Origin of the sequence: Piscinibacter sp. HJYY11 (assembly GCF_016735515.1) — a bacterium.
Lineage (GTDB): Bacteria > Pseudomonadota > Gammaproteobacteria > Burkholderiales > Burkholderiaceae_C > Rhizobacter.
In genome coordinates this window covers 3,670,555-3,728,058 of the sequence record NZ_JAERQZ010000001.1, presented here as the reverse complement: position 1 = coordinate 3,728,058, position 57,504 = coordinate 3,670,555, and the positions used below count along the sequence as shown (strand labels likewise).

General features: G+C 65.7%; 50 protein-coding genes and 1 riboswitch (1 of these 51 only partly in view). Of the genes, 27 read left to right on the top strand and 23 right to left on the bottom strand.

The features are described from left to right. Positions 1-548 carry the beginning of an NADP-dependent malic enzyme gene (locus tag JI745_RS17305; protein WP_201809740.1) on the bottom strand. Its footprint begins 1,747 nt before the window's first position, so 548 of the gene's 2,295 nt are visible here — the first part of the coding sequence; it begins with the start codon at positions 546-548; the stop codon falls past the left edge of the window. Positions 549-695: 147 nt separating this feature from the next. Here JI745_RS17305 and JI745_RS17300 point away from each other — a divergent pair, with 147 nt between their 5' ends. Genes JI745_RS17300 through JI745_RS17280 form a run of 6 tightly spaced genes read left to right on the top strand, consistent with a single transcriptional unit; the run spans position 696 to position 6,488 of the window. Next, positions 696-2,789 (top strand): nitrogen regulation protein NR(II), encoded by a 2,094-nt coding sequence (locus JI745_RS17300; RefSeq protein WP_201809736.1) that lies wholly within the window; start codon positions 696-698, stop codon positions 2,787-2,789. Positions 2,790-2,802: 13 nt separating this feature from the next. Then, complete coding sequence (locus JI745_RS17295) at positions 2,803-3,498, top strand: response regulator transcription factor (RefSeq protein ID WP_236675029.1); 696 nt, start codon at positions 2,803-2,805, stop codon at positions 3,496-3,498. Between the two features lie 29 nt (positions 3,499-3,527). Beyond that, positions 3,528-4,502 (top strand): thiamine-phosphate kinase, encoded by a 975-nt coding sequence (thiL, locus tag JI745_RS17290; RefSeq protein ID WP_201809733.1) that lies wholly within the window; start codon positions 3,528-3,530, stop codon positions 4,500-4,502. Then, positions 4,499-5,065, top strand: a complete 567-nt coding sequence (locus JI745_RS26445; RefSeq protein WP_236675028.1) for a phosphatidylglycerophosphatase A — start codon at positions 4,499-4,501, stop codon at positions 5,063-5,065. Before thiL ends, JI745_RS26445 begins: the two co-directional genes overlap by 4 nt. Beyond that, positions 5,062-5,556, top strand: coding sequence for a CinA family protein (locus JI745_RS26440; RefSeq protein ID WP_310738671.1), 495 nt, complete (start codon positions 5,062-5,064; stop codon positions 5,554-5,556). Before JI745_RS26445 ends, JI745_RS26440 begins: the two co-directional genes overlap by 4 nt. Then, entirely contained in the window at positions 5,553-6,488 is a 936-nt protein-coding gene (locus JI745_RS17280) for a glyoxylate/hydroxypyruvate reductase A (RefSeq protein WP_201809727.1), read from the top strand. Before JI745_RS26440 ends, JI745_RS17280 begins: the two co-directional genes overlap by 4 nt. On the opposite strand, the gene holA is transcribed toward JI745_RS17280, so the two are convergent. The 9 genes from holA to JI745_RS17235 all read right to left on the bottom strand — a co-directional run bounded on the left by holA (position 6,489) and on the right by JI745_RS17235 (position 16,701). After that, a complete protein-coding gene (holA, locus tag JI745_RS17275) occupies positions 6,489-7,571 on the bottom strand; it encodes a DNA polymerase III subunit delta (protein WP_201809724.1) in 1,083 nt (360 codons plus the stop codon). Between the two features lie 13 nt (positions 7,572-7,584). Continuing rightward, complete coding sequence (gene lptE / locus JI745_RS17270; protein ID WP_310738670.1) at positions 7,585-8,079, bottom strand: LPS assembly lipoprotein LptE; 495 nt, start codon at positions 8,077-8,079, stop codon at positions 7,585-7,587. After that, the gene (gene leuS, locus JI745_RS17265; RefSeq protein ID WP_201809721.1) at positions 8,076-10,691 is read right to left on the bottom strand and encodes a leucine--tRNA ligase; all 2,616 of its coding nucleotides are present in this window, start codon (positions 10,689-10,691) and stop codon (positions 8,076-8,078) included. The genes lptE and leuS overlap by 4 nt, the downstream gene beginning before the upstream one ends. A 102-nt stretch (positions 10,692-10,793) precedes the next feature. Then, positions 10,794-12,296 (bottom strand): FAD-linked oxidase C-terminal domain-containing protein, encoded by a 1,503-nt coding sequence (locus JI745_RS17260; RefSeq protein WP_201809707.1) that lies wholly within the window; start codon positions 12,294-12,296, stop codon positions 10,794-10,796. After that, positions 12,293-13,519, bottom strand: coding sequence for an FIST N-terminal domain-containing protein (locus tag JI745_RS17255; protein ID WP_201809705.1), 1,227 nt, complete (start codon positions 13,517-13,519; stop codon positions 12,293-12,295). Before JI745_RS17255 ends, JI745_RS17260 begins: the two co-directional genes overlap by 4 nt. Before the next feature lie 2 nt (positions 13,520-13,521). Continuing rightward, complete coding sequence (locus tag JI745_RS17250) at positions 13,522-14,166, bottom strand: PhaM family polyhydroxyalkanoate granule multifunctional regulatory protein (RefSeq protein WP_201809703.1); 645 nt, start codon at positions 14,164-14,166, stop codon at positions 13,522-13,524. 92 nt (positions 14,167-14,258) lie between these two features. Continuing rightward, positions 14,259-15,221, bottom strand: coding sequence for a TraB/GumN family protein (locus JI745_RS17245; protein WP_201809700.1), 963 nt, complete (start codon positions 15,219-15,221; stop codon positions 14,259-14,261). Beyond that, on the bottom strand, positions 15,218-15,709 hold the full coding sequence (locus JI745_RS17240; RefSeq protein ID WP_201809697.1) for a TIGR02281 family clan AA aspartic protease: 492 nt from the start codon (positions 15,707-15,709) through the stop codon (positions 15,218-15,220). The genes JI745_RS17245 and JI745_RS17240 overlap by 4 nt, the downstream gene beginning before the upstream one ends. Next, positions 15,706-16,701: a fumarylacetoacetate hydrolase family protein gene (locus JI745_RS17235; RefSeq protein ID WP_201809695.1), complete on the bottom strand. Its 996-nt coding sequence runs from the start codon at positions 16,699-16,701 to the stop codon at positions 15,706-15,708. The genes JI745_RS17240 and JI745_RS17235 overlap by 4 nt, the downstream gene beginning before the upstream one ends. A gap of 62 nt (positions 16,702-16,763) precedes the next feature. Here JI745_RS17235 and JI745_RS17230 point away from each other — a divergent pair, with 62 nt between their 5' ends. The 5 genes from JI745_RS17230 (at position 16,764) to JI745_RS17210 (ending at position 23,921) form a co-directional block, all read left to right on the top strand. Next, the gene (locus JI745_RS17230) at positions 16,764-17,810 is read left to right on the top strand and encodes a DUF3108 domain-containing protein (protein WP_201809693.1); all 1,047 of its coding nucleotides are present in this window, start codon (positions 16,764-16,766) and stop codon (positions 17,808-17,810) included. Between the two features lie 69 nt (positions 17,811-17,879). Then, positions 17,880-18,155 carry a DUF3567 domain-containing protein gene (locus JI745_RS17225; RefSeq protein ID WP_201809691.1) on the top strand — a complete coding sequence of 92 codons (276 nt, stop codon included), beginning with the start codon at positions 17,880-17,882 and terminating at the stop codon, positions 18,153-18,155. A 114-nt stretch (positions 18,156-18,269) separates the two neighbouring features. Next, a complete protein-coding gene (locus JI745_RS17220) occupies positions 18,270-20,579 on the top strand; it encodes an ATP-binding protein (protein WP_201809689.1) in 2,310 nt (769 codons plus the stop codon). Between the two features lie 119 nt (positions 20,580-20,698). Beyond that, complete coding sequence (locus tag JI745_RS17215) at positions 20,699-22,846, top strand: bifunctional diguanylate cyclase/phosphodiesterase (protein WP_201809687.1); 2,148 nt, start codon at positions 20,699-20,701, stop codon at positions 22,844-22,846. Between the two features lie 22 nt (positions 22,847-22,868). Next, entirely contained in the window at positions 22,869-23,921 is a 1,053-nt protein-coding gene (locus JI745_RS17210) for a homocysteine S-methyltransferase family protein (RefSeq protein WP_201809682.1), read from the top strand. On the opposite strand, the gene JI745_RS17205 is transcribed toward JI745_RS17210, so the two are convergent. Beyond that, positions 23,922-25,127: an HD-GYP domain-containing protein gene (locus JI745_RS17205; protein ID WP_201809672.1), complete on the bottom strand. Its 1,206-nt coding sequence runs from the start codon at positions 25,125-25,127 to the stop codon at positions 23,922-23,924. It abuts the gene before it with no gap. 88 nt (positions 25,128-25,215) lie between these two features. Continuing rightward, on the bottom strand, positions 25,216-25,866 hold the full coding sequence (locus JI745_RS17200; RefSeq protein ID WP_201809670.1) for an OmpA family protein: 651 nt from the start codon (positions 25,864-25,866) through the stop codon (positions 25,216-25,218). Positions 25,867-26,017: 151 nt separating this feature from the next. Beyond that, positions 26,018-26,104, top strand: a riboswitch (S-adenosyl-L-homocysteine riboswitch). A gap of 84 nt (positions 26,105-26,188) precedes the next feature. Between JI745_RS17200 and metH the strand changes: the two genes are divergently transcribed. The 3 genes from metH (at position 26,189) to JI745_RS17185 (ending at position 32,405) form a co-directional block, all read left to right on the top strand. Beyond that, a complete protein-coding gene (gene metH / locus JI745_RS17195; RefSeq protein WP_201809667.1) occupies positions 26,189-28,927 on the top strand; it encodes a methionine synthase in 2,739 nt (912 codons plus the stop codon). A gap of 200 nt (positions 28,928-29,127) precedes the next feature. Further along, complete coding sequence (locus JI745_RS17190) at positions 29,128-30,882, top strand: DUF1800 domain-containing protein (protein WP_310738669.1); 1,755 nt, start codon at positions 29,128-29,130, stop codon at positions 30,880-30,882. Positions 30,883-30,896: 14 nt separating this feature from the next. Next, positions 30,897-32,405: a DUF1501 domain-containing protein gene (locus tag JI745_RS17185; RefSeq protein WP_201809660.1), complete on the top strand. Its 1,509-nt coding sequence runs from the start codon at positions 30,897-30,899 to the stop codon at positions 32,403-32,405. A gap of 6 nt (positions 32,406-32,411) precedes the next feature. Here the strand turns inward: JI745_RS17185 and JI745_RS17180 are convergent, their stop codons facing one another. Continuing rightward, positions 32,412-33,095 carry an ATP-binding protein gene (locus tag JI745_RS17180; protein WP_201812615.1) on the bottom strand — a complete coding sequence of 228 codons (684 nt, stop codon included), beginning with the start codon at positions 33,093-33,095 and terminating at the stop codon, positions 32,412-32,414. A 111-nt stretch (positions 33,096-33,206) separates the two neighbouring features. Next, entirely contained in the window at positions 33,207-33,488 is a 282-nt protein-coding gene (locus tag JI745_RS17175) for a helix-turn-helix transcriptional regulator (RefSeq protein ID WP_201809656.1), read from the bottom strand. Positions 33,489-33,574: 86 nt separating this feature from the next. Between JI745_RS17175 and JI745_RS17170 the strand changes: the two genes are divergently transcribed. Together JI745_RS17170 and JI745_RS17165 are read left to right on the top strand one after the other, a co-directional pair. Further along, complete coding sequence (locus JI745_RS17170) at positions 33,575-34,561, top strand: AAA family ATPase (RefSeq protein ID WP_201809653.1); 987 nt, start codon at positions 33,575-33,577, stop codon at positions 34,559-34,561. Between the two features lie 199 nt (positions 34,562-34,760). Continuing rightward, positions 34,761-37,223 (top strand): S8 family peptidase, encoded by a 2,463-nt coding sequence (locus JI745_RS17165; protein ID WP_201809649.1) that lies wholly within the window; start codon positions 34,761-34,763, stop codon positions 37,221-37,223. A gap of 50 nt (positions 37,224-37,273) precedes the next feature. Here JI745_RS17165 and JI745_RS17160 read toward each other — a convergent pair whose 3' ends face one another. The 4 genes from JI745_RS17160 to JI745_RS17145 form a co-directional block, all read right to left on the bottom strand. After that, complete coding sequence (locus tag JI745_RS17160; RefSeq protein ID WP_201809646.1) at positions 37,274-38,560, bottom strand: hypothetical protein; 1,287 nt, start codon at positions 38,558-38,560, stop codon at positions 37,274-37,276. A 28-nt stretch (positions 38,561-38,588) separates the two neighbouring features. Then, positions 38,589-39,002, bottom strand: a complete 414-nt coding sequence (locus tag JI745_RS17155; RefSeq protein ID WP_201809644.1) for a hypothetical protein — start codon at positions 39,000-39,002, stop codon at positions 38,589-38,591. 83 nt (positions 39,003-39,085) lie between these two features. Continuing rightward, positions 39,086-39,526: a hypothetical protein gene (locus JI745_RS17150; protein ID WP_201809642.1), complete on the bottom strand. Its 441-nt coding sequence runs from the start codon at positions 39,524-39,526 to the stop codon at positions 39,086-39,088. 57 nt (positions 39,527-39,583) lie between these two features. After that, positions 39,584-40,396, bottom strand: a complete 813-nt coding sequence (locus JI745_RS17145) for an NYN domain-containing protein (RefSeq protein ID WP_201809640.1) — start codon at positions 40,394-40,396, stop codon at positions 39,584-39,586. 197 nt (positions 40,397-40,593) lie between these two features. Here JI745_RS17145 and JI745_RS17140 point away from each other — a divergent pair, with 197 nt between their 5' ends. From JI745_RS17140 to JI745_RS17115, 6 genes are read left to right on the top strand one after another with little or no spacing between them, the layout of a single operon-like run. Continuing rightward, the gene (locus tag JI745_RS17140) at positions 40,594-41,226 is read left to right on the top strand and encodes a TnsA endonuclease N-terminal domain-containing protein (protein WP_201809638.1); all 633 of its coding nucleotides are present in this window, start codon (positions 40,594-40,596) and stop codon (positions 41,224-41,226) included. A 1-nt stretch (position 41,227) separates the two neighbouring features. Continuing rightward, a complete protein-coding gene (locus JI745_RS17135; protein ID WP_201809625.1) occupies positions 41,228-43,099 on the top strand; it encodes a Mu transposase C-terminal domain-containing protein in 1,872 nt (623 codons plus the stop codon). A 3-nt stretch (positions 43,100-43,102) separates the two neighbouring features. Further along, a complete protein-coding gene (locus JI745_RS17130) occupies positions 43,103-43,984 on the top strand; it encodes a TniB family NTP-binding protein (RefSeq protein WP_201809623.1) in 882 nt (293 codons plus the stop codon). A gap of 2 nt (positions 43,985-43,986) precedes the next feature. After that, entirely contained in the window at positions 43,987-45,717 is a 1,731-nt protein-coding gene (locus JI745_RS17125; RefSeq protein ID WP_201809620.1) for a hypothetical protein, read from the top strand. Position 45,718: 1 nt separating this feature from the next. After that, positions 45,719-47,320, top strand: a complete 1,602-nt coding sequence (locus JI745_RS17120; protein ID WP_201809618.1) for a TniQ family protein — start codon at positions 45,719-45,721, stop codon at positions 47,318-47,320. Between the two features lie 47 nt (positions 47,321-47,367). Beyond that, positions 47,368-48,162, top strand: a complete 795-nt coding sequence (locus tag JI745_RS17115) for a hypothetical protein (protein WP_201809616.1) — start codon at positions 47,368-47,370, stop codon at positions 48,160-48,162. Between the two features lie 57 nt (positions 48,163-48,219). Here JI745_RS17115 and JI745_RS17110 read toward each other — a convergent pair whose 3' ends face one another. The 5 genes from JI745_RS17110 to JI745_RS17090 all read right to left on the bottom strand — a co-directional run bounded on the left by JI745_RS17110 (position 48,220) and on the right by JI745_RS17090 (position 51,963). After that, entirely contained in the window at positions 48,220-49,137 is a 918-nt protein-coding gene (locus JI745_RS17110; protein ID WP_201809614.1) for an NYN domain-containing protein, read from the bottom strand. Positions 49,138-49,642: 505 nt separating this feature from the next. After that, a complete protein-coding gene (locus JI745_RS17105) occupies positions 49,643-49,861 on the bottom strand; it encodes a hypothetical protein (RefSeq protein WP_201809611.1) in 219 nt (72 codons plus the stop codon). A 56-nt stretch (positions 49,862-49,917) separates the two neighbouring features. Beyond that, positions 49,918-50,433: a hypothetical protein gene (locus JI745_RS17100; RefSeq protein ID WP_201809608.1), complete on the bottom strand. Its 516-nt coding sequence runs from the start codon at positions 50,431-50,433 to the stop codon at positions 49,918-49,920. Positions 50,434-50,533: 100 nt separating this feature from the next. Then, a complete protein-coding gene (locus JI745_RS17095; protein ID WP_201809606.1) occupies positions 50,534-50,809 on the bottom strand; it encodes a LysR family transcriptional regulator in 276 nt (91 codons plus the stop codon). A gap of 17 nt (positions 50,810-50,826) precedes the next feature. Further along, a complete protein-coding gene (locus JI745_RS17090; protein WP_201809603.1) occupies positions 50,827-51,963 on the bottom strand; it encodes an ABC transporter substrate-binding protein in 1,137 nt (378 codons plus the stop codon). A 301-nt stretch (positions 51,964-52,264) separates the two neighbouring features. On the opposite strand from JI745_RS17090, the gene JI745_RS17085 reads away from it, so the two are divergent. From JI745_RS17085 to JI745_RS17065, 5 genes are all read left to right on the top strand, one after another. Next, positions 52,265-52,939 carry a response regulator gene (locus JI745_RS17085; protein WP_201809600.1) on the top strand — a complete coding sequence of 225 codons (675 nt, stop codon included), beginning with the start codon at positions 52,265-52,267 and terminating at the stop codon, positions 52,937-52,939. A 55-nt stretch (positions 52,940-52,994) separates the two neighbouring features. Continuing rightward, the gene (locus JI745_RS17080) at positions 52,995-54,377 is read left to right on the top strand and encodes a sensor histidine kinase (protein WP_201809597.1); all 1,383 of its coding nucleotides are present in this window, start codon (positions 52,995-52,997) and stop codon (positions 54,375-54,377) included. An 86-nt stretch (positions 54,378-54,463) separates the two neighbouring features. Further along, positions 54,464-55,450, top strand: coding sequence for a tripartite tricarboxylate transporter substrate binding protein (locus JI745_RS17075; protein ID WP_201809594.1), 987 nt, complete (start codon positions 54,464-54,466; stop codon positions 55,448-55,450). Between the two features lie 55 nt (positions 55,451-55,505). Continuing rightward, entirely contained in the window at positions 55,506-55,952 is a 447-nt protein-coding gene (locus JI745_RS17070) for a tripartite tricarboxylate transporter TctB family protein (RefSeq protein WP_201809591.1), read from the top strand. Beyond that, complete coding sequence (locus tag JI745_RS17065) at positions 55,949-57,460, top strand: tripartite tricarboxylate transporter permease (protein WP_201812613.1); 1,512 nt, start codon at positions 55,949-55,951, stop codon at positions 57,458-57,460. Before JI745_RS17070 ends, JI745_RS17065 begins: the two co-directional genes overlap by 4 nt. Positions 57,461-57,504: the final 44 nt, after the last annotated feature.

The following is a 57,504-nucleotide window of genomic DNA, read 5'->3' as shown; positions in this document are numbered from 1 at the left end:
GCGTTCAGCACCGCGGCGCCGACCACGATCGCCGTGCCGTGCTGGTCGTCGTGGAACACCGGGATGTTCATGCGGCTGCGCAGCGCGCGCTCCACATAGAAGCAATCGGGGGCCTTGATGTCCTCGAGGTTGATGCCGCCGAAGGTGGGCTCGAGCGACGCGATGATGTCGATCAGCTTGTCGAGGTTCTTCTCGTTGACTTCGATGTCGAACACGTCGATGCCGGCGAACTTCTTGAAGAGCACGCCCTTGCCTTCCATCACCGGCTTGGCGGCCAGCGGGCCGATGTCGCCCAAGCCCAGCACCGCAGTGCCGTTGGTGATCACGGCGACGAGGTTGCCGCGCGAGGTGTAGCGGAAGGCGTTGGCCGGATCGGCCACGATCTCTTCGCAGGCCGCCGCCACACCAGGCGAATAGGCCAGCGCCAGGTCGCGCTGGTTGACCAGCTGCTTGGTCGCGGCGATGGCCACTTTGCCGGGGGTGGGGAACTCGTGGTACTCGAGTGCAGCGCGGCGCAGCTCGGCACGCTTTTCTTCTGAAGAGCTCATGGCCATCTCTCGTGTTGGAGTCACGTGCGCCGGGGGGCGCGAACGGTGGGCAGCGATTGTAGGAGCGGGCTGCCCAGCGTCGTGCGCGTAATTGCGTATCGTCGCTGCACGCGCGTCCGCAATACTGGCGGCACCCTCGCGACCGCCATGTACAACTCCACTCTCAGCCCTCCCTCCGTGCCGGCCCGCCCACGGCGCTGGCGCCGGGCGCTGCTGTGGGGCGCGCTGGTGGGGCTGCTGCTGGTCGCGCAGTCGCTGCTGGTGTGGCTGACACTCGACTACGAGAACAACCGTGCGCAGGAGCAGGTCGACGCAGCCGCCGCCAGCGCCATCGGTGACCTGCGCCACGCCCTCAGCGGCGACCTGCAGGACCTGCAGGCCCTGACCTGGAACAACCCGCCCATCCTCCAGTGGCGGGCCGATGCCGGCGAGCTGTTGCGTGCACGCCGCGAGCTGCTGCGCGTGGAGCGCCGCGACACCTCCTTTCGCGTGGAATCGGCCGTCAACTCGCCTTACCAGACGGCTATCTTCACGCAGATCCCGCGCGACCGCATGGACTTCGAGGCGCAGCTCGCCTGCGCCAACGCACAGCGCCAGGCCGGCCCGTCGTATTCGCGCAGCTACTTCGTGCCGCTGCCCGGCGGCATGGGGCTGGAGGTGGTCGACGTGTGCCTGCCCGCTCAGGCCGCCGGCGAAATCACCGGCTACCTCGTCGGCACCTTCTCGCTCACGCAGCTGCTCCACGACGTGGTGGCGGCCGACGTGACGCGCAACCACGAGCTCTCGTTCGTCGAAGGCGACGGCACCCGGCTTGCACGTGCCGGCCTGCCGCGCGGCACCGGCGTCTTCCGCAGCGACCGTGTGCTCGACCTGCCCGGCCTCACGCTGCAGCTGCGGGTCGACAGCGGCAAGGGCCGCGCCCGCCTCATCCCCAACCTCACCATCGCCCTCGTGCTGAGCCTCACGCTCGCCCTCGGCGCCGTGGTGGTGCTGCTCGCGCGCGACGTGCGCCGCCGCGCCGAAGCCGAGGCGGCCCTGGCCGAGGCACTCGCCGTGCGCAAGGCGATGGAAGACTCGCTCATCACCGGCCTGCGCGCGCGCGACCTGCAGGGCCGCATCACCTACGTCAACCCGGCCTTCTGCAACATGGTCGGCTTCAGTGCGCAGGAACTGGTGGGCCAGGCACTGCCGCCCTACTGGCCGCCCGAGCATGTGCAGGAGTACACCGCGCGGCAGCAGGTGCGCCTGACGGGCGCCACACCGCCGCCGGCCGAAGGCTACGAGACGGTCTTCATGCGCAAGAACGGCGAGCGCTTCGCGGTGATGATCTTCGAGGCCCCACTGGTCGATGGCCAGGGCCACCACACCGGCTGGATGAGCACCGCGCTCGACGTGAGCGGCCAGCGCCGCGTGGAAGAGATCTCTCGCCAGCAGCAGGAGCGCCTGCAGGCCACCGCGCGGCTGGCCACCGTCGGCGAGATGGCCTCGCTGCTGAGCCACGAACTCAACCAGCCGCTGGCCGCCATCGCGAGCTATGCCACCGGCTCGCTCAACCTGATGAACGACACAGCTCAGGCCGACAGCGCCGAAGCGCGAGCCGAAACGCAGTCGCTGCTGCGCCAGGCCGCGCAGCGCATCGCCGAGCAGGCCGAGCGGGCCGGCCGCGTGATCAAGAGCGTGCACGACTTCGTGCGCCGCCGCGAGCAGGCGCGGGAGGTGGTCCGCGTCGACGACCTGATCGAGTCGGTGCTGCCGCTGGTTCGCCTGCAGGCCCGCAAGAGCGGCGCGCGCATCGAGCTCGACCTGCCCACGCCGCTGCCGCACGTGGAGTGCGACCGGACCATGCTCGAGCAGGTGCTGCTCAACCTGAGCCGCAACGGCATCCAGGCGATGGAGACGACCACGCCGCTGCCCAAGCGCGAGCTCCTGATCCGCGTGCGGCAGACGCATGACCGCTGGGTCACCTTCAGCGTCATCGACCATGGCCGCGGCGTCGCACCCGATGTGGCGCAGCGCCTCTTCACGCCCTTTTTCACCACCCGCGCCGAAGGCATGGGCCTGGGCTTGAGCCTGTGCCGCACGGTGATCGAGCAGCACGGCGGCGTGCTCGACTTCCAGAACCTGCCAGCGCCGGCCGCCAGCCCCAACCGTGCAGGAGGCGCAGAATTCCGGTTCACCCTGCCTGCTGCGCCCATGGGCCAAGTGGCCAAGAAAGCCAGCACGGCGGAGTCTGCCTCCTGAAAGCGAACCTCCGATGGACGTGAACCCCACCCCGCAGCTCGGCCTGCCGATGGTCTACCTGGTGGACGACGAAGACGTCGTGCGCGATGCCCTCGCCTGGCTCCTGCGCACACGGCGCCTGCTGTCGGAAGGCTTCGCCAGCGCCGAAGCCTTCGAGGCGATGCTGCACTCGCGCATCGGCCCACCGGGCGCGGGGGCGGGTGGCACCGCCCACTGGCCAGTCGCGCCCAGCTGCCTGCTGCTCGACGTGCGCATGCCCGGCACCAGCGGCCTGGTGCTCTTCGAGCGGCTGATCGAGCGGGGGCTGCTCTCGCTGATGCCGGTGATCTTCCTCACCGGCCACGGCGACGTGCCGACCGCGGTGGCCGCCGTCAAGCGCGGTGCCTTCGACTTCGTCGAGAAGCCCTTCTCCGACAACGCCCTGGTCGACCGTGTCGAGCAGGCGCTGCAGGCCAGCACCGAAGCCCTGCTGAGGCGGCGCGACGAAACCAGCGTGCGCAAGCGCCTGGGTGAACTCACCGACCGCGAGCGCGACGTGATGCACCTCGTGATCGACGGCCTGGCCAACAAGCTGATCGCCGACCAGCTCAACATCAGCGTGCGCACGGTGGAAGTGCACCGCGCCCGCGTGTTCGAGAAGATGGACGTCAAATCGGCGGTCGAGCTGGCCAACCTGCTGCGCGCACTGCCGTCAGACGGCGGCCGATAATCGCGGCCCTCTCACGAGCCACCGCAGCAGTGCCCACGACCTCCACGCCCCTCGGCGAGTTCGACCTCATCGGCAAGTACTTCACGCGGCCGGTGCAGCGGGTGGCGCTCGGCGTGGGCGACGACTGTGCACTGCTCCAGCCCGCGCCCGGCATGCAGCTGGCGGTGAGCAGCGACATGCTGGTCGAAGGCCGGCATTTCCTGTCGACCGTCGCGCCTGAGCGTCTCGGCCACAAGGCCCTGGCGGTGAACCTCAGCGACCTTGCGGCGTGTGGTGCCAGGCCGCTGGCGTTCACGCTGGCCTTGTCGATGCCGCGCGTCGACGACCGGTTCCTCGAAGGCTTCTCGCGCGGCCTGCTGACCCTGGCCGATGCGCATGGCTGCGAGCTCGCGGGCGGTGACACGACACAAGGTGCGCTCACCCTCTGCATCACCGTCTTCGGCGAAGTGCCGCCCGGCCAGGCCCTGCTGCGCAGCGGCGCACGCGCCGGCGACGACCTCTACGTGAGCGGCCAGGTGGGCGACGCGCGCCTCGCGCTCGAAGCCTTTCGCGGCACGGTGGCCCTCGGTGGCGATCACTTCGAGCAGGTGCGTGTGGCGATGGAGCAGCCGCAGCCGCGCGTGGCCCTCGGGCTTGCGTTGCGCGGCATCGCGAGCAGCGCGATCGATGTGTCCGACGGCCTGCTCGGGGACCTCGGCCACATCCTCCAGCGCTCGCAGGTCGGCGCGTGTGTCGAGGTCGACCTCCTGCCGCGCAGCGACGTGCTGGCCGCCCAACCGCTCGCACTGCAGCGCGAGTGCACGCTCGCCGGCGGCGACGACTACGAGCTCGTGTTCACCGCCCCTGCGTCAAAGGCCGACGCCGTGCACGCGGCCGCGAAGCGGGCCGCGACGAGGGTGACCCGCATCGGCCGCATCGACGACAGCGGCCGGCTCACGCTCGCCGATGCCCGCGGTCAGGCGGTGCCCCACCATTTCGGCTCCTTCGACCACTTCAAGTCATGAGCACGGCCGACCCCGCCACGCCCGCGCCGCTGAACCCGCCGCTGCGCCCGGCACCCGTCAAGCCCACCGCGCGCTTCCTGCTGCGCCACCCGGCGCACGTGATCGCCCTCGGCTTCGGCAGCGGCCTCTCGCCCATCGCCCCCGGCACCGTGGGCACGCTGTGGGCATGGCTCGCCTTCCTGGTCATGCAGCCGCACCTGAGCGACCTGCACTGGGCGCTGCTGCTCGCCTTCGGCACGCTCGTCGGCTGGTGGGCGAGCACGGTGACCGCGCGCCACCTCCACACGGCCGACCCGAGTGCCATCGTGTGGGACGAGGTCATCGCCTTCTGGGCCGTGCTGTGGCTGGTGACCCCCGCCGGCTGGTGGGCGCAGTTCATCGCCTTCGCCCTCTTCCGCTTCTTCGATGCGGTCAAGCCCGGCCCGGTGGCCTGGGCCGACGGCCTCTTCAAGGGCAAGCGCGGCGCGCCCATCGGCTGGGGCCAGGGCTTCGGCATCCTGTTCGACGACCTCGTGGCGGCGCTGTGCACGCTGCTCGTGATCGCGCTGTGGAGGTGGGTGTGAGCCACGCCCTCTCCCGCTGGGATGACGCCGTCGCCACGCTCGCGCAGGCGCTGCGCGCGAAGGGCTGGCACCTCGCGACGGCCGAGTCGTGCACCGGTGGGCTGATCGCCGCCGCCTGCACCGCGATCGCCGGCTCCAGCGACTGGTTCGAGCGTGGCTTCGTCACCTACTCCAACGAGGCCAAGACCGAGCTGATCGGCGTGCCGCCTGCGCTCATCGCGCAGCATGGCGCCGTGAGCGCCGAGGTGGCGCAGGCGATGGCCGAGGGTGCGTTGCGCGCGGCGCGTGTCGAGCTCGCCGTGGCCGTCACCGGCATCGCCGGCCCGGGCGGTGCGACGCCCGGCAAGCCCGTCGGCACGGTGTGGCTGGCCGTGGCGCAGCATGGCGCCACGACACAGCCCGTGCTGCTGCAACTCGACGGCTCGCGCAGCGACGTCCGCGAGCAGACCGTCGACGCCGCGCTGGCGGCCCTGCTCGCCCGCGCGCGATGAGCCTGCTGCTCGCCACCGACTTCGCGCCCGACGCCCTCGCCGCCTGGGCCGAGCAGTTGCGAGCAGCCTTGCCCGGCGTGCCGGTGCTCACCGAGCGCCACCCGGCCACCGATGGCGACATCACCATGGCCATCGTCGCCAACCCGCCCGCCGGTGCACTCAAGGACCTGCCGCGCCTGGGCTTCATCCAGTCGATGTGGGCCGGCGTCGACAAGCTGCTGCGCGACGACAGCCTGCCGAGCGACGTGCCCCTCGCGCGCATGGTCGACCCGGCGATGAGCGCCGCGATGGCCGAGACGGCGCTGTGGGCCACCTTGAGCCTGCACCGCGACTACTTCCGCTACGCCGAGCAGCAGCGCGCCGGTGTGTGGCAACAGCTGCCGCAGCGCCGTGCCGATCAGGTGCACGTGGCCGTGCTCGGCCTCGGCGAGATGGGCCGCGCGGTTGCGTTGCGACTGGCCGGCAATGGCTACTTCGTGAGCGGCTGGAGCCGCCGCCAGCGCATCATGGTCGGCGTGGACACCTGCCATGGCGACCACGCCCTGGCCGACCTGCTGCGCGTGGCTGACGTGGTGATCAACCTCTTGCCGCTCACCGTGCGCACGCATTCGCTCTTCGACGAGCGCCGTTTCTCGCAGATGAAGCGCGGCGCCGGCTTCGTGAACCTGGCGCGCGGCCAGCACGTGGTGGAAGCGGCGCTGCTGGCCGCACTCGACAACGGCCGCATCGGGCGCGCGGTGCTCGATGTCTTCCACACCGAGCCGCTGCCGCCGAACCACCGCTTCTGGGTGCACCCGCAGGTGACGCTGCTGCCGCATGCGGCGGCGCTGACCGACCTCAGCAGTGCGACCGGCATCGCGGTCGCCAACCTCAACGCCTTCCGCGAAGGGCGACCGTTGTCACACCTGGTCGACCGGACGAAAGGCTATTGATCAGGCGGTGAGCGCCAGCCGAACGCTCTTGCGCGGGCCCCCGCCCGCCGTCCACTGCACGAGCATCAGCACCAGCCGCTTCAAGCCTTCCCAGGCGTCGAGCGGCCAGTCGGGGTGCTTGAGGCCCTTGGCAAGACCGTCGCAGATCTGCGCGGCTTCGACCAGCTGGGCGAGCGCGTTGTCGGTGAGCAGCGGCACGGCGCGCTCGAAGAGGCGCTCCTTTGCGCCCCACACCCGCGCCTCGCGCAGCGCCATCGGCAAGGGCTTGCCATGGTTCATCGCATCACGCACACGCTTGAGCGAGAGGATGTCGTTGGCGAGCGTCCAGTGCACGAGCACCGCGGCCTCGCCTTCGGCCTGCAGGCCGTCGAGCATGCGCAGCGCACGCGTGGCCTGGCCGGCGAGCACCGCCTCGCCGAGCTTGAAGACGTCGTAGCGCGCCACGTTGAGCACCGCCGCTTCGATCTGCTCGAAACTCAGTTCACCCGCGGGGTAGAGCAGCGCAAGCTTCTGAATTTCCTGGTGGGCCGCGAGCAGGTTGCCTTCCACGCGGTCGGAGAAAAAGGCCAGCGCCTGCTGCCCCGCCTCACCGCCCTGCACCCGCTGGCCCTGCGCGGCCAGGCGCTGCGCGATCCACGCCGGCAAGGCCTTGCGCTCGATCGCGAACACCGGCACCGTCACGCCCGCGCCGTCGAGCGCGGTGAACCAGGCGCTGCTCTGCTGCGTGCGGTCGAGCTTGGGCAAGGTGACGATGGTGACCACGTCGTCGCTCAGCGTCTCGCAGTAGCGCTGCAGGGCCTCGGAGCCGTCCTTGCCGGGCTTGCCGGACGGAATGCGGATCTCGATCAGCTGCTTGTCGGCAAACAGGCTCATCGCCTGCGAGGCGCCCAGCAGGCCGCTCCAGTCGAAATGCGCGCCGGCGACGGTGTGCACCTGGCGCTCGGTGTGGCCGGCGGCGCGCGCCGCGGCGCGGATGGCGTCGGTCGCCTCCTGTGCCAGCAGCGGCTCGTCGCCGTAGACGACGTAGAGCGGGCGCAGCCCTTTGGCGAGATGGGGGGCGAGCTGGTCGGCGCGTACCTGCATGAATCGTGATTCTCTACAACGAACGCACGGCTGCCAACCGGCGCAACACCTGGTTCGCGATGTCGCTCTGCATCGCGCGGTAGAGCATCTCTTCTTCCTGCTCCTTGCCCAAGGCATCGCGCTCGTTGTAGGTCATGTCGCGCGTCAGCGCGATCGCGGTCGACGGGATCAGCTCCTTGCCGGCGAGCGTGTGCAGGCGGAACTGCAGATGCAGGCGCAGCTGGATCTCGCGCACCTCGCCTGCCGCCGTCGTGACCACCACGCCCTTGCCGCGCTTGTCGGTCTGGCCGTCGAAGACGACCTCGGCCTGCGCCGGCACCTCGACCACGCGGGTGGTGGTGGTCGACGCGATCTGGCGGCGCAGCTCTTCGGCCAGCGGCGAGTGCGGCTTGAAACCGGAGAGGTAGATGGTCTTGAAGCGCAGCTCGGGTGCGCGGCGCAGCTGGAAGCCGCAGCCGGCGGACAGGGCCGCCAGCCCGAGGACGAACGAACGTCGGGGATTGATCACCCCACCACCACGTTCACCAGGCGGCCCGGCACGATGATGATCTTCTTCGGCGCCTTGCCTTCTGCGAACTTGATGAAGTCCGGGCTCGCCAGCGCCGCCGCTTCGATCGCCGCCTTGTCGGCCGTCGCCGGCACCTTGATGGCGCCACGCAGCTTGCCGTTGACCTGCAGCATCAGCTCGATCTCGTCCTGCACCAAGGCACCTTCGTCGACCTGCGGCCAGGGTGCATCGAGCAGGTCGCCGTGCACGGTGGCGTAGCCGAGGTCCTGCCACAGCTGCCAGGTGATGTGCGGGCAGGCCGGGTACAGCGCACGCAGCAGGATGCCGAAGGCCTCTCGGATCACCGCGGGTGCACCGACCTTGAAGCCTTCGAGCGCGTTGAGCAGCTTCATCGCACCGGAGACCACGGTGTTGTACTGCATGCGCTCGTAGTCGTAGGTGATCTGCTTGAGCACCGTGTGCACCTCGCGGCGCAGCGCCTTCGCCTCGGCACCGTCGCCGCCGGTCGTGTCGCCGGTGGCGCGCAGGGCCTCGGCGTTCTTCGCGGCGTAGTTCCACACACGGCGCAGGAAGCGGTGCGCGCCGTCGACGCCGGCGTCGTTCCACTCCAGCGTCTGCTCCGGCGGCGAGGCGAACATCACGAAGAGGCGCGCGGTGTCGGCGCCGTAGCGCTCGATCAGGTCCTGCGGGTCGACGCCGTTGTTCTTGGACTTGGACATGGTCGTCCAGCCCTCGTAGGTCACCGGCTTGCCGTCGGCCTTGAGCGTGGCCGAGAGCACGTGCGCGTGTTCGTCGCGCACGATGTCGAGCTCGTGGGCCCAGAAGTACTCTTTGCCGCCGTCGGTGCGCGAGAAGGCTTCGTTGAGCACCATGCCTTGGGTCAGCAGCTTGGTGAAGGGCTCGTCGACCTTCACCAGGCCCAGGTCGCGCATGACCTTGGTCCAGAAGCGGGCGTACAGCAGGTGCAGGATCGCGTGCTCGATGCCGCCGATGTACTGGTCCATCGGCATCCAGTACTGCGTGCCGGCGCCGACCATCGCCTTGTCGTTCTTCGCGTCGCAGTAGCGCATGAAGTACCACGAGCTGTCGACGAAGGTGTCCATCGTGTCGGTCTCGCGGCGTGCAGGCTTGCCGCAGACCGGGCACTTGCAGGCCAGGAAGGCTTCGTTCTTGTTCAGCGGGTTGCCGCTGCCGTCGGGCACCACGTCTTCGGGCAGCACGACCGGCAGGTCGCGCTCGGGCACCGGCACCGGGCCGTGCTCGTCGCAGTGGATGATGGGGATGGGGGTGCCCCAGTAGCGCTGGCGGCTGATGCCCCAGTCGCGCAGGCGCCAGGTGGTCTTCTTCTCGCCCAGGCCCTTGGCGGCCAGCGCCTTGGCCACGGCATTGACCGCATCCTGGTACTTGAGGCCGCTGAAGTTGTCGGAGTTGATGGTCACGCCGCGCTGCTTGTCGGCGTACCAGTCCTGCCAGTGGTCGTAGCTGTAGTGCTCGCCGTCCACGTGCACGACTTCGAGGATATCGATGCCGTACTTCTTGGCGAAGGCGAAGTCGCGCTCGTCGTGCGCCGGCACGCCCATCACCGCGCCGTCGCCGTAGCTCATCAGCACGTAGTTGCCGACCCACACCGGCACCGCTTCGCCAGTGATCGGGTGCGAGACATGCAAGCCGGTGGGCACGCCCTTCTTCTCTTGCGTCGCGAGCTCGGCTTCGGTCGTGCCGCCGGTCTTGCACTCTTCGATGAAGGCGGCGACCGCCGGGTTGGCACGGGCCGCGTGCGCGGCCAGCGGGTGCTCGGGCGCCACGGCAGCGAAGGTCACGCCCATGATGGTGTCGGCACGCGTGGTGAAGACGTAGAGCTTGCCGTCCTGGATCAGCTTGCCGTCAGGGCCGGCAATGCTGTGCGTGAAGGCGAAGCGCACACCTTCGCTCTTGCCGATCCAGTTCTCCTGCATCAGCTTCACGCGCTCGGGCCAGCCCGGGAGCTTGTGCGTCACATGCTCCAGCAACTCCTCGGCGTACTTGGTGATGTTGAGGTAGTAGCCGGGGATCTCGCGCTTCTCGACCGGCGCGCCGGAGCGCCAGCCCTTGCCATCGATCACCTGCTCGTTGGCGAGCACGGTCTGGTCGACCGGGTCCCAGTTCACCACCTGCGTGCGGCGCTCGGCGATGCCGGCCTTCAGCATCTTGAGGAACAGCCACTGGTTCCAGCGGTAGTAGTCGGGCGAGCAGGTCGCGACCTCGCGGCTCCAGTCGATGGCCAGGCCCATCGCCTGCATCTGGCCCTTCATGTAGGCGATGTTGTCGTAGGTCCACTTGGCCGGCGGCACCTTGTTCTTGATGGCGGCGTTTTCGGCCGGCAGGCCGAAGGCGTCCCAGCCCATGGGCATCAGCACGTTCATGCCCTTCATGCGCAACTGGCGCGTGAGCATGTCGTTGATGGTGTAGTTGCGCACATGGCCCATGTGCAGCTTGCCGCTCGGGTAGGGCAGCATCGAGCAGGCGTAGAACTTCTGCTTGCTCGCGTCTTCGGTCACGCGGTAGGCATCGGCGGCTTTCCAGGCGGCCTGGGCGGCACGCTCGATCTCGGTGGGCTTGAAGTCGGGGTTCATGGGCTCGGCTCGTTGGCTCGCTCTTCGGACAGACGCACGAACGCCCGCCTCCTTGGGGGACGGAATTATAGGAAGGGGCCCCGGCATGAGCCGGGTAGGTGCTTAAAAGCGCGGCAGGTCGGCGAAGGGCAGGAGCCCTTTCTTGACGTGCATCTTTCCGTACTCGGCACAACGGTGCAGCGTGGGGATGACCTTGCCAGGGTTCAGGAGCCCCGCCGGGTCGAAGGCGTGCTTCACGCCAAACATCTGCGCCCGCTCGGCCGAGGAGAACTGCACGCACATCGACGCGAGCTTCTCGACGCCCACGCCGTGCTCGCCGGTCACCGTGCCGCCCATCGCCACGCTGGTCTCCAGGATATCGGCGCCGAAGAGCTCGCAGCGGCGCAGCTGGTCGGGGTCGTTGGCATCGAAGAGGATGAGCGGGTGCAGGTTGCCGTCGCCCGCGTGGAAGACGTTGACGCAGCGGAGCTGGTACTTCTTCTCCATCTCGGCGATGGCGATGAGGATGTCGGCCAAGCGCTTGCGCGGGATGGTCGAGTCCATGCACATGTAGTCGGGGCTGATGCGGCCGCTGGCGGGGAAGGCATTTTTCCGGCCGCTCCAGAAGCGCAGGCGCTGGGTCTCGTCGCGGCTCACTTCCATGCGGGTGGCGCCACTTTCGATCAGCACGTCCTGCATGCGGCCGATCTCCTCGGCCACCTCTTCGGGCGTACCGTCGCTCTCGCAGAGCAGGATGGCGGCAGCGTCGACGTCGTAGCCGGCGTGCACGAAGTCTTCGACGGCGGCGATCATCGGCTTGTCCATCATCTCGAGGCCGGCCGGGATGATGCCGGCCGCGATGATGGCCGCCACCGCATCACCGGCGCGGCGGATGTCGTCGAAGCTCGCCATGATGCAGCGCGCGAGGCGCGGCTTGGGCACGAGCTTGACCGTCGCCTCGGTCACCACGGCCAGCATGCCTTCGCTGCCGACCATCACCGCCATCAAGTCCAGGCCTGGCACGTCGAAGGCCTCGGAACCGAACTCGACCGGCTCGCCTTCCATCGTGAAGCCGCGCACCCGCAGCACGTTGTGCACCGTGAGGCCGTACTTCAGGCAGTGCACGCCGCCGGAGTTCTCGGCCACGTTGCCGCCGATGGTGCAGGCGATCTGGCTGCTTGGGTCAGGCGCGTAGTACAGGCCATGCGGCGCGGCCGCCTCGCTGATCGCGAGGTTGCGCACGCCGCACTGCACGACGGCCGTGCGCGACAGCGGGTCGACCTTCAGGATGCGGTTGAACTTGGCAAGGCTCAGCGTCACGCCCATGCGGTGCGGCATCGCACCCCCCGACAGGCCGGTGCCGGCCCCGCGGGCGACCACCGGCACCTGCAGGCGGTGGCAGGTGCGCAGCACGGCGGCGACCTGCTCCTCCGTCTCGGGCAGGGCCACGGCCAGCGGCTGTTCGCGGTAGGCGGTGAGGCCGTCGCATTCGTAGGGCACGGTGTCTTCGGTGTGCCACAGCAGCGCATGCGGCGGCAGCGCGGCGGCAAGCTCGGACACGACCTGGGCGCGTCGCGCCACCCGTTCGTTCTGCGCGGACTGCGAAGGGGAAACGTTGGTGTTCATGTGGCGGGGAAGACGGTCAACACGCCGGTGTAGCCAAAGAGATGCCGGCGTGCGATCTCGCCGGACGCGAAGAAGCCGACCAGCGGCACGTCACCCAGCGCGCGCTGGATGATCGCAAGCTCCGCCGAGGGCGCCCCGAAGTGCGGCCCGCCGCGGCCCAGGCAGCTCACGTAGATGGCGCCGGCCATGCGCCGCGCCGGGTGCGGGGCGTGGTCGGCCTGCGCGCCCTGCAGCGCGAGCGCGGCCTCGACCGTGAGCGTCTCCGGCTCCAGCTCTTCGCGGATCTCGGCGCAGATGCGCACCAGGTCGCGCCGTGCGGCTTCGGTGTCGCGCCGGCACCAGGCGAGCTGCTGGCCTGCCTCGACGTCGTCGGCCAGCGCCACGGCGCCCCGCCCGGGGTCGATGCCGACGATGTGGCGCACGCGGGTGTCGACGCCGAACTGGCCCGGGCGGGCCAGTGCGTCGTCGCGCGCGTCGTTGAGGCCCGCGAGCGTTTCACGGATGCGCGGCAGCGCCTCTCGCGGCTCGCGGTCGCTCACGCCCAGGTCGCGCAGCAGGCAGTCGAGCGCCGGTTCGCCGTCGAGTTCGGCCACCACGTTGCGCTCGGCGCGGGTGACGCGGCGCACCGGCCCGACGGGCTGGCAACCCTGGGTGACGCGCGAAACCACCGCCACCTCGGGCGCGAAGGCCACGCCGGAGAGCCCGCCTTCGAACACGGCATCGGCCACGTGCAGCGGCTGGTTGCGCGCCGACACCAGGCCGCCGAAGAGGTAGCCGGTGCGGGTGACGTCGCTCAGGTCGCCGAGCAGCTCCTCCAGCGACTCGGTGCGACCATCGGCGTGCACCTGCGCCATCGCCGGCACGAAACCGACAGGCGCGTGGCTCAGGGGCTTGCGTCCCGAGAAGAGACAGAACTGGTCACGCGGCAGGTCGGTGAGCATCAGCGTGACGGCCGGCTCGTCGAAGTATTCGACGCCGTTGGCCGACACCCCCACGCCCACGCCGCCCACCCACGACACACCGGGCCAGCGCTGCTGCAGCTCGGACAGCAGGGCCTGCGCCTGGGGCGCGTAGTGGTCGCTGAAATACACCCAGCCGAGCGTCGGTTGACGGATGTGCTGGCCCGCCGCATCGCGGCGCTGCGCCTCGATCTGCGCCGCGGCGAGGGCCACGGCCATGCGCCAGTCGGGGTGCGTCGCGTGCGCGTGGGCGAAGAGTTTCATGGTCAGGCTTTCGGTGCGGCCCGCTTGCGCGCCGCGCTCGCGGCCTTGCGCACCACCTTGCCCGGCGTCGACGCGGCCGCCTTGATCGTCTGGCCGGCCGCATCGACCGACTGCTTGAGCATCGCGCCGGCGAGATTCTTGGCGGCGTCGGTCGCGCTGTCTTTCATCGCGGTGGTCGCCAGTTCGGTGAACTGCTTGGTGAGCGCGCCCCACCATTGCATCGGGTCGACGGCCTGCGGCTGCGACGCCGGCGCCGCGGCCGGCTTGCCGCGCGAGCCGCCCTTGGTCTTGGTCGCGGCTTTTGCCGCCGGGGCTGCAGCGGCGGGGGCCGCGGCCACCGCCGTCGGCTTGATGGTGAGCGAATCGCGCAGGTCGTTCATCTGCACGTTCATGGTCTTGAGCGTGGTGAGCGTCATGCGTTGCACCTCGAGCGCCTGGATGGTGGCGCCGAGCATGCGGGCGTTCTGCTCGAGCCAGAACTGCACGGTGCGGAGCTCCTCGATGCGCTTTTCCAGCTCTTCAGGGTTGAGCGTGGGCGCGACCCACTGGCCGATGTTGGGCAGCGCAGACCCGGCGTTCTTGACCAGGCCTTGCAGGAAGTCGAAACCGGGGACGAGCTTGGTGAAGTTGGCGGCGGTGTCGGCCATGCTGTTGTCTCCTTGCTGGTGTCTCGTGAGCGTGCCAAGGCATTGTGCACTTGCCACACCGCCTGCACAGCCTCCGGACGAGGCATCCGCGTTCAGCGGTACAGCTCGACCGGCACCACCTCGTAGCCGCGCGCCGCCATCAAGGCCGGCAACCCCGTCGGGCCAAACATGTGCAGGCTGCCGACCGCGGCAAACACCGTCTTGCCGCTGGTGTGCAGGGCGTCGATGCGCTGCGCCATCGGGCCGTTGCGGTCGTCGAGCAGCGCCTTGAGCGACTCGCGCTCCTGCGGCGTGCGGGCGCATTCGCACCAGCTGCGGTAGCCCGACAGCTCGGCCGCACGGCCTTGCGCCCAGGCGTCGGCCACGCGCCGCAGCAACGGGCGCACACGGTCCCGCTCAAGGTCGCCCAGCATCTTGTCCATGTTCTCGCGCAACTCGGCGGCCGACTTGCTGCGCAGCACGTCGATCTGCAGTTCGGGCGTCTCCAGCGACACCAGCTCCTTGCCGGCGCTGCGCGCCAGGCGGGCCAGCGCCGGGTCGATGGCGTAGCTGGTCTCGAGCCCGTCGTGGCGGCCCACCATCATCGACAGCGTGACGCCGAGCATCTCGGGCGGCAGGCTCTGCTGCCAGTCGGCGGGCACGCAGGCGGCCTCCATCTGCCGGCGCAGGCGCACCGCCAGATCGTCGGGCAGGCGCGGGGCGGCGGGGTCGCGGGCCGCCGTCGCGAGGCCGTCGAGCAGGCGCTGCACCACGGCCTCGTCGGAGAAATCGAGCTCGAACGCCGCCACTTGGCTGCCCTGCAGCGCCTCGCTCACCTTCGGCCCCGGGAACACCCAGGCCAGACGGCCGACGTGGAGGGTGCCGTAGAGCCACGAGGTGCGGCCGTCCTTGCGGATGCGCCAGAGGAAACCGCGGTCGCGCGCCTGCCCGCGGGCTTGCGCCACGGCCTCGGCACTCGGCGAGGGCGGCGGCGGGCAGTCCGGCGCCTTGGCGTGCGCCTGCAGGGCCAGCGCGGCGCAACCCAGCGTCAGCCAGCGCCGAAGCGTCGACATCATGGTGTTGCCTCGGTGTGGATGGACAGCACCCCGTCGCGTTGCTGCCAGCGCAGGCGGCCCATCACGTCCATGCCCAGCAACGGCCGCCCGTCGAGCCCCGCCAGCGCCACGATGGCCAGGCGCTCGACCCGCACGCCGCCCTGCAGCAGCACGTCGGCCCGCACCAGCTCGCCCGTCACCACGCCGCCGGCCGTCTGGCTGCGCACCGCCTGCTGCGGCTCGAGCGAGAGTTCACGCGCCAGCGCCTGCGACATCGCGGTGCGGGTGGCGCCGGTGTCGATGAGGAAGTCGACCGCCCGGCCGTTGATCGTGCCGGGCCAGTGGTAGTGGCCATCGGGACCGCGGCGGATCTCGATCACGCCGGCATTCGTGACCTGGAAGCTCGTGCGCTCGCGCTCATGCTCGAAGTAGCGAAAGCCGAGAAACACGACCACGCCGATCAGCAGCCAGACGGTGATGATCTTGGCCGTGTGGGGAAATTCCTTCATTCGCCCGGGCCGATGGGCGCTCGGACCGCCTGGTCGATGGCGCCGAAGACGGTCTGCCCGTCGATGCCCTTCATCTCGATGCGGATGATGTCGCCGTACTTCATGAACTCGGTCTTGGGCTCGCCATGCTCGATGGTCTCGATGGCGCGCTTTTCAGCCACGCACGAGTAGCCGCGCGACCAGTCCTTGTTGCTCACCGTGCCGCTGCCGACGATGCTGCCAGCGCGCACGTTGCGCGTCTTGCAGATGTGGGCGATCAGCTGGCCGAAGTGGAAGGTCATCTCGGGGCCGGCGTCGCACAGGCCAACGCGCTTGCCGTTCCAGGTGCTCTGCAGCGGCAGGTGCAGGCGGCCGTCTTTCCACGCACCGCCCACTTCGTCGAGCGTCACCGCGACGGGGCTGAAGGCCGTGGCGGGCTTGCTCTGGAAGAAGCCGAAGCCCTTGGCCAGCTCGTTGGGGATGAGGTTGCGCAGGCTCACGTCGTTGGCGAGCATCAGCAGGCGGATGCCTTCGAGCGCCTCCTCGGGCGTGGCGCCCATGGGCACGTCGCCGGTGATCACCGCGACCTCGGCTTCGAAGTCGATGCCCATCTTTTCGCTCGGCACCACGATGTCATCGGTGGGGCCGAGGAAGTCGTCGCTGCCGCCCTGGTACATCAGCGGGTCGGTGTAGAAGCTCTCGGGCATCTCGGCGTTGCGCGCCTTGCGCACCAGCTCCACATGGTTGATGAAGGCCGAGCCATCGGCCCACTGATAGGCACGCGGCAGCGGGGCCATGCACATCGCCGGGTCGAAGGGGAAGGCGTGGCGCGCGCGGCCATGGTTGAGCGAGACGTACAGGTCTTCCAGCTGCGGCGAGAGAAAGCCCCAGTCGTCGAGCACCTGCTGCAGCCGGCTGGCGATGCCGTTGGCGTAGTGCGCCATCGAAAGGTCGCGCGAGACCACCACCAATTGCCCGTCGCGCGAACCGTCTTTGTAGCTTGCAAGTTTCATGGGTTGTGTCGTTTGGCTAGGATTGCCCGGACTCCGCCGGATTCGCCTCGTATTCTCATCGCATGCCCCAAGCCTTGCCGATCCAAGCCCGTCGACTGGCGCCCACCCTGCTCGCACTCGCGCTCGGCGTGGGGCTGCTGCACTGGCTGGCCTGGGACCGCATCGTGGGCTGGGGCACCCACGAGCCTGCCACCGCGAGACCACCGATGCAGGTGCGCACGCTGACCCCGCCCGTCGTGCAGGTCGAGGCCGTCACCCCGCTGCCCCTCGTGGTGGCGAAGCCCGCGCCCCCGCTGCGCCCGCCGGCACCACCGGCCCCGCGCCCGGCCGCCGAGCCGGAGCCCAGCGCCCGCGAGCCGGTGGTGGTGAACACCGATGCGGTGGTGGTCGCCGCCGCCCTGCCGGCCGACACGGCCAGCCTGGAGCTCACGCCCATCGCCGACATCACGCAGAACGACGTGCCCGTCTACCGCACGAAGCTGCCGCCCGCGATGACGCTCAGCTACGAGCTCACCTACGGCCGCTGGACGGGCAACGGCGAGCTCGTGTGGCGCCCCCAAGGCACGAACTACGAAGCGCGACTCGAAGGACGCGTGGTGGGCATGAAGATCATCACGCTGGCAAGCCAGGGCAGCATCGACAACGCCGGCCTCGCCCCCACGCGCTACACCGACCAGCGCCGCGGCCGCGGCGAGCAGGCGGCCAACTTCCAGCGCCAGGCCGGCAAGATCACGTTTTCAGGCAACCCGGCCGAGTTCCCGCTGCTGCAGGGCAGCCAGGACCGGCTGAGCTGGATGCTGCAGCTCGCCGCGATCGCGCTGGCCGAACCCAAGCGCGTGGCCACCGGCTCGCGCGTGGTGCTGCACGTGGTGGGCGCGCGCGGTGACTCCGATGTGTGGGCCTTCCAGGTCACCGGCACCGAGGAAGTGAGCACACCCGACGGTGCCGTGAAAACGGTGAAGCTGCTGCGCGAGCCGCGCAAACCCCATGACACCCGTGTGGAGGTGTGGCTCGCCCCGAGCCTGCATTACCTGCCGGTGCGCGCGAAACAAACTACAGAGAACTCTCACTGGGATCTGAGGCTCCAATCCTCACACCCGCCGACCTGAGGGCCCTGTATCCCGGCATGGCTTGAAACGGCACGCTTCACCCCGAGGTGGGGTGAAGGAGAAAACGCCATGCAGATGCTCTACAACTCCGACAGCTTCGCCGTGCTCCAGTTCGACGGGCTCAACGCCGACGCCACGCGCCTCGACAGCGCCCTCACGCGCGGCGGCTACGAGATCGTGGACAAGTTCGCACGCAAGGAGATCTTCATCGAGGGGGCGATGGCCGAGACTTTCAAGCTCGGCGTCGAGGCCCTGATCGAAGACGGCGAGCCTTCGGAAGAAGAGATCGACGACTACATCTCGCGCTACACCTCGCTGATGCAGCATCCCGTGGTCATGCACTGAGCGAGACGCACTCCGCGCCCCGACGAATCCCTGGGTTGAAAAGGACTTGCCATCCTGGCGCACGCTGCGCCAAGATGGCCCCGCAGTCTTTCTTTTCCCGCGGGAGTTCCGTCGATGGCGACGTCCAGTCACCCTGACGCACGGATGGTGTTGTCACCCGGCCTGAAAGAGGCGCCGGTGCTGGACCGCATGTGCTCCCAGTTCGTGCTCACGCTGACGGTGCGCCATGCCGGCCGCTTCAACGTGCGCCGCGACTGGAACGGGCTGCTCGCGCTCACCGGCAAGCACCTGGTGTGGCCCGCCACCGTGCTCGCGCGCCTGCGCGCCTTCCTCAACAAGCGCTGCAAGGGCAACGAACACTGGAACGGCCACGAGGCGCTCACCGATGCCGTCTTCATGCAGCGCCACGGCGCGTGGAACGGCCCCTACGAAGAGGGCACGCTCTTCTTCTACATCGACGAATACATCAAGGACGCCCCGAAAGACCTGCTCTCGGTGCTGGGCGCGACGGCCGACTGGCTCGACCGCAGCCTGAAGAAGGAGTCGACCCTCGTCCAGAAGAACATCGATGCGCTCGCCGGCCTGCTGCAGCTCAACCCGGCCGAGCGCGCGCTGCTGCTTTATGGCACGCTCGCCCGCTACCAGCGCGACCTGCGCGGCCTGCTGGTCGAGTTCAAGGTCTCGAATGCGCAGGAGGCCTATGCCGCGATCGCCGCGGTGGCCGGCGTCAACGAGCAGGACGTGGCCGAGGCGCTGCGCGCCGGCTCGCGGCTCGAGCGCACCGGCATGGTCGAGAACCTCATCTCCGAGCACAACATCACCGACCTCGCCGACCTGATGAAGGTGAGCGAGCAGCTGCCGCCGGTGCTGATGCGCCACTACGAAGGCCCGTCGGACCTGATGGCCGTCTTCACCCGCCCCGCCACCAAGAGCGAGCTCACCGCGACCGACTTCCATTTCGTCGGCGAGGACCAGCAGGTGCTGACCTCGCTCCTGCGCAATGCGGTGGCGCGCAAGGAGGCGGGCGTCAACGTGCTGCTCTACGGCCCGCCCGGCACCGGCAAGACCGAGCTCGCAAAAGTGGCCGCGCAGGCCGCCGGCCTGCAGCTCTACGAAGTGGAATACGCCGACCGCGACGGCAACTCGCTCTCGGGCCGCGACCGCTACCGCTCGCTGCAGATCAGCCAGGTCTTCCTCAAGGGCAGCCCGCAGGTCGCCCTGCTCTTCGACGAGGTGGAAGACGTGTTCCCGCCCATCTCGACCGACGCCGCCCAGCTGATGGCGCGGCTCGACACCAGCGACGGCGCCGTCTCGGGCAGCGTGAGCGGCAAGGCCTGGGTCAACCAGATCCTCGAGACCAACCCGGTGCCGGTGATCTGGGTCACCAACCGCATCGAGCAGATCGACCCGGCCTTCCGCCGCCGCTTCCAGTACCACCTCGAGCTGAAGAGCCCCCCGCCCGGCGCGCGCGAAGCGCTGGTGACCAAGGCACTCGATGGTGTCGACGTGTCGAAGGACTTCATCGGGCGCCTGGCCGAGCGCCGCGCGCTCACGCCGGCGCAGGTGCGCACCGCGGTCAAGTTCGCCAAGCTCGCGGCTGACGCACCCCATGGCCCGACGATGGAAACGCTGATCGAGCGCCAGCTCGGCAACGCCGACAAGGCGCTCGGCAGCCACGGCCAGCAGCGCCCGGCGCGCCGCGTGGTCACGCAGTACGACCTGGGCCTCGTGCACACTGAGTCGCGCTTCGAGCTGCCGCGCATCGTGGAAGCGCTGCGCCGCAAGAACCACGGCACGCTGTGCTTCCACGGCGCGCCCGGCACCGGCAAGACCGCGCTCGCCGAGCACATCGCCCAGGAGCTGCAGCGGCCGCTGCTCGTGCGCCAGGCCTCCGACCTCGTCAGCAAGTACGTCGGCGAGACCGAGGCCAACATGGCGCGCATGTTCGAGGAGGCCGAGTCGGAAAACGCGGTGCTGCTGCTCGACGAGGCCGACAGCTTCCTGCGCAGCCGGCGCATGGCCGAGCGCAACTACGAGGTCACCGAGGTCAACGAGATGCTGCAGGGCATGGAGCGCTTCGGCGGCGTCTTCATCTGCACCACCAACCTCTTCGACGATCTGGACGAGGCGGCACTGCGTCGCTTCAGCTTCAAGATCCGCTTCCTGCCGCTCAAGCCCGAGCAGCGCGAGCGCATGTTCGTGATCGAGGCGCTGGACGGCGCCGAAGCGGCGCTCACGCGCGAGCAGATCGAGCGCCTGCACAAGCTCGATGCGCTCACGCCCGGCGACTTCGCGGCCGTCAAGCGCCAGGTCGACGTGCTGGGCGTGGCGTTTGCGCCCGACGAGTTCCTGTCGCAGCTGGAGGCCGAGCACCGGGTCAAGCCCGAGGTGCGGCGGCGCCGCGAAATCGGCTTCCTGCACTGAGTTGGGGCTCGGCCCGGGGTGAAGCGAGACATCCGTCACGCCCCGCCCAGGCCGCCTCGCATCAAGCTTTCGGCGCCGCCGGCCGATAAACCTCGAACAACGATGTTCCCGAGGAACTGATGGACGAGGCTTTTCTGACGTGGAGGTTCCGCGCCGAGCTGTGGGCTGCCTCCACGGCGATGGCGATGTTTGCCGCCTACGTCGCGCTCGATCTCGCGCGCGGCGTGTCGTCGCGCCATGCCTCGACCTCCCTGCGCGCCGGCCTGGCCTCTGCCATCGCACTGGGCGGTGGCACCTGGGCCGCCCATTTCATTGCCGTCGCCAACGAGCCCCTGCCCTTCGCGATGGGCTACCACGGCAGCTGGGTCTTCGCGTCGCTGGTGCTGGCGCTCGTCAGCTCGGTGGTGGGCGTGCAGCTGAGTGCGCGCCCGCGCCTGGGGCTCGGCCGGGTGACGGTCGCCGCCGTGGCGCTGGGCGTCGGCGCCTGCGGCGTGCCGATGCTGGGCCTGCTGGCCCTGCGCCTGAGCCCGGCACCGCACTGGAACATTCCGCTGCTCGTCGGCGGCGCCCTGCTGGCGAGCCTCTGCGCCGGCCTGGCCCTTGCCATCGTGGCGGAGCGGCGTCGGCGCCGCCCGCACCTCGGCCTGTTGTGGCAGGTCGGCGTGGCCCTGGGCCTGGGCGGCGCCATCGCCATCGGCAACGCAGCCGTGCTCCACGCCGCCTCGGTGCCGCTGCTCACCCTGTCGCTCGCCGTGGGCCGCACCACGCCGGCCACCGTGGCGGCGCTCGCCGCCCTCGGCGTGCCGGCCCTGCTCGCGCTGTTGCTGATGACCTCGGTGCTCGAAGGGCGCTTTCGCCGGCTGCTCAAGCGCACCCGCGATGAAGTCAAGCGCGCCGCGCAGACCGACCGCCTGACCGAGTTGCCCAACCGATCGGCGGTGGAAGAAGCCCTGCAGGTCGCCGCGGTGCGCGCCGACCGCCTGGGGCACCGGCTGGCGCTGGTCTTCCTCAACGTCGACGGGCTGAAGGCCGTCAACGAATCCTTCGGCCAGTCGACCGGCGACGCCGTGCTGCGCGAAGTGGCCCAGCGGCTGCGCAAGGTGGCGAGCGCCAACGACGCGATCGCCCGCGCCGGCGGCGACGAGTTCGTGCTGCTGCTGGAAGGCAACCCCACGCAGCAGGACGCGGCGCACATGGTCGACCGCATCCTCGCCAGCATGAACGACCCCTGCCGCATCGACGACCACGAGATCTCCGTCTCGTGCACCGTGGGCGTGGCGATCTATCCCGAGCACGGCACCTCGACCCGCCTCATCGCCCACGCCGCCGCCGCCATGCGGCATGCCAAGCGCACCGGCGGCGCGAGCCATGCGATGTTCGAAGAGCGCATGGTGGCCGGCTCGCGCGACCAGGTGGAGCTGCTGCAGGACCTGCGCCGCGCCATCGCCAACCACGAGCTGATGCTGCACTACCAGCCGAAGATCCACGCGCCGAGCGGCCAGATCACCGGCGCCGAGGCGCTGATGCGCTGGAAGCACCCGCAGCGCGGCATGGTCGGCCCACACATCTTCATCCCGCTGGCCGAGCGCTACGGCCTCATCAACGCACTGGGCAACTGGCTGATCGAAGAGGTGTGCCAGCAGATCCGCGCCTGGCGCGACAAGGGCCTGCGCATGCGGGTCGCGATCAACCTCTCGGTGCACCAGCTGCGCCAGGCCGACCTGGTGGAGCGCATCCTCAACGCGCTGGAGCGCCACCACATCGACCCCTCGCTGCTCACCTGCGAGATCACCGAATCGGCCGCGATGGACGACACGCGTGTGACGCTGCAGGTCATCGAGCGCCTGTCGGCGATCGGCGTGCATTTGTCGATCGACGACTTCGGCACCGGCTATTCCTCGCTGTCCTACCTGCGGCAGCTGGCCGCCGAAGAACTCAAGATCGACCGCAGCTTCGTGTTCGACCTGGAGACGAGCGCCGATGCGCGCGCCATCGTCGACGCCGTGGTCAAGCTCGCGCAGGCGCTCGGCCTCAAGGTCGTGGCCGAAGGCGTCGAGACCGAGCAGCAGCAGGAGATCCTGCGCCAGCTTGGCTGCAACGAGCTGCAGGGCTACCTCTTCGCCAAGCCCATGCCGCCCGAGGCGCTGGTGCTGTGGGCGATGAACGACGAAGGCCCGCGCGCGCTCGACTTCCGGCCGTCGCTCTTCGGCGACACGTTGCCGCAGTCCATCCAGCCAGCCGAAGCGGCGAACGAAACCGGGTCTTGACACGGTTTCTACAATTGGCGTCATGAACGCCGCTGCAACCTACACCCGCGCCCAGGCGCTGCCCGAGATCCTCAAGCACCGCATCGCCATCCTCGACGGCGCGATGGGCACGATGATCCAGCGCTACAAGCTCACCGAGGAGCAGGTGCGGGGCGAGCGCTTCAAGGACCACCACAAGGACCTGAAGAACAATTCCGACCTGCTGGTGATCACGCAGCCGGCGGTGATCCGCGAGATCCACGAGCAGTACCTCGCGGCGGGCGCCGACATCATCGAGACCAACACCTTCGGCGCCACCACCGTGGCACAAGACGACTTCGCGCTCGGCCACCTGGTGCGCGAGCTCAACCTCGCCGCCGCCAAGCTGGCCCGCGAGGCCTGCGACAAGTACAGCACCCCCGACAAGCCGCGCTTTGCGGCCGGCGCGCTGGGCCCGATGCCGCGCACCGCGAGCATCAGCCCCGACGTGAACGACCCGGGTGCCCGCAACATCACCTTCGACGAGCTGCGCGAGGCCTATCTCGAGCAGGCGCGTGCGCTGCTCGAGGGTGGGGTCGACCTGTTCCTCGTCGAGACCATCTTCGACACGCTCAATGCGAAGGCGGCCGTGTTTGCGCTGGACGAGCTGATGGAAGAAACCGGCGAGCGCCTGCCGGTGATCATCTCGGGCACGGTGACCGACGCCTCGGGCCGCATCCTGTCCGGCCAGACCGTCACCGCCTTCTGGCACAGCGTGCGCCACGCCAAGCCGATCGCGGTGGGCCTCAACTGCGCGCTCGGTGCGGCGCTGATGCGGCCGTACATCGAGGAACTCTCGAAGGTGGCTGGCGACACCTACATCAGCTGCTACCCGAACGCCGGCCTGCCCAACCCGATGAGCGACACCGGCTTCGACGAGACACCCGACATCACCGGCGGGCTGCTGGAAGAGTTCGCGAAGTCGGGCTTCCTCAACATCGCGGGCGGCTGCTGCGGCACGACGCCGGCGCACATTGCCGAGATCGCGAAGAAGGTGTCGGCCTACCGGCCGCGGGCCAAGCACGACCCGCTGTTCAGCGGGCTGGTCGCCGCCTGATCAAGCCAGGCTCAGCAGCTTTTCCATGTTGAGCCGCACCTTCACCTCCTGAGGCGCGACGCCGCCCGTCACGTCGTGCGGGCGCAGCCGCGTGTCGCGCACGGTCGGCTCCACGAGCGGCGTGCCGCTCTTGCTCACGATGCTGGCCACCTTCGGCGCCTTCGCATGCGCGCCGTGGCGCAACACCACCGCGAGCTCACCGCTCGACAAGCGCACGAAGCTGCCCGGCGGGTAGATGCCGGTCGCCTGGATGATGGCCTTGCCGGCCTCGTCGGCCTGCTGGTGTTCGTCGAGGTAGGCGGCCTTGATCGCCGCCGAGGCGGCCAGCGCCGGGCGCGCGCGGCGCATGCTCAGGCGGGCCGAGAAGATGTCGGCCCGCTGCAGCAGCCGGGCCAGTTGCAGGCCCGGGCGCTGGCCGGCCAAGGGGCCGGGAGTCGTGTCGTGATGGTGCTCCACCGCCTCCAGCCACAGCGCATCGCCGACGCCCGCCTGGCTCAGGCAGGCCACCGCACGCTCGGCGTGGTTGTCGATCAAGGCCCGCTGCTGCGGCGCCGGCGGCTCTTCCTGCAGGGCCAGCTGGTCCTGCAGCGCGGTCATCGCGATGTTCATCGTCAGCGCCGCACAGCGCAGCGAGTGGCGCATGTCGGGCGTGAACGAAGGGATCTGGCGTGCCGCCAGCTCGCACAGCACCGCCACCAGCAACCCGTGGGTCACGCTGTAGTGGTGGGCATCGCTGCAGGTGGCCTGCACCAGCAGCAGCAAGGCCAGGTCGGCATCGGCCTCGGTGAGCGCCAGCACTTCGGCCTGGTACTTGTCGAGCTTGGCGATGAAGTCGGCCGGCGCAGGGCTTTGCAGCAGCGCGCGGCCGCGCATCTGCAGGTTCGCCCAGGCGGTGACCGGGTCGACGGCCACGGCCGCGGTGCCGCTGCTGGCCATCACCACCTCGCCGACTTCGGCGCGGGCCATGTGGCCGAGCTTGGCGTTCTGCCGCAGCATGGAATCGAGCTTGCCGGCCAGCGCCCGCTTGAGCAGGTCGCCCTCGAGTTCGTCGACGTAGAGCGCGCGCGACACCAGGCGCTGGCGCTGCGCTTCGGTCGCCACCATCACGCCCTTGGCCAGCAGCAGGTGGCCGGTGGCGTCGCGCACCGACACCGGCGCCGGGTGGCCGGTGCGCAGGATCTCGGGGGGCAGTTGGATGACGGGCATGGCGGTCGTGGAAAACCGGATGCCCGAACCGGGCACCCTGTTTGGGTTTTCGACCCGCCCGCGCCCAACTTGAGGCGTGAGAGCCGGCTTACTTCGCAGTGGCCGTGTTGTTGCGCGGCTTTTCGCCGACCAGGATCTCCACGCGCCGGTTGGTCGCACGCCCGGCCTCGTCGTCGTTGCTGGCCAGCGGGTCGCGCGAGCCGCGCCCGGCGACCGCGATGCGCACCGGCGACATGCCGCGCGCCACCAGCCAGTCGCGGGTGCTGGCCGCACGGTCGAGCGACAGGGCATCGTTGGCGGCGGCGGCGCCCTTGGCGTCGGTGTGGCCGACGATGCGCAGATCGGCGGTGGGCAGGCCCCGCAGCGACAGCACGATCTTGTCGAGCACCGCCGTGGCGCCCGGCTTCAGCGCCGAGCGGTTGGGCTGGAAGGTGAGGTCGCCGGGCAGCGTGATCCAGATGCGCTCGTCGGTCGTCCGCGCAACCGAGGCGCCGGTGCCGCTCAAGGCGCTGCTCAGCTGGCGCTCGGCCGCTTCCATTTGCGGCGAGAAGCCCTTGCCCTCGGTCGTGCCCTTGCCGTAGACCGGGCCGGCAGCCGAGCCCGGCGCCGAGGTGGCCACCGCGGGCACGGGCTTGGGTGGCGGCGAGCCGCAGCCGCTGAGCAGCCCCGCGAGGGAGCCGGTGGCAAGCGCTGCAAGCAGCAGCTGGAGCAGGCGAGGAGGCGAGCAGGAAGGCGTCATGGTGGAATCGATTTTGGTGACGAGCGACGATTGGAGCGCCTGTAACCCCATGCGTTGCAGGGAAGCTGCGCGGGGTTGTAACGAGATCCGGGTGCCCAGAAAGTCTCGCCGTGCGGCTATCGCACAAGGTGGCTGGCGTCTAAAATCCGCGGCTTCCAAGGAGCGTTGCGACGGCGCCCGGCTTCCCCCAGAAGCCAGCGCCGCCAGGCTTGGAAGCTCGCAACGACGCTCACCCCCTGCATGCCCCCGGATCCACCGATCGAGCGCATGCGCCGCGGGTGAGCACCCTGGCGCATGCGCAGTTCCCGTTTCGAACCACGCCATGACCGCCGCCGCCAAACCCACCCACGTCCCGCCCATGAAGTTGTCCGGCCTGGAACCGGTGACCATCGGCGAGGGCACGCTCTTCGTCAACATCGGCGAGCGCACCAACGTCACCGGGTCCAAGGCCTTCGCACGGATGATCCTCAACGGGCAGTTCGAGGAAGCCCTGGCCGTCGCGCGCCAACAGGTGGAAAACGGCGCCCAGGTGATCGACGTCAACATGGACGAGGCGATGCTCGATGCCAAGGCATCGATGGTGCGCTTCCTCAACCTCATCGCCTCCGAGCCCGAGATCGCACGCGTGCCGATCATGGTCGACAGCTCGAAGTGGGAGGTGATCGAGGCCGGCCTCAAGTGCATCCAGGGCAAGGGCATCGTCAACTCGATCTCGATGAAGGAAGGGGTCGACGAGTTCAAACGCCAGGCCAAGCTCGTACGGCGCTACGGCGCCGCGGCGGTCGTGATGGCCTTCGACGAGAAGGGGCAGGCCGACACCTTCGAGCGCAAGATCGAGATCTGCGAGCGGGCCTACCGCATCCTCGTCGACGAGGTCGGCTTCCCGCCGGAAGACATCATCTTCGACCCCAACATCTTCGCGATCGCCACCGGCATCGAGGAGCACAACAACTACGCGGTCGACTTCATCGAGGCCACGCGCTGGATCAAGCAGAACCTGCCGGGCGCGAAGGTGAGCGGCGGGGTGTCGAACGTGAGCTTCAGCTTCCGCGGCAACGACCCGATGCGCGAAGCGATCCACACCGTGTTCCTGTACCACGCGATCCAGGCGGGCATGGACATGGGCATCGTCAACGCCGGCATGGTGGGCGTGTACGACGACCTCGAGCCCACGCTGCGCGAGCGGGTGGAAGACGTGGTGCTGAACCGCCGGCCGGATGCCGGCGAGCGCCTGGTCGAAATCGCCGAGACCGCCAAGGGCGCGGCCAAGGACGACAGCGCGAAATTCGCCTGGCGTGCCAAGCCCGTGCGCGAGCGCCTCTCGCATGCGCTGGTGCACGGCATCAACGACTTCATCACCGAAGACACCGAAGAGGTGTACCAGCTGATCAAGGCCGAGGGCGGCCGCCCGCTGCATGTGATCGAAGGCCCGCTGATGGACGGCATGAACGTCGTCGGCGACCTCTTCGGCCAAGGCAAGATGTTCCTGCCGCAGGTGGTGAAGAGCGCGCGTGTGATGAAGCAGGCGGTGGCGCACCTGCTGCCCTACATCGAGGCCGAGAAACAGGCGCTGATCGACGCCGGCGGCGAGGCCAAGGCCAAGGGCAAGATCGTCATCGCCACCGTCAAAGGCGACGTGCACGACATCGGCAAGAACATCGTCACCGTCGTGCTCCAGTGCAACAACTTCGAGGTGGTCAACATGGGCGTGATGGTCCCGTGCCAGGACATCCTCGCCCGCGCCAAGGTGGAAGGCGCCGACATCATCGGCCTCTCGGGCCTCATCACGCCGAGTCTGGAAGAGATGCAGCACGTGGCAGGCGAGATGCAGCGCGACGACTACTTCCGCGTGAAGAAGATCCCGCTGCTCATCGGCGGCGCCACCACCAGCCGCGTGCACACCGCGGTGAAGATCTCGCCGCACTACGAAGGCCCGGTCGTCTACGTGCCCGATGCGAGCCGCAGCGTGAGCGTGTGCAGCGACCTGTTGTCGGATGAGAAGGCCAGCGCCTACATCGCCGAGCTCAACGCCGACTACGAGCGGGTGCGCCACCAGCATGCCAACAAGAAGGCCACGCCGCTGGTCACGCTTGCGAAGGCACGCGCCAACAAGACGCCGATCGACTGGGCGGCCTACACCCCACCGGCGCCCAGGTTCACCGGCCGGCGCCTCTTCAAGAACTACGACCTGGCCGAGCTCGCCAAGTGCATCGACTGGGCGCCCTTCTTCCAGACCTGGGACCTGGCAGGCCCCTACCCGGCCATCCTCACGGACGAGATCGTCGGCGAATCGGCGCGCCGTGTGTTCAGCGACGGCCAGAGCATGCTCAACCGGCTGATCAAGGGCCGCTGGCTCACCGCCAACGGCGTGATCGGCCTGTATCCGGCCAACACCGTCAACGACGACGACATCGAGATCTACACCGACGAGTCGCGCCGCGAAGTGCTGATGACCTGGCACGGCCTGCGCATGCAGAGCGAGCGCCCGGTGATCGACGGCGTCGCAAGGCCGAACCGCTGCCTCGCCGACTTCATCGCCCCCAAGGGCTCGGGCAAGGCCGACCACATCGGCCTCTTCGCCGTCACCGCCGGCATCGGCTGCGAGAAGAAGGAGAAGCAGTTCCTCGACGACCACGACGACTACAGCTCGATCATGCTCAAGGCCCTGGCCGACCGCCTGGCCGAAGCCTTCGCCGAGCGCATGCACCAGCGGGTGCGCCAGGAGCTGTGGGGCTACGCGGCCGACGAGTCGCTCAGCAACGACGAGTTGATCGCCGAGAAGTACCGCGGCATCCGCCCAGCCCCCGGCTACCCCGCCTGCCCGGACCACACCGTCAAGCGCGAGATGTTCCGCGTGCTCCAGTGCGAGGACATCGGCATGGGCCTGACCGAGAGCCTCGCGATGACACCCGCCGCGAGCGTGAGCGGCTTCTACATGGCGCACCCCGAGGCGACCTACTTCAACGTCGGCAAGATCGGCGACGACCAGTTGAAGGACTGGGCCCAGCGCAACCAGGTCGACGAGAAGCAGGCCGAGCGCGCGCTGTCGCCCTTGCTCTAGCCGCTGTTGTCGCCAGACGACCGGGCTTGCATCCGCTTACAAACGATGCAAGCCCACGCACGGGGTGCATGAATCGACACCATTTGCCCTGTTGCGAGAGGTAAGTGGCACATCGATTGCCAACAATTCACGCTTTTCGAGAGTGATCGCCCCAAACAATCCGCGGCAAGCGTCAGACATGACGACACGCGGAGGGGATCGTGGACAGCACTCATCTTGAGAAGAAGCGCCCGAGCGCAGGCGACTGGCTGAAACGGGGCACGCGCACCGGCCTGGCGCTGGTGATGGCGGCACTCGTCGTCGCCTGCGGCGCCGGCAAGGAGAACGACGACGCAGGCGGGCAGCAACTGCCCGCGAACACCGGCCCGGCGCCCACGCGCAACGAGGCAGCGCGTTTCCTGACGCAAGCCACCTACGGCCCCACCGAGGCCTCGATCAGCGCGTTGACACGCTCGAACTTCGCCGCCTGGATCGAAGCGCAGTTCAACATGCCGCGCCTGCCGCACCGCGCTCACTACGACCGGCGCAACGCCGAGCTCGTCGCCGCGATGCAGGACCCGAGCGCAGCGCAGTTCCGCGAGAGCTACTGGGCCCAGGCGCTGTCGCGCGACGACCAGCTGCGCCAGCGCGCCGCGTTTGCGCTCTCGCAGATCTTCGTGATCTCGTTCGCCGACAGCACGCTGGCCAACAACCCGCGCGGCGTGACCTCGTACTACGACATGCTGGCCGAACACGCCTTCGGCAACTACCGCGACCTGCTGGAGCGCGTGAGCCTGCACCCGATGATGGGCATCTACCTGACCCACATGCGCAACCAGAAGGAGAACCTCGCCACCGGCCGGGTGCCCGACGAGAACTTTGCGCGCGAGATCATGCAGCTGTTCTCGATCGGCCTGTACGAGCTGAACAACGACGGCACGCTGCGCGGCGGCACCGAGACCGAGACCTACACCCACGCCGACATCCAAGGCCTGGCCAAGGTCTTCACCGGCTTCAGCTGGTACGCCGGCCCCAACCTTGCCGATCGCACCAACCGGCGCTTCGGCGGCGCCGATGCACACCCCGACCGCGACTGGCAGCCGATGCAGGCGTACAACGCCTTCCACTCGACCAGCGAGAAACGCTTCCTCGGCCGCACGATCCCGGCCAGCACCACGGCCGATGCCGACGCCGACCTGCGCTTCGCGCTCGACACCATCTTCAACCACCCCAACGTCGGCCCCTTCGTCGGCAAGCTCCTGATCCAGCGCATCGTCACCAGCAACCCGAGCCCGGCCTACGTCGGCCGCGTGGCCTCGGCCTTCAACAACAACGGCCGCGGCGTGCGCGGCGACATGAAGGCGGTGTGGCGCGCCATCCTGCTCGACCCCGAGGCGCGCAACCCCGACCTGTCGAGCCCGAGCTACGGCAAGGTGCGCGAGCCGCTGCTGCGCCTGTCGCATTTCCTGCGCGCGTTCAAGGCCCGCTCGACCACCGGCAACTGGACCGGCATCGACAACACCGATGACCCGGCCAGCCGCCTCAGCCAGACGGCCATGCGCTCGCCCTCGGTCTTCAACTTCTACCGCCCCGGCTTCACGCCACCCAACAGCGCCGCCGCCGCGGCGGGGCTGGTCTCGCCCGAGCTGCAGCTGGCCAATGAAGTGTCGGTGGCCGGCTACCTCAACTACCTGCGCGGAACCTGGCTCACGGTGAACGCCGGCCGCGACATCCAGCTCGACTTCAGCGCCGAGACCGCCATCGCCGACAACGCCACCGCACTCGTCGACCGGCTGAACTGGCTCCTGATGTCGGGCCAGATGACCACGGCCCACCGCGACCAGGTGATCGCCGCCGTCACCAGCCGCAGCATCCCGGCCACCAACCAGACCAACATCGACACCGCACGCCGCGAGCGGGTCTTCATCGCCATCTTGCTGACGATGGCGTCGCCGGACTACCTGGTCCAGAAATAAGAGGGAGCCGATTCATGCGACACGACCACGCCTCCCGCCGCGAATTCCTGCGCCGCGCCGCCATCCTCTCGGGCACGGTGGGCCCAGCCGGGCTGCCCTTCGCGCTCAACCTCGCGACGATGAACGCCGCAGTGGCGCAGACGGCGCCCGGCTACAAGGCCATCGTCTGCCTCTTCCTCTATGGCGGCAACGACTCGGCCAACATGGTGCTGCCCACCGACGCCGCGTCGTGGAATGCCTACCAGACCGTGCGCGCGACGGGCACCGACCCGATCGCCCTGCGCCCGGTGGGCACCGCCCCCGACCCCACGGCCGCACGCGCCTCGCCGGCGGCGCTCGGTGGCGTGCTGCCGCTCAGCCCGAACTTCACCGCCTCGCCGGTCAACAACACCCGCAGCTTCGCACTGCACCCGGCGATGACGGAGATGCAGGCGCTGTTCAACGCCCCGACCGGCAGCCGCCTGGCCGTCATCGCCAACGCCGGGCCGCTGATCTTCCCGATGACCAAGGCCGAGTACCAGGCCAATTCGGCCTCGCGGCCGCGACCCGCCAAGCTCTTCTCGCACAACGACCAGCAGTCGACCTGGCAGGCCCTCGGGCCCGAAGGTGCGCGTGTGGGCTGGGGCGGCCGCTTCGGCGACCTCCTGGCCAGCAGCAACAGCAACACCGTGTTCACGAGCATCTCGGTCAACAGCAACGCGGTGTTCATGGCCGGGCAGAACATCTTCCAGTACCAGATCGGCACCGGCGGCGCCACGGCGGTGGGCGGCATCACCGGCAACCTCTTCGGCTCGGCGGCCGCTGCCACCGCCTACCGCAACCTCATCACGGCCAACGGCGACCCCAACTCCGTGTCGCACCTGCTCGGCCGCGAGCAGACCCAGATCACCAAGCGCTCGATCGACGCCCAGGCGCAGTTCCAGCAGGAGTTCACCAACGCCAACGCCCAGGTGGCACCGCCGTCGCAGTACGTGCCGCCGTCCACCGGCGTTGCCGCCAACAACAACCTCGCGCAGCAGCTGCAGGCCGTCGCCCGCATCATCGCGTCGCGCGGCAACCTCGGCGTGCAGCGGCAGGTGTTCTTCGTCAGCATGGGCGGCTTCGACACCCACGACAACCAGAACCGCGGCCAGGCCGACCTGATGGCGCGGCTGTCGCACGCCATCGGCTACTTCGACACCGTGCTCGGCACGCTGGGCCTGCGCGAGAGCGTGACGCTCTTCACCGGCTCAGACTTCGGCCGCACCTTCACCACCAACGGCGACGGCACCGACCACGGCTGGGGCGCGCACCACTTCGTCTACGGCGGTGCGGTCAACGGCAAGGAGATCTATGGCCGCTTCCCGCAGGTGGGCTTGAACCACAACGACGAAGTGGGCTCCGGCAGCTTCCTGCCCGGGGTGTCGGTCGACCAGATCGGCGCCACGATCGGCCGGTGGTTCGGCGTGTCCGAGAGCAACCTCGACTCGGTGTTCCCCAACCTGCGCAACTTCCAGCGCGACCTGGGGTTCATGCGGGCCTGACGAGCCTCAGGCCGGCGCGGCGAAGAGCCGCCGGTACTGGATCGCTTCGGCCAGGTGCGCCACCTCGATCGACCGGCTGGCCGCGAGGTCGGCCACGGTGCGTGCCACCCGCAGCACCCGGTGGTAGCTGCGCGCCGACCAGCCCAGCCGCGCCGAGGCGCCTTGCAGGAAACGCGTCTCCGCGGCGCCCAGCGCGCAATGCTCGTCGATGGCCGAGCCGGCCAGGCGCGCGTTGGCGCAGCCCTGGCGCGACAGCGCCACGCCGCGGGCCGACTGCACACGCTCGGCCACCTGCGCGCTCGCTTCACCATCGGGAGCCGATGAGAGAGTGTCGGGTGCGACGGCGGGCACTTCGATCTGCAGGTCGATGCGGTCGAGCAAGGGGCCGCTGAGCCGGCCCTGGTAGCGCAACACCACGTCGGGCGAGCAGCGGCAAGCCCTCAGCGGGCTGCCGAGGTGGCCACAGGGGCACGGATTCATCGCGGCCAGGAGCTGAAACGCCGCCGGGTACTCGGCCTGCCGCGCGGCGCGCGAGATGGTGACGCGGCCGGTCTCCATCGGTTCGCGCAAAGCCTCGAGCGCGGCCCTCGGGAACTCGGGCAACTCGTCGAGAAACAGAACGCCGTGGTGCGCCAGCGAGATCTCTGAAGGACCTCGCTGTATTCCGGAAGATCGCCTTAAACCCGGAATATCAGCCTTAAAAGTGCCTGATTGGCACTCTCATATGCCGCTCAAAGCAATTCGACAAGACTGTTGCCTGACGCAGTTTCTGATGGAAATCTGCTCGTTCAGTGCTCCGGGCTAGTTCTTTGCTGCCGCTTGCTCAAGAAGGCCGACAGCTCTTTTTGTCAGGCTCAGCGCTTGAGCGACGGTGCCCAGAGACTCACCCTCGCCAGTCTGCCCGCTGCGTGCTGCTATCGCACGCAAGCAGTAGTTCAGGACCTTGGTCGAAGCGCCCAGTTCCTCGCTTTCATACCTGCTCAGAGTACTTCGATCAATGCCCAGCTCCTCGGCGAAGTCAGTCTTGGTGCGGTCTCCCCGCACCTCGCTCAGCAACTCTTTTTGGGACGTCGGGTATCTCATCTGCCGTGCTACTGTAGCACGGTTGTGATACAGTAGCACGACCCTTCAACGGCCCAGTTGCGGCCTACCATCCGCGAGAGGCATTCATGGCAAGCGCAACCCAAGTCACCGAACTGCTGCGCGCATTCGTCACCAACCAAGACGAGCATTTCCTTGCAGTCGCACTGCAAGTAGCGGCTCACGAGGCAAATCGCGGACACGTAAAGGTGGCCGCTGAGATGCGGGACCTCATTGAAAAGGCCCGGACGCCGTCGTCTCCCCGTGCGAAGTCTCGCGCCGTTCCACTGGCTCAGCCTAGAGGCGAATTGGCCGAGTTGCTGACTGTCCAGTACCCGCAGCAGCATCTATCCGCCATGGTGGTCGGCGAATCGGTCACGACCCGTCTGGAGCGGGTCCTGAAAGAACAGCGCCATCACGAAACGCTGCTCGGCCACGGGTTGAGCGCACGTCGCAAGCTGCTTCTTGTCGGGCCGCCTGGTACCGGTAAGACGCTCACCGCAAGCGTCATGGCCACCGAGTTGCGGCTGCCTCTTTTCGTCGCTCGCTTTGATTCGTTGATCACGAAGTTCATGGGTGAAAGCGCTTCAAAGTTGCGGCTCGTTTTCGACGCGCTTAAGTCGACGCGCGGTGTGTACCTCTTCGACGAGTTCGACTCGCTTGGCCTGCAACGGGGCAGCCAACACGACGTGGCAGAGATGCGTCGGACGCTCAACATGTTCCTGCAGCTGATCGAGCAGGATTCGTCGGACAGCCTTATCGTCGCGGCGACCAACCACGGCGCCGCGCTGGATAGCGCCCTGTTTCGGCGATTCGATGACGTGATCCGCTACGACTTGCCAGACGAGGTTCAGGTGAGCCTTCTGTTGAGGAACAGCTTGTCCCTGTTGGCGCCCGCCAGTTTTGACTACGGCGGCCTCGTGCGCGAGGGCCTCGGCTTGTCGCACTCGGACATCGTCAAGGCTTGCGCTGACGCAATGAAGGATGCGGTGCTGGATGGTCGTGATTTTGTGGATGCGGAGCGAGTGCGCATTCATCTCCACGAGCGGGCTGCTGGTCAAAAGCAGCTCCTCTAATCCCTGTCACTGATGACGAAGCGCCACATTTGAGATAGTTTGCGCGGGTCCTAACAAAATACCCGTGCGTATGCCGCTTGAGCTGGACCACCTATTCGTTCGCGGTTACACCGACCCACAAGACTTCGAATCACCGCGCTCGGGCGCTAGGCCAACCCTCCCCCCAGATCGAAACCGGCATCAGCACGGGAAGCGCCTCATGGCCCAGCTTCAGAAGCTTGGCGTTGAGGTTCAGAACTTGCACGCCCTCAGGGCCAAGGCTGGTTTGCTGGATCCGGGCGGAGTCGCGATCACGCTTGAGGTTTCGCCACCCGGCTGCTTGAACTTCGCTGCGCTCGAGTGGAAACGTGATGACATCGAGGTACTGAGTGTCCGACCGTCCACCAGCAACACAGAGCTGGTCAGCGTATATGTGCCGCAGGGAAAGCTAACGGCTTTCCAGCGAAGGGTTCAGGCGTACATCGCAGAAGACAGTATCCCGAAGCCGGGCAAAGCGCCTCGCCCGAAGCACGCCAACCTAATCAACGCGATCATCTCCTTCCAGCGTGCCGTGTTCGATGAACTCTGGACAGATGAAGCGCCAGCGTCAGAAAACCAGCAAGCGTTTCAAGTCTGGCTTCGTCAAGGAGCGAGGACGGCGAAGGAAACATTCGCTGCCTTCGCAAAACAGGCAGCCCGCTTGGAAATTCCTCTTGATGAGGGATACGTGTGCTTCCCTGGCCGCGTCGTCGTACTCGTCCACTCAACAAGGTCGCAGCTCCAGCAATCCCTTGACTTGCTCGAAGACGTTGCAGAGATCCGCGGCACCTCGCCATCGGCTGAATACTTCCTCAGCGAACTAAAGCCCTATGAATTGGCGGATTGGGTCAAAGATCTAGCGGCGCGCGTTGAGGCAGATGAACTCAGCGAAAGCACGCCCTTTGTCACCTTGCTCGACACAGGCGTAAACCGCCACCACCCCCTACTCGACGCCGCAATAGCAAGCAGCGACCTTCATTCTGTGATGGACGAGTGGGAGAGCCATGACCACGACGGTCACGGCACCGAAATGGCCGGGCTCGCAATACATGGAGATCTTCGCGGGCCCCTCTCTTCCAAAGAGGTAGTCCGAATCGGCCATCGACTGGAGTCGATCAAGATTTGGCCGCCGCAAGGTACAAATCCCGCCCGGCTATACGGCTGGGTAATGAACTCAGCTGCGCAGAAAGTCGAAGAATCAAATGCTGAGCGCCGCCGCACCTTCGCGATGATGACAACAGCGTACGGAGCCACGGCCGGTATGCCCAGCGAATGGTCGGCAACAGTGGACAGGCTGGCATTCGGTTTGACGGGCGACAGCATCAATCAATTCGATCTGCCTCCGGTATCGGCCAGCGGCTTCCCGCAACTCAGGCCGCGCCTCTTCGTACTTTCCGCCGGCAACATCCACTGGGATCAGTGGCACAAGTACCCTGAGAACAACGACCTGCAGACGATCGAAGATCCCGCGCAAGCCTGGAATGCCATTTCGGTGGGTGCATGCACGCAGCAAGTTGATTTCAACAAGGGAAAGTGGCCAGGCCTAACAGCGATAGCCCCTCAAGGAGGGCTAGCACCTTCGTCTCGGACGTCGGTCAGCTGGTCGAGGTCATGGCCTAACAAACCCGACGTGGTTGCTGAGGGTGGCAATGGGTGCAGGGACGCGCGATCGACCGACTCAGTCGTTCGTGGACCCGAGGACCTTCGACTGCTCACGACCTCGCACAATCCAGCTGTGGGACTGCTAACCGAGTCCGGGGATACAAGTGGCGCGGCTGCCGAAGTTGCTCGCATCTGCGCCCATGTCCATGCCCGGTATCCGCAGCTGTGGCCAGAGACGATCCGTGCACTCGTTGTCAATGGCGCGCAATACACGCCAGTGATGATGCAAGGGATCAGTAGGCAATCCAAGCAGTTGGCACGCGACTCTCTGGTGCGACGCTTCGGCTTTGGCAAGGTGTCGCTCGACGCCTCGCTTAATTCCACACTTAAACGGCCGACCCTGGTCCTGCAGGAAGAACTGATTGCCTATACGAAGGCACAGAGCAAAAAGTCCAATGGCACACAGAACAACGGCACCAAGGCCAAGAGCGGCAGCGGTACGCGCCTTGGGAAAGTGAACATCCACGAGTTGCCGTGGCCCAAGGCACAACTACTGGCACTTGGCGAGATGCCCGTTGAGCTGAAAGTCACTCTCTCATACTTCGTGCAGCCCAACCCCAGTCGACGAGGGTGGAGGAGCAAGTTCAGATATCAAAGCCATGGTCTGCGCTTCTCGGTCCGAGGCGCAGCGGAAAGTAGCCAACAGTTCCATCAACGAATCAACAAGATCGACCGCGAGGAAGAAGGCGTCGAAGAATCAATGCCGGAACCGGACAGCGACGCCTGGCTTCTTCGCTACAACGTTCGCTCTCGAGGTTCCTTGCATTGCGATACCTGGACTGGACTCGCAACTGACCTGGCAAATAAGTCCGAGCTGGCAGTGTTTCCCGTGGGCGGATGGTGGAAGGACATGGGAAACGGAATTGGAGCTGATTGGAAAGTCCGATACGCGCTGGTGCTGTCACTGAACGTGCTAGCAGAGTCAGACGTCGACATCTACACCCCGATCGCTAACGAGATCGGAATCAGCGTTGGGCTGTGAGTGAGCAACAGGTTCGGCCGCGCAGAGGTCGAAGGACCGGAAGCGACCGTTTAATGATCCGTTCCGGCAATGTCCTGGTACTCCTCGAGAATCTTGTCGGACAGGTGCTCGAGGTGCTTCAACTCACCGATCTCGCGGATGCTGTCGTATGAGAGGAAGGTGCACATCTGAGCAAGTTCGCGGCCTTCCAGCAATGAGAAAACGGGACGGCGAATCTCCTGCAGCACCTTCTCTTGGCGATCTGCCGGCGCCACGATGTGAAGCTTGATGTTGATGTTGGGCTGAAGGGCCACCAGGTCCGCCATCCGTAGCAGACCGGAATAGACGGATGTGGTGTGCTCTACCTCGAACGCTCGAACGATGCTCCGCTTGCGCAACCACAACACGTCAATCTGCTCGATGGTCTTAATCGTGGACGGGTCGTATCCCAACGGCAGCTCGTCGATCAGCTCGCCAGGCTCAGGCTTCCACACCTTCAGCACACGGCTTCTGTCCGCCTTCGGCAACCAGATCGAGAAGTTCATCATCGTGCCGATGCGCGCGAGCAGCCCCTGCACCTGCATAGATTCACGAACGACTTCCGAGTCTGCCGGCGCCTCCTCGAGCTCATCAGTCACGGGTGGTACTGCAACACTCACGGTTCGGCCGGGCAGCCGGACGGAATGCTCACCACGCCAGAGCGCCTTGACCTCCGCCTGGTAGTAGAAGCGCGAAATCGTGCGAGCCGATCCTGTGAGACCAAAGGACTTGCTGCCTTCGATGATCACGCGGTTGCTTTCGACGATTCGGTGACCGATTGATGGGCCATCCCAGTCGATCTCGTTCACGAAGCCGAAGTAGTCGATGATGGCTCGGCGATCCTTAAGCGAAATGATCGACAGGTTTGCGACCGGGTCGAACGCAGCAAGGTAGGCTCCGATAGCATTTCCGCTGGGACCGGTCAGGTTGTTTTTCTGCCCGGCGTTGGCGATGTACAGCTCGTCGATCAGACGGGCTTTTGAGCTGGCGTCGGTTTCAGAGAGTACACGGTCCATCAGTCCACCCAGTGTCGCGTTAGTGTGGAACTCGTTCAGCATGCGGCGCCAAGCTCCCTGAGGGACCATCGCCTTCGCCACCGCCTCGCTCGCCTTGGTGTTCCCTTTGGCGTTGCGATCCAGCGTACGGATCACTTCATCGCATTCGGCGTCTGAAAGAGGTTGGCCGTCCGCTTGGAGGACGCGTCCTTTCCAGAACCAGCGAAACCGCTGGGTCAACTCACGCCACGCTGCGTCTTTCTCCGCGGCGGGATACGTTTCGATGAAATTCCTGACATGGAGAGCAATCAGTTCTTGATTCATGCGCTCGAATTCGAAGGGGTGTGGCCGGCTAGGAAAGCTCTTCAATCATGAGTTGCACACCGTTCTCTGCGAAGTAGTTGAACTCCTTCGAGCGACGCATGCGCTTTCCTTGGGTATTACACAGCGGGACCTGTCCAAACATCTCTTTGAACTTGAGCAGCAGGGCTCGCTCGAGTTGGTGCCAAGTCTTGACGTTCCGGCGCGGCCGACAGGTGATAACTCGCGCGTGAAAGGAACGCACTCCGCGGATGCCGAGGATCGCTTCCGCTCGGGCCGCGACGCTTTGAGCTATTCGGGCCGTGCCCTTCTTGGTCGTCCCGATATAGGCAATACGTGACTTTCCCCATTCATACCGTAGCTTCTTGTCTGCGACCAGGACGTAAACCAACTTTGACTTGCCAATGGACACTCTCGTCGCTTCCATAGCGTGATCGCGATGCATGGAAAGCTTGAGCCGTCTGAGCGTCATAGAGAAGTAGTCCAGGAGGTACTGTGCTTAGTACTAGTCGAGTCGGGCTTGCGCGATCACTTGGACGCCTGAGGCTTTGCATTTGCTACGCCTGAGGCTGCTCGCAGCGCCGCCGCCCCTGTGGCGGCTGCATTGGTTTCCGGCTGCTTAAAGCGATCACTGCTTGCGAAGGCTCCGAGGGAAAGAGCTAAGCCGGCCCAGACTGCAACGGACAATTGCTGACCGTGCTTGTAGAGCTCGAAGCTCCCAGGTGTGCCGTAAATGCGATAGAGAAAAAAGTACTCGAACCAGAACCATGCAGGTGCGCCGACCGCCCAAGCCAAGGCAAGCGCCGCGACGACGCTTCCCCAACGTGGTCCACCGCATCTGAAAGCGCCGATGGTCAGTGCGATGGTTAGTGCAAACAGCAATACCGCCACACCCAGAGCCACCTTTGTGACTATCGGGCCGCAAGAATTCTTGTCGAAGATATCGATCTTTGGATCGAGTTCTGCCATCTCCCCATACCCTCCGCTGAGATTCCTCAGGTGCCTCACACCAGCGACCCATGGTTGTCACCGCAATCGCAGAAAGTGGTCTTTGTCACCCTTCCTCACCTCGACCAGGTTCTCGAACGCCTTGACCATTTCGGCAAAGCTGGCGTGCCCGTGGTCCTTGGGATCAAACGTCGGATCGAGGCGTTTTATCAGTGGCCAAACGTTGGCCTTGTTAACCCAAGGTTCGCCTTTCGACTCTGATAGCAGATGCAGTGCCCGTCGCAGGATCTCGGCGGCTGGGTCTGGCGGTGGCGGAGGGGCCGTCTTGTCAGCGAAGAGAGGCCCTTCGGCAACGGTCTCCGCGTCCACCACACTTTCGTAGTAGCGAAATTCGTGGCAGCTCTTGGCCCAGTGTTTGTTGGTGTTCTTGCGGTTTCCGATCCCGATGAGGGTGCGTCCAGCTGCTTTCACCTTCTGCGCCACTGGCATGAAGTCGCTGTCACCGCCAATGATGATGACCGTGCTCACGTGCTCAAAGCGGCCAATGTCTTCGGTCGCATCTAGGCACAGCTTGATATCTGCTCCGTTCTTAGCCGACGGCCCTGGCGGGAAGAGTTGGATCAGTTCGACCGCGCTTTGGAGGAGAGCGTCGCGGTAGCGGCCAAAGTACTGCCAGTTGCCGTAAGCCCGGTTGATGGCCACAGGCCCGAAGGATGAGGCGAGTTCAACGAGCGCCTGGACATCCACGACGGCCTCTTGGGGCCTGAAGCGATTGTCCGGTTTGGCGTAGGCACCTTCACCGTAGCGGGCCTCCAGCACGCCGGCATGAAGATTCTCGAAGTCCCAGTACACCGCGACGGTGCCGGCACCCCCGTTGTTCTCGTTCTTCACGGGATCCTCCCTATGCAGTTCATCGTATCGCTGGAAAGACAGGCAGACAACGGAAATTGGCGGGGCCTCGGCAGAAAGCCACGTTCAACGCGCTGATAACTGGCTAGACGTTTGGCACCCCTAACCCTAGGGGTAGCTGCGGAATGAGTCTGGACGGCGCGCCGTATAAGAATGCGCGCGCAAGTACAGACCGAACGATGAAGACCGAGCTCAAACGACTCGGCCCGACACGGAGGTTTGGCATCCAGTGCCGAAGCATCACCGGCAACATGCCAAATTCGCGGCGCTACGAGTCATCGCTTGAGCGTGACTTGATGGAGCTGGTTCGTGACGAGCCGGACTACGAACGCCTTGACGACCAGCCAGTCACCATTCCTTATGGGCAGGGCCAGACATATACGCTCGACGCCTTCATCGTTTGGAAGAGCGAAAGACCGTGGCTCGTCGAAGTCAAGTATCGCGAAGAGTTTGACCGGCAGTGGCGCGAGCTACGCCCGAAGCTGCGGGCCGCTCAGGCATACGCTGAAGCACGAGGCTGGGACTTCTACGTCCTGACCGAGGTGCACATTCGCGTCCCCAAGCTCAAGGCCGTCAAGTTTCTGCACGGCTACCTGCACTGGCCTGCCCAGCCGGACATCGAGAAGCGAATCCTGCAGGCCCTGCGGTCTGGCCCGCTCCTCGCCAAAGACATCGTCGCCACCGCGGCCACGCGCGGTGTGGAACCGGTTGCGGTGATCCCGGTGATGTGGCGCCTTCTGGCGCTTCGACAGCTGTCGATCGACTGGGACAGGCCGATCAACATGGCCATCCCAATCAGCCTGGCTGCCTGAGATGCACAACCTTCTTCCCGGCTCATTCGTGTTCTGGAAGAAGAAGCGCTTCGTCGTCGAAGACCTCGTTGGTTTTGATGAGGTGATCGTGCGTCGCGACACCGGCACCAAAAAGTTCGTCGCTCCGGTGTCCGAGGTCACCCAGGTGGCCGAAGCGAAGTCGAGTCGCTTCATTCATGCCGAGAACGCCGATCAGTGGCGGGACGCGGTCGACGTCTTCCGGCTGCTTCGCCCCCTGCTGGAAAAGGAATCTCATTGCAAGACGGCTGCGGATGTCGACGCGGTGGCCAAGCAACTCGGCCTGTCTCGATCGACGGTCTACAACTACATCGCGCAGTGGAAGGCGTCGGAGAAGCTGTCGACGTTCATGCGCAAGGAACGCACCGACAAAGGCTCCGTGCGCCTGATGCCTGCAGTTGTGAAGATCCTCGAAGAGGTGATCCAGGACTTCTACGCAACGGCCGAGCGCCCATCGCCCACTGCCACCTACGACGAGATCAAGTACCGCTGCACGAAGGCAAACCTGCCGGCGCCGGGCAAGACGACCGTCGTCAAGTTTCTGGACAGGCAATCGAAACGGAAGATGCACGCCAAGCGCTACGGCACGCGCGAGGCTCGGCACAAATACGAGCCGATCCATGGCCACTTCCCGGGTGCCGATTTCCCACTGGCGGTGGTGCAGATCGATCACACACCGATGGACATGATTGTCCTCGACGAGAACCGCGAGCCTTGGATGCGCCCGATTCTCACCATCGTGATCGACGTCTGCACCCGCATGCTCCTGGGCTTTTGCATCACGATGGAAAAACCAGGGCACCTGAACTGCGCCCTGGCGCTCGTTCACGGCATGCTGCCCAAGGACGAGTTCATCAAGAAGCACAACCTGACGCAACCGTGGCCGATCCACGGCAAGCCGCGCAAGGTGTTCGTCGACAACGCCAAGGAATTCCGAGGCTCGGCGCTCAAGCGTGGCTGCGAGCAGCACGACATCATTCTCGAGAACCGCCCCAAGGGCTTGCCGCAATACGCTGGCCACGTCGAGAGAGCCTTCCGCAGCTTCATGCAGGCGCTGCACCGGATACCCGGCACCACGTTCTCCAACACGATCCAGAAGGCGAAGTACGACTCGAAGAAGCGGGCCATCATGACCCTCGAGGAATGCGAGGAGTGGTTCACCATCTTCATCACGTACCGCTATCACCACAAGCTGCACTCCGAAACCGGCTATCCGCCGATCAAGCTCTACCAGCGCTACATCCTCGGCGACGATGAAGTGCCAGGCATTGGACTGCCAGCGCCGATGCCCAACGCGGACACACTGCTCTGGGACTTCCTGCAGCCCTTCGAGCGTGTGATCTCGCCGATGGGGGTCGAGATCGATTGCATCCACTACTTCGACAACGTGCTGCGCCCCTGGGTGAACGCGGTCGATCCGGAGGATCGAAAGAGGAACCGCAAGTTCATCTTTACCCGTGACCCGCGCGACATCAGCCGCATCCGCTTCTACGACCCTGACTTGCGCGAGCACTTCTTCATCCCCTATCGCGACCGAACGCGGCCGCCCATAAGCATCTGGGAGCTCGAGGCCGTCAAGCGCGAGCTCAAGCTGGACCCCAACCGGCAGGTCGACGAGGCGGTGCTCTTCGAGGGCTACGAGCGCATGCGCAACCGGGAGGATGCCTCCGCAAAGGCGACAACGAAGGAGCGCCAGAACCGTAGCCGGCGTAAGACCGCTCAGAAGCTGGCCTCGCAGCGCCCAGCGCACGACCCACACAGCCCGTCCGAACAGCCGTCCAATCCGTCGCTCCAAGGGAACGACTGGGCCGACAAGGCCGATGACGTGCCGGACTTCGACATCGAGACGATGTAATCCATGGACCGAAACCTCGACCCCAAGGCCGAGAAGCTGCTCGGCGAAGCGAACGATGTCCGCATAGCCCACATCCGCGGCGACCGCTGGGTGACCTACCCGGCCGCCAAACGCATCCTCGATGAACTCGAGGAGCTGATGAACTGGCCCACCAAGACCCGCCCGCCATGCCGCCTCATCGTCTCCGAGTCGAACAACGGAAAGAGCAGCCTGATCGAGCACTTCGGGCGCCGCCACCCTCCTGATCAGAATCTGAGTGGTGCAAGCGTCAAGGTGCCAGTGTTGATCGCTGAGGTCACGTCGCCAAACGAGAAGGCGATGTACCGCACGCTCCTTGAGGCACTTTTCGAGAAAGTGGACCCGAAAGACACAACGGAGGAACGCAGGGAACAGCTGTACGCCGTCCTACGGCGCATCCAGCCCAAGCTGATTCTTTTGGATGAGTCCAACGACTTTCTCGCAGGCTCACGACTCAAGCTGCTCGAGTGCCTGGTTGCGCTCAAGCACATCAGCACGAAGACCAAGATTCCGATCGTTGCTGTCGGCACGCCGGAAGCGAAACGCGCCTTCGCCTCCGATCCGCAGCTCGAGAACCGCTTCGTTCCCATCGAGCTGCCGCGCTGGAAGTCAGGCCCGGAGTTCCAGGGGCTGCTCAAGAGCATCGAGAAGACGCTGCCGCTTCGGCACGCCTCCGGCCTGCACGACAAGATGATTGCCGACGTCATCTTTCACCGCACGCGCGGCATCCTGGGTGAAGCTTGCGCGCTGGTCGAAGCGGCGGCCACCTACGCCATTCGTACCGCCACCGAGAAGATCACGCTGGTGGAGCTGGAGAAGTGCAACTACCGCGTGTCGAGCAAGTTCGACTCACGCCGGAGCGCCTAGCCGTGGCGTTCATCTCGAACGACACGGCGCCAGGCCGGACAGCTCCGCCCGACCCGGTGGCTGGATTCCGCTTCGCGGCCATGCCCAACGGCAGCTGGTGGATACGCTGGCTGGGCGACGTGGCCTTCCACGAGCGGCACATTACCAGCCGACAACCCACCATCAGCGTGGTGCTGCAAAACGCGGAGCCCGGGAGAGAGAAGGAACTGGAGACCATACGGCTCACAGTCTCGCAGCTGTGTGCCGCGCGTGTGGGCTCCCTGTGGCGAAACAAGGTCGTCACAGACCAAGTGATGGGTGAGGAGCGGGAGATATCCTTCGACGCCAAGGACTTCGTGCAAACCGTTGCCGGTGCCACAACGCCACAGAACCGCTTCGGCGATGACGGCTTCATGCTGCCGTACGAAGCGCACGTGTTCCACCGTGAGCACACCAAGGCGCCGTGCCTGGCGGGCTGGGTCGACACCACCTGCTACGTCATTCCATCAACTGAGCTCATCCGCTTCTACTTTGGATCGTCGGGGGGCTTGCTGCGTCGCTTGTTCTCGGCGAACTTCGACGCCGACCGCCTGGTGACCGAGCAAAGCCTCATGGCAGGCCACCTGACCATCGGGCTGCCCCACGACCTCGGCGCTGCATCGGCGCACGATGTGGCACGCATCCTCCTGTCTCCGGAGGCCAGGCTAGGCGCCACCCAGGTTGGCCGCTCGCTGGTGGCTGGCACCGTGGCGACGCAGGGCAAAGACCCGGTATACGCACAGACCCGCCTCCCGTTCTCCGGACGCACAACGCTCAGGGTCCGAGGGGTTGAGCTGCAGGGACCCGAGTGGCTTAAGCGCTTCCTCGTTCAGGAAATTCTCAGCTGCGCGGCGCCGTTCCCGTTCCAGTCCGTGCGCTACTCGTGCACCACGAAAGCCAAGCCCGCGCCGGGTTGGCAAGGTGCGCAACCTGGCGATGCCAGGGCAAACCCAAGCGTTGCCAGCTCTCGCGGCAAGCCGACTCAAGTTGGCAATGCGGACCCATCCAAGGCCTCAGCCTCGCGGACGGTCTACCTTGGTCGAGACGTCCGCTTCCCGGACCTGGTCAACAAACCAGCGCGGCGCGTCGACATTGCAACGCCGGCGCAGATGCTGGTGCGTATGCTTCCGCCCTCACCGCTGGATGGTTCGGGCGAAGGCACCGGCCGGGGCACCGGACGCCCGCTCGACCTGTCGCTGCAGCCTGACGCCCGACCGAGCCTACCTACCCTGCGGTGCCCCGACAAGGATTGGGCGCCGTTCTTCCAGTGGTTGACGCGCCTGGCCGGAGAGCCCTGGGTCGAGAAGTTGAGCTTCGTGCGCATCCATCCCGGTCAGGCTCGAAGCCACTGGGCACAGCTTCCCGAGATCGTCACTGACGAAGGCGAGGTGCTGGAAGAAACGCGGATACGGGTTAGTCCAGTGGACCGAGACTGCTGCCGCCGGCTCGCATCGTTTGCAAACCTGCAGGTGAAAGGACGGCTCTCGGGACTGCTCTCATTGCACCCCTGGTCGCCTACCGATCAGAACGTTGTGCATGTGTGGCCGTCGATTCCGATCTCCGAGGTTGAGGCGCTCCGAGCTGTCGTTGCGGCCTGCACCGGCGATCCTGCAGTGGGACCTCCACGACGCATAGGGCTCTCGCCGGCTGCGAGCTTCGATGCGGCGAGCTTGGGCGACGCGGTGCAAGAACTGCACGATCTGCTTGTGGGCTGAGATGGGCGTCACAGCCTTCCACGAGGACCAGCTGTCGCTTTGGCCGATCCGGCCCAGGCCACTTCCCGATGAGCTCCTGTCGAGTTGGATGGTTCGGCTGGCACATGCCAATGGCAAGAAGGTCCAGCGCTTCTATCGTCACTGGTTTGGGCGCGACTCTCTTCCTTTGTGGAATCGCGACATCGACCGGTTGGCACCTCCTGAGCTCTCGCAGGAACTGGCGCGTCGAACCGGCGTACCGCTCGAACTGCTGGAGGAGACAGCACTTCGGAGCTTGGTCGGAGCGGTCTTCACAGAGTTGGCCACCGGCGGACTCACGACCTGGCTGACGACGCTTGGTGTGTTCCACCGCCAGCGTCGGCGCGGTGGCCTGATGTGCTGCACCACATGTCTCGCCGACGATGAAACACCGTACTTCCGCAAGGCATGGCGCATGTCCTGGGTCACGGGTTGCACTCGGCACCGCACGATGTTGATTGACCGTTGCCTGTGCGGCGCCACGTTGCAGCCGCACCGCGTCGACATGCGGGAACGCAACTGGCTGTCTGACCAAGTGTCGATGGCAACCTGTTGGTGCTGCGGCGAAGACCTGCGAAAGCTCCGCCCCGGCAAAGCCGATCCCGACGTTCTGGCGCTTCAGCGCATGTTGGAGACGGCGCGCCGAGACGGGCATGTGGATGTGGCAGGCCGTAGCGGCCTTCACTCGGTGCTCTTCTTCAATGGCCTTCGTGTCTTGTTGCTCGCGAGCGCACGCTTGCCGGGACCCGACGGTGTAGAGCCTGCGGGTGCCGGTCGTTTTGATGAGATGCCCGTAGAGCAGCGTGCGATGCTTCTAAGCCGCGTACAGCGCCTTTTGGCCGACTGGCCCAAGACCTTCCACAGCACCTTCAGCTCAAGGCCCAACATCTATTCGCATTTCACGCGTCACTCGCCGGTGAGGCCTTTCTGGGTGGACGAAGAGGTCAGCCTGCTCAATCGGTCCAAGACAGACCTCACTTCGGATGAGGCCCGCTCCATCGAGTCAGTCGTCGAGGCGTATCACGGGCGGTTCAGCCATGCGCTCGCGCATGAGATGTTCGGGCGCGACCTGAGCCGATTGCGAGCACGCGAAAGGCCACGCATCACCCAGGACGATGCCGACATGTTCCTCGCGGGCATCGACATCGCGGCGTCAACATCGGTCGGGCGCGTGCGTGAGGAACTGATCCGGGATCGCACGATGTTCCTCACCGCTCGGCTGCTCAAACTGCCACAGAGTGCGCTGCGGGAGATGAAGGTCGAGGACTATTTGTCTGAGATCGACGATGAGCCGTTGGACGACACACCTCGCGACGGGGACGATCTGAAGATCTATCTTCGTCGCTATGTGCGACTGGACCGGGCGAAACATCGGCTCGCCGACTTGAGTCCCTGGCTCTTCCTCTGCAGTAGCCCCACGGGTCAAATGTCGAAGAGCCTGGTTGGGAAGCGATACAACGACGCGTTGAAATTGGCCTACATGGACAGGCGGATTCCGGCCTTTCAGGACTGGATCACCTGGCCGGCCGGCGAGGCACCCGACAGCGCCCCGTTCCGCCTCAACCCTTGGGTTGATTGCAAGTGACGCGGTTGTCGTTACGCTGATTGCACCTCGACCACGACGCTTCCATCATGAGCTTCGATTTTCCGCTGGGAATCTTTGGATTGTTCAAACGCTTGCTCAAGAAGCCCCTCACCGCGCTCGGCAGGTTTCTGTTCCGAGAGGCGTACCTGATCTCGACGGTCTACAACTCCCATGGGCAGCGGCTTGGCCTGCGGCCAATGCGGCTCGCCAAGGGACTCGAATTCGACCTTCACCTCGGCAAGTACTACCTCGCTCGCCGCCAGCAATCACCGCAGATCTGGATCAGGGCGACGGACGGCAATTTGTTCTCCAAGGTCGTCCTGACCGTGACCGGCACGGGAAGCAAGGTGCATCACCAAATCGCCGTCGTGCTGTACGGCGTCGGCAGTACGCCGATCCAGGCTCCCATCGGGTTGCCCTTTCGCGACTTGAAGTTTCATGGCGACTGCGCGGACGAGCCGTACGAGTCGCTCATGATCGAAGTGCGCGAACTGCTCGATGCAAACAGCAGGCCGATTACCAACTTTAGAAGCGAACCTCGCCTTCTGGACCCGATCGACAACGTGGAGGAGGCAATGGGCCTGCGCCGCGGAGATGTCGAGGTATGGGGAGAGGTGTTCAACCTCAAATTCTTGGAGTGGCAGATCGATCGTGAGCGCCAGCGGCTGATGGGCAATCCATTTCGCATGTCGCCCTTGCACTACTGGCTGCGATCCAAGCTTTTCAGCGCCGAATGGATTGTTCTGGCTTCGTTCTGGAGCAAAAACCTGGTCACGGCTCGGCAGATGGCCGAAGCGTTCCACGATTACCTGCAATCCATCCGGCCGGTGGAGACAGCGTAGCCGTCGCCGTGCGTGAAAGGGGACCTTGCACCCTCGGCGCGGGCCTCGCTAGGAGCGTCAGGTCTTCGGAGCTTCGCTCGCCGGCGCTACGCTTACGACCGCATCGTCTGTTCCAAGCTCGTGCAAGAGCGCCCGGAACTTGGCTCTCGCAAGCATCTTCTCGGCGTTCGTGAGTTCGCCACGAGCCAACATCCTGAAGATGTTGTGGATGAGGATGCGGTCGACGTTGACGTCGATCTTCTGGGTGGTCGCGTTGATTGCATTGCGCAGCAGCGCGGGGTTTTCCTGGGCGTTGATGAAAGTGCGTACCGCGTCGCCGATCTTGACGTCATCGTCCGGGGTCAGTTCCCGCTGGTAGGGCGGCGCGGACGGCTTTGCCGGCGCTTCAGTCGACGCAGCCTTTCGCGCCGCCGGCTTGAAGCGCACCAAACCCTCGATGTCCGCCCGACACAGGTGCCCCACACGATCGGAGCGATTGCGGATCTCCGCACTCTGTTGGTCGATGACCCCCTGTGTCAGGTCCTGCACGCCGAGCACGGCTATGCGAACACCTCTGCGCTGCGCGAGGTCGATGCCGACGGCCAGATCACTGTCGCCCGTCACCAGCACGGCATCGCAGATCGCGTGGTGTGAAGACAGCTCCACCAATTCCGTGACGATCAACGAGTCGACGCCTTTTTGCTTGCCTGCGCCGTTGACCGTGCCCGCGCGAAGCACAAGGTCGTCAACGTTGATCATTGCGGCCTGCTGCTCCGTCATGCCCGTCGGGAACACGCCGTCGTACCAATAGACGCGCAACAGCTCTTTGCCATCGAGCGCGAGCAGCTCCTTGGACTTCCTGATGAGAAGCGCAACCAGTCCGGCAGGATCGACGATCTCCAGGTCCCGCCGCTTCTTGCTGCTGCGGTTGCTCACGATGTCGACCGCCTGGCACAGCAGGTATCCGGCATCCACCATCACGGCGAATCGGTTCATTTCGAACCCCGGAAAAAGATAAGCCCCCTGAACAGGGGGCAGATGCCATCAACGCGCGGATAGAGGTGCGGCTGCTGGCTGACTGCAGTATAGGTGCTCTTTGCCATCGGCGTCTATAAATAATTGACGGAACGTGCGGATTGGTGCATGGCGCGCCAATCTCTACGCAATCCAACAAGGTGCTCAGCGAGTGGCGCTCGGATCTGGCTCCGGGCTGTGCATCTCCGGCTGCCAAAAAAATGGGTCCCAACAAGTGGGACCCGAACTAGACCCGTTCGTCCGCTCTCTTCGGCCAAACGCGGCACCTAGGAGACAAAGCTAACCGAGTTCTGAAGCGTCGCAAGCTTCAGCCCCCAGGTGTGGTCAGCAGTCGAAGCTCCTTTGGAAGAAGCAAAGATCCTCACCTCACCCGACGCGAGATTCTGCAGAGTCGAGCTGTCAAACACCTGTCGCTCTCAACGGTCTACCAACCACTTTTTCAGCGCTATCTGAAGCACAACATCGATCAGCTGGTGTGGCAGGCATTGCAGCAGTAGTAGCAGCCGTTGATCCTGCTCTGCGGCCAACGCGATTTCGCCGTGGTGACGGCTTCCTGGCAGGACCAATGAGTGCCGAGATCGATCCGGTTTTCGGGAGATGGCATATAGGTGCAGCCCGTGGTGGTGTTGTGAACCTCATGGTCGCCGTTAGGCTGCGCGTTCTTGTTGATGATGAAGTTGGGCATGGTTCCTCCTCCTTGGTTGATGAAAAGTTGCCCCCTGCGGGCGCGAAGGTGATTGGTCACAGGTGCGTTCTCTGAATGAGGCGCCCGATGCGGCCCTCCAGCTTGATCTTGAGCATCGGCCACTCATGTCTTGCGATCTCGAAGCCGCTCATGTCGCCGAAGCGGCCGGTGTCTTCCATGATTTGGTGAACCACGGACACTTCTTCCTGCGCTTCGTCGCCCGGGTCTGACGAGCTCAGCTGCTCCTGCCAAGGCGCTCGCACCGTCACAGCCTCGCAGTCCCATTCGTCGAAGGCGCATCGCAATTTGAGGTACTTCGCTTCAAGCCGCGTCTTGCGCCGGCCGAAGACATCAAGGAGGTAGGTCCTTCCCACCACGGCATGCCGAGCTCGCGCGCTCGCCGTGTCGAAGGACGTGACGCCAGCAAGGCCATCACGTCCCACGTTGATCACGGCGAGCGCGAGCTGACGGCCTTCGGCCCTGGCCCGAAGCGCCTCCTCCACAAACTTGCGCGGATCGAGCCGCCCCTGACATGCGAGCAGCGTGGCGTCCCAGCCGGAGAGGACGTTCACGCAGTGGTCGGCATGTGACAACGGCCTCAGCACCGTGCCAAAGCCTCGCATCTCGGTAGGCAGTTCGCTTGCCCTCAATCGACTCCCTCCTTCAGATCGTCTAGCCGGTGTTGACGGCTTTGAAGTTTTCGACTGCCCTGCGAGCGCCCTCGACGCTCGACAACACAAACTTGGCGTGTTGATAGAAGTGTTCGCCGATGGGGGTCGGACGCACCCCGCCGCGGCCTCGCTCGAGCAGTTGCACACCGAGGTCGTCCTCCAGCGTCGCGATCTGCTTGCTGATGGCGGACTGCGCGATGAACAACTTCTTCGACGCCGCCTGAAGCGTCCCCAGCTCGATCGCGACGACGAAGTACTTGAGTTGCCTGAGCTGCATGGTTCGGCGGTCGTCGCTCAGCGGATGTACTTGCCCTCGCGGCTGATCAGGCTGAGGTCTACATAGTTGGAGCCTTCGTGATCGGTCGGCGAAAAGCCGACACGAAGGCCGCCAAGATCGAGATCGCTCATGCTCTCGAGCGCGGTGATGAACTTCGCTCGGTTGAGATCCGGCCCTGCCAATCGAAGCGCGCCCGCCACGAGCTTGGCCGCGATGAAGCCTTCAAAGCTGGAGTACGACACGGGCACCTGCATGCCCGTGTCCTTGAGCGCCTGTCGGAACTCCCGTGCCAGGGGCACCGTCGGACTCCAAGGGTAGGGTATGACCTGCGTGACGACCACGCCGCGACCATCTGGCCCAAGTGACTTGGCGAACTCATCCGAGTTGACGTTGGACAGCGTCAGGAACTGGGAGCGCAGGCCACGGGCTCGCATCTGTTTGATGAAATCGATGCAAGCCTTTGGAGAGCAGGCCATCGCGACCGCATCGGGCTTCACTGCAGAGATGGTGAGAACCGAGGACCGCACGTCCATGTCCTTGCGGTCATACTTCGCCGTTGCCAGCGACTTCACCTTCGCTTGGTTGAGTGCCTCCTCGAAGCCGACGAGTGCGTCTTTGCCGAAGGAGTCGTCCTGGTACATCACGGCGATCCTGCTTACGCCTTGCGTCGTGAGTTGCTGGATGAGGCGCACTGCCTCCTGGTGGTAGCTCGCCCGCAAATGGAAAACCATCGGGTGGTGCGGCGACCGGATCGATTGGGCGCCTGAGAAGGGCGCAACCATGGGGACCTTCTCGCGCGTGATCACCGGAATGGCCGCCTCGACCGAGGGCGTGCTTCGATAGCCGAAGAGCGCGAAGACCTTGTCTTGAGTGATCAGGCGTTCAGTGTTGGCAACGACGCGTTTCACGTCGCGACCATCGTCGTACGTCTTCAGTTCGATGGTGCGCCCATGAATGCCGCCACGCCGATTGACCGCAGCGAAGTACACCTTCGCTCCGTCGATGTTTTCTCGTGCAACACCTTGACCGCTGTACTCACCAGACTGCCCCAGCAGGATTGATGTGCGTGTCACACCCTCCTGCGACATAGCAGCGCTTGCGCTGACCAGAATTGCTGCGGCCAACACCGCTCGAACCATCCGTGAAGTGACCATGAGTGCCATCCTTCTGAAGCGACATCACAAGGCAGACACATCACGTGCACAACGTCACGACCACGTGGCATGACAACGTTGTGCACCTGCTGTGCCCACCATTCCGGGTCAACTCATTCTGGGAAGAGCACCTGTCAATCGCCTGTCATGCCGACACAGTCTTGCGGTTGAGTTGATCGAAGCGTCATCACTCGTGAACGACTGACGCTCGATCTCATCCAACATAACGAATAGGTAGAAACGCGATTCGATGTGAATACGGAAAGACGAATACTGCGCACCGTTTTTCAGCGAGACCACCATGCGCATCTTGTTGGCAGAAGACGAGAAGGAGCTTGCGACATGGCTCGTGCGCGCACTCGCGCAGAGCCAGTTCCATGTGGATTGGGTCAACGATGGACGAATGGTTCACCGCAGCATCAAGTCGACGCTCTACGACGCACTGATCCTCGATCTCGGGTTGCCCGGTTCGAGCGGCCATGATGTTCTCGCAGCCCTGCGCGCTGCCGATCAACGCTTGCCCGTTCTCGTACTGACTGCGCGCGACTCTCTCCGTGAGCGCGTGACGAGCCTTCACGAAGGTGCCGACGACTTCATGGCCAAACCATTTGAGGTGGAAGAACTTGAGGCACGGCTCGTGGCGCTGATCCGCAGAGCAAGAGGCAGTGAACACCCGCGCTTCACATGTGGTCCGCTCGTGTTCGACGTGGGGACCCGTCAGTTCGCCGTGGGCGGCACGACGCTCAATCTCACACCGCGAGAGAGCGCGGTCCTGCGAGCCCTGATCCAGCGAAGCGGCGAGCCGTTGTCAAAGCAGGAGATCCTCGACCGAGTGTTCTGTGACGACGAGGACGTACGACTCGACGCGATCGAGGTACTTGTCCATCGCATCCGCAAACGCCTAGGCCACACCCCAGTCGGCATTCGAACCGTGCGTGGCCTTGGCTACGTCTTGGAAAGCACACCAGATGCTTGAGGCGTGGCACAGGTTGAGCCTGCGGCAAACCCTGCTGCTAGTGCTTCTACCGTGCATGCTCCTCGTGATCCACGTGGAGCTTTGGTTTACCTGGCGCACGACGATCGCGGCTTCGAACGCAGCCTACGACCGATCGCTGTTGGGAGCCATCAAGTCGATCGACTCGAACATCTCTACCGAGAGCGGAGGTCTTGCCGTCGAGTTGCCCTATCGAATGCTCGAGTTTTTCGAGCTGGCAGCGAGTGGCCACGTCCACTACCGGGTCGCGACCGAGGATGGCTTGGTCGAGATTGGCAACGCAGACCTGCCACCGCCCGCCAAACCCTTGATTACCGGTCAACCCCAATACATCGACGCGGTGTATTTCGGGGAGCCGGTGCGCGTCGGTAGCTATGCCCGCATGTTGAGCCGTCCCATTGCGGGTCAGCCTTCTGCACAGCGCGTCACGATCCAGGTCGCGGAGTCACTCTCGACGCGCGAGCGGTTCACGCGGACCCTGGTGGTGCAGACCCTTGTCCGAGACCTGTTGCTGATGCTGGTCTTCGGCGCCCTCCTGGCGGCCGTCATCGGTTGGGCGCTTCGGCCACTCGCTCGACTGAGGCACGAGGTGCAGTCGCGTCTTCCGATGGACCTCACCCCCATCAGCACTTCCGCCATCCCTCGGGACGTGCGCCCCTTGGTAGAGGCCATCAACCAGCACGTGCAGCGCACCCGAGAGCTGGGCCGGGTCCAGCGGCAGTTTGTGGACGACGCGTCACATCAACTGCGCACGCCGCTGACGACGCTGGCCACGCAAGTGTCCTTCGCGTTGCGCGAGTTGCACGCCGATCACATGCGGACCGCAATCGCCGCGGTCAAGTCCCAGCTCGACGAGACCATTCGCCAGACCAACCAGATGCTCGCATTGGCCAGAGCAGACAGCATCGATATGGAAACCACCACCTTGAGCTTGGTGCTTCTGGCAGAGGAGACCACTCGGTCGTGGTGGGCGGAGGCAAGGTCGCGCCAAGTTGATCTTGAGCTTGTAACGACGTCAGCCTCCGTGCTTGTGACTGGCAACGCGCCACTGCTCAAAGAGGCATTGGCGAACCTATTGCACAACGCGATTCGGTACACACCACCAGGAGGCCAAGTGGTGGTGGAGGTGCAGGCCGGCCTGACCGAGGCACGACTCTGCGTGATCGATACTGGACCCGGCCTCAGCCCCGCAGATCTCGCGCGGGCCGGCGAGCGATTCTTCCGGGGCAGCAACGCCAGTCAGCCGGGATCAGGACTGGGGCTGGCCATCGTGAAGTCAATCGCTGAGCGGCACGGCGGCCGGCTAGAACTCACCCACGGGCGTCAGGGCATCGGACTGTCCGTCAGTGTGTTCCTGCCGTCGTACCGTCCTCTCCGCAATGGATCGCGGGTTAACCCCGAGTCCCATCAGCCGGCGTGAAAGCTCACTGAAAGTGCTCGCTTCGTATCTTCGTTCGAACGTTGACGCGGTTGATGTCGGCGTGCGCAACATTGACGGAGACTCACATGAAGCTGAAGCAAATATTCCTGGGCACTGCGTTGTCCCTCGTGGGTTGGCTGGCGGTGGCCGGGCCCCTCGACAAGACGGAGTGCATCGCCCCTGCCAAGCCGGGCGGTGGCTTTGACCTCACCTGCAAGCTCGCGCAGAGCGCCTTGCTGGAAGGGAAGTACATCGCCGATCCCATGCGCGTCACATACATGCCTGGGGGCATCGGTGCGGTGGCCTACAACACGGTGATCGCGCAGCGGCCCGACAGCGCGAACACCATCATCGCCTTCTCGGGTGGCTCATTGCTGAACCTCGCGCAGGGCAAGTTCGGCCGCTATGGCGAAAGCGATGTGCGCTGGATGTCCGTAATCGGTGCCGACTATGGTGCAGTCGTCGTTGCTGAGAGTTCCCCCTTCAAGTCGCTGAAGGACGTGCTCGCCGCCGTCAAGGCAGATCCCAGCAAGGTCGTGTTCGGGGCCGGTGGCACCGTTGGCAGTCAGGACTGGATGAAGGCCGCGCTCACCGCGCGCGCCGCTGGCATCAACCCGAAGTCCATGCGCTTCGTGGCCTTCGAAGGAGGTGGTGAAGCCATCACGGCGCTGCAGGGCGGCCATATCCATGTCTTCAGCGGTGATGCCGCCGAGACCTTGCAGCAGATCAAGGCGGGGACGAAGGTGCGCATCCTGGCTGTAATGTCGGACAAGCGACTGGCCGGCGACCTTGCAAACGTGCCGACCGCGAAGGAGCAAGGGGCCGACGTGGAGTGGCCAATCGTGCGCGGCTTTTACGTGGGCCCCAAGGTCAGCGACGCTGACTTCAGGGCATGGTCGGACACCTTCGCGAAGATGATGGCGACCCCAGCGTACGACAAGCTGCGCACCGAGCGCGGACTGTTCCCGCTCGCGTTGACCGGCGCCGACGCCGACGCCCACGTGAAGAAACAAGTCGCGGCCTACCGCAAGCTGGCTGACGAGTTCGGCCTGAACGTCGCGGCCGCCAAGTAAACCCCTTCTGCAGTACGTCGCCCGGGCCTCGCTCGGGCGGCTCACCCTCGACATCATGAGTGATCGCATTCTTGGCGCTGCGTGCGTCCTGACCTCCGCTGCCATGGCGTGGGCGGTCAAGGACTATGGCGCTGCCATCTCCTACGAACCCGTCGGCCCGCGTGCCTTCCCATTGCTGCTCGCCGGCCTGATGGGCCTGGCCGGAATCTGGCTCGTGCTTCGCCCCACGCTTCAAAGCGGCAGCTTCCATGGCGTTCCGATCAAGCACACGCTCGTGTGCCTCGGCGCGATCGTGGTGTATTCGCTGCTCTTCGAGACGCTGGGGTTCGCGCTGGCCACCGCCCTCATGGCCGTGCCCATCGGCTTGGCATTCGGCGGCACCTGGAAGCAGTCACTCGTCGCGGGCCTCGGCCTTGGCGTGGCCCTCTTCTTCATCTTTGACAAAGTGCTGGACGTCGTACTTCCCACGGGCGTTCTCTCCTGGCTTCTCGGAGGACGCTGATGGACATCCTGCAACACCTGCTCGCGGGCTTCTCCGTGGCGATGACGCCCACCAACCTGATGATTGCAGCCATTGGCGCCTTCATCGGAACCGTCGTCGGGCTGCTGCCCGGTCTCGGGCCCATCAACGGCGTGGCGATCCTCATGCCGCTCGCCTATGCGATGAAGCTGCCCCCTGAGTCGTCGCTGATCCTGCTTGCCGCCGTCTACATCGGCTGCGAGTACGGCGGACGCATCTCGTCGATCCTGCTGAACGTTCCGGGTGATGCTGGCGCCATCATGACCGCCCTCGACGGCTACCCGATGGCACGGCAGGGACTTGGCGGGGTCGCCTTGTCGATTTCGGCGTGGAGCTCATTCGTCGGCTCGTTGACCGCAACGATCGGCATCGTTGTCTGCGCCCCAGTTCTGGCGAGCTGGGCACTTTCCTTCGGACCTGCCGAATACTTTGCGCTGATGTGCTTCGCGTTTGCCTGCATCGCCGGGCTCCTAGGTGACGCTCCCGTCAAGGCCGGGCTCGCCGCCGTGATCGGCTTGTCGCTGTCATGTGTCGGCCTGGACTCCAACTCGGGGGTCTACCGTCTCACCGGCGGTGACGTGCACCTCTCCGACGGGATTCAGTTTGTGGTCGTCGTGATCGGTGTCTTCTCGATCAGCGAGATCCTGCTGATGCTTCAGGAGCATCACACCAGTGCTGGGGTCATCACGAACACCGGTCGCGCGATGTTCAACCTGAAGGAACTGGCGTACACATGGTGGGGCACGCTCCGCTCGAGCGTCGTCGGCTTCTTCGTCGGCGTGCTGCCTGGCGCGGGAGCCACCATCGCCAGCGCGATGACCTACTCAATGGAGAAGCGCCTCACCGACAAGGACAACACCTTCGGCAAGGGCGACATCCGCGGCGTCGCCGCACCGGAGGCCGCGAACAACTCCTCGGCGACTGGCTCATTCGTGCCGATGCTCACTTTGGGCGTTCCGGGATCGGGAACCACGGCGGTGATGATGGGGGCACTCTCCCTCTACAACATCACGCCCGGTCCGGCGCTCTTCACGAACCAGCCGAACCTCGTGTGGGGTCTGATCGCGTCGTTTTTCATCGCCAACGCAATGCTGCTGTGCATGAACATTCCGATGGTGGGACTGTTCACCCGCATCCTGCGCGTGCCGAATTGGATGCTCGTACCTGCCATCCTCGCTGTCAGCGCACTGGGCGTCTATGCGGTGCATGCGACAACGTTCGACCTGCTGCTGATGACCGCGCTCGGCGCAATCGGCTACCTGCTGCGCAAGCAAGGCGTTCCGATGGCTCCGCTGATCCTCGGCTTCGTACTCGGCGATCTGATGGAGCAGAACCTGCGACGCGCGCTGTCGATCACCAACGGCGACGTACGCGTCTTGATCGAAAGTCCCATCTCGATGGGTCTTTGGGCTGCTGCCGTCGCCATGCTGCTGGTCCCGCCGCTGGTGAAGGCCTGCCGGCGCAAGGCTCCCGTCGCGGCGACAGCCTGAACCTCCCGCGGGCGCTCGTGCAGTCATTGCATGCGCGCCGGATC

Excerpts from the sequence above, each read along its gene's own strand:
- JI745_RS17300 (WP_201809736.1), top strand. The coding sequence starts at position 696 with ATGTACAACTCCACTCTCAGCCCTCCCTCCGTGCCGGCCCGCCCACGG.
- JI745_RS17295 (WP_236675029.1), top strand. The coding sequence starts at position 2,803 with ATGGACGTGAACCCCACCCCGCAGCTCGGCCTGCCGATGGTCTACCTG.
- JI745_RS26445 (WP_236675028.1), top strand. The coding sequence starts at position 4,499 with ATGAGCACGGCCGACCCCGCCACGCCCGCGCCGCTGAACCCGCCGCTG.
- JI745_RS17280 (WP_201809727.1), top strand. The coding sequence starts at position 5,553 with ATGAGCCTGCTGCTCGCCACCGACTTCGCGCCCGACGCCCTCGCCGCC.
- holA (WP_201809724.1), bottom strand. The coding sequence starts at position 7,571 with ATGCAGGTACGCGCCGACCAGCTCGCCCCCCATCTCGCCAAAGGGCTG.
- leuS (WP_201809721.1), bottom strand. The coding sequence starts at position 10,691 with ATGAACCCCGACTTCAAGCCCACCGAGATCGAGCGTGCCGCCCAGGCC.
- JI745_RS17260 (WP_201809707.1), bottom strand. The coding sequence starts at position 12,296 with ATGAACACCAACGTTTCCCCTTCGCAGTCCGCGCAGAACGAACGGGTG.
- JI745_RS17255 (WP_201809705.1), bottom strand. The coding sequence starts at position 13,519 with ATGAAACTCTTCGCCCACGCGCACGCGACGCACCCCGACTGGCGCATG.
- JI745_RS17250 (WP_201809703.1), bottom strand. The coding sequence starts at position 14,166 with ATGGCCGACACCGCCGCCAACTTCACCAAGCTCGTCCCCGGTTTCGAC.
- JI745_RS17245 (WP_201809700.1), bottom strand. The coding sequence starts at position 15,221 with ATGATGTCGACGCTTCGGCGCTGGCTGACGCTGGGTTGCGCCGCGCTG.
- JI745_RS17240 (WP_201809697.1), bottom strand. The coding sequence starts at position 15,709 with ATGAAGGAATTTCCCCACACGGCCAAGATCATCACCGTCTGGCTGCTG.
- JI745_RS17235 (WP_201809695.1), bottom strand. The coding sequence starts at position 16,701 with ATGAAACTTGCAAGCTACAAAGACGGTTCGCGCGACGGGCAATTGGTG.
- JI745_RS17230 (WP_201809693.1), top strand. The coding sequence starts at position 16,764 with ATGCCCCAAGCCTTGCCGATCCAAGCCCGTCGACTGGCGCCCACCCTG.
- JI745_RS17225 (WP_201809691.1), top strand. The coding sequence starts at position 17,880 with ATGCAGATGCTCTACAACTCCGACAGCTTCGCCGTGCTCCAGTTCGAC.
- JI745_RS17220 (WP_201809689.1), top strand. The coding sequence starts at position 18,270 with ATGGCGACGTCCAGTCACCCTGACGCACGGATGGTGTTGTCACCCGGC.
- JI745_RS17215 (WP_201809687.1), top strand. The coding sequence starts at position 20,699 with ATGGACGAGGCTTTTCTGACGTGGAGGTTCCGCGCCGAGCTGTGGGCT.
- JI745_RS17210 (WP_201809682.1), top strand. The coding sequence starts at position 22,869 with ATGAACGCCGCTGCAACCTACACCCGCGCCCAGGCGCTGCCCGAGATC.
- JI745_RS17205 (WP_201809672.1), bottom strand. The coding sequence starts at position 25,127 with ATGCCCGTCATCCAACTGCCCCCCGAGATCCTGCGCACCGGCCACCCG.
- JI745_RS17200 (WP_201809670.1), bottom strand. The coding sequence starts at position 25,866 with ATGACGCCTTCCTGCTCGCCTCCTCGCCTGCTCCAGCTGCTGCTTGCA.
- metH (WP_201809667.1), top strand. The coding sequence starts at position 26,189 with ATGACCGCCGCCGCCAAACCCACCCACGTCCCGCCCATGAAGTTGTCC.
- JI745_RS17185 (WP_201809660.1), top strand. The coding sequence starts at position 30,897 with ATGCGACACGACCACGCCTCCCGCCGCGAATTCCTGCGCCGCGCCGCC.
- JI745_RS17175 (WP_201809656.1), bottom strand. The coding sequence starts at position 33,488 with ATGAGATACCCGACGTCCCAAAAAGAGTTGCTGAGCGAGGTGCGGGGA.
- JI745_RS17170 (WP_201809653.1), top strand. The coding sequence starts at position 33,575 with ATGGCAAGCGCAACCCAAGTCACCGAACTGCTGCGCGCATTCGTCACC.
- JI745_RS17165 (WP_201809649.1), top strand. The coding sequence starts at position 34,761 with ATGGCCCAGCTTCAGAAGCTTGGCGTTGAGGTTCAGAACTTGCACGCC.
- JI745_RS17160 (WP_201809646.1), bottom strand. The coding sequence starts at position 38,560 with ATGAATCAAGAACTGATTGCTCTCCATGTCAGGAATTTCATCGAAACG.
- JI745_RS17155 (WP_201809644.1), bottom strand. The coding sequence starts at position 39,002 with ATGCATCGCGATCACGCTATGGAAGCGACGAGAGTGTCCATTGGCAAG.
- JI745_RS17150 (WP_201809642.1), bottom strand. The coding sequence starts at position 39,526 with ATGGCAGAACTCGATCCAAAGATCGATATCTTCGACAAGAATTCTTGC.
- JI745_RS17140 (WP_201809638.1), top strand. The coding sequence starts at position 40,594 with ATGAAGACCGAGCTCAAACGACTCGGCCCGACACGGAGGTTTGGCATC.
- JI745_RS17135 (WP_201809625.1), top strand. The coding sequence starts at position 41,228 with ATGCACAACCTTCTTCCCGGCTCATTCGTGTTCTGGAAGAAGAAGCGC.
- JI745_RS17130 (WP_201809623.1), top strand. The coding sequence starts at position 43,103 with ATGGACCGAAACCTCGACCCCAAGGCCGAGAAGCTGCTCGGCGAAGCG.
- JI745_RS17120 (WP_201809618.1), top strand. The coding sequence starts at position 45,719 with ATGGGCGTCACAGCCTTCCACGAGGACCAGCTGTCGCTTTGGCCGATC.
- JI745_RS17115 (WP_201809616.1), top strand. The coding sequence starts at position 47,368 with ATGAGCTTCGATTTTCCGCTGGGAATCTTTGGATTGTTCAAACGCTTG.
- JI745_RS17110 (WP_201809614.1), bottom strand. The coding sequence starts at position 49,137 with ATGAACCGATTCGCCGTGATGGTGGATGCCGGATACCTGCTGTGCCAG.
- JI745_RS17105 (WP_201809611.1), bottom strand. The coding sequence starts at position 49,861 with ATGCCCAACTTCATCATCAACAAGAACGCGCAGCCTAACGGCGACCAT.
- JI745_RS17095 (WP_201809606.1), bottom strand. The coding sequence starts at position 50,809 with ATGCAGCTCAGGCAACTCAAGTACTTCGTCGTCGCGATCGAGCTGGGG.
- JI745_RS17090 (WP_201809603.1), bottom strand. The coding sequence starts at position 51,963 with ATGGTCACTTCACGGATGGTTCGAGCGGTGTTGGCCGCAGCAATTCTG.
- JI745_RS17085 (WP_201809600.1), top strand. The coding sequence starts at position 52,265 with ATGCGCATCTTGTTGGCAGAAGACGAGAAGGAGCTTGCGACATGGCTC.
- JI745_RS17080 (WP_201809597.1), top strand. The coding sequence starts at position 52,995 with ATGCTCCTCGTGATCCACGTGGAGCTTTGGTTTACCTGGCGCACGACG.
- JI745_RS17075 (WP_201809594.1), top strand. The coding sequence starts at position 54,464 with ATGAAGCTGAAGCAAATATTCCTGGGCACTGCGTTGTCCCTCGTGGGT.
- JI745_RS17070 (WP_201809591.1), top strand. The coding sequence starts at position 55,506 with ATGAGTGATCGCATTCTTGGCGCTGCGTGCGTCCTGACCTCCGCTGCC.